The organism is Parashewanella sp. 2210YD4-3 (assembly GCF_056591735.1).
On sequence record NZ_JBWQOG010000007.1, the window covers coordinates 1 to 57,671 of the forward strand.

At 39.7% G+C, this 57,671-nt stretch carries 55 protein-coding genes, 6 tRNA genes and 1 pseudogene (1 of these 62 running past the window's edge); 35 read left to right on the plus strand and 27 right to left on the minus strand.

The genetic code is table 11. The features are described 5' to 3' along the window. Positions 1-161: 161 nt before the first annotated feature. The 3 genes from AC1EU0_RS11510 (at position 162) to AC1EU0_RS11520 (ending at position 1,825) form a co-directional block, all read left to right on the plus strand. Positions 162-237 (plus strand) — tRNA-Ala (locus AC1EU0_RS11510). Positions 238-353: 116 nt separating this feature from the next. Then, positions 354-1,226, plus strand: a complete 873-nt coding sequence (locus tag AC1EU0_RS11515; protein WP_480302551.1) for a DUF4097 family beta strand repeat-containing protein — start codon at positions 354-356, stop codon at positions 1,224-1,226. A 71-nt stretch (positions 1,227-1,297) separates the two neighbouring features. Further along, positions 1,298-1,825, plus strand: coding sequence for a fused DSP-PTPase phosphatase/NAD kinase-like protein (locus tag AC1EU0_RS11520; protein ID WP_480302552.1), 528 nt, complete (start codon positions 1,298-1,300; stop codon positions 1,823-1,825). 43 nt (positions 1,826-1,868) lie between these two features. Here AC1EU0_RS11520 and AC1EU0_RS11525 read toward each other — a convergent pair whose 3' ends face one another. After that, the gene (locus tag AC1EU0_RS11525) at positions 1,869-3,071 is read right to left on the minus strand and encodes an MFS transporter (RefSeq protein ID WP_480302553.1); all 1,203 of its coding nucleotides are present in this window, start codon (positions 3,069-3,071) and stop codon (positions 1,869-1,871) included. A 280-nt stretch (positions 3,072-3,351) separates the two neighbouring features. Between AC1EU0_RS11525 and AC1EU0_RS11530 the strand changes: the two genes are divergently transcribed. The 3 genes from AC1EU0_RS11530 to AC1EU0_RS11540 all read left to right on the plus strand — a co-directional run bounded on the left by AC1EU0_RS11530 (position 3,352) and on the right by AC1EU0_RS11540 (position 10,504). After that, entirely contained in the window at positions 3,352-4,530 is a 1,179-nt protein-coding gene (locus tag AC1EU0_RS11530; RefSeq protein ID WP_480302554.1) for an efflux RND transporter periplasmic adaptor subunit, read from the plus strand. A gap of 15 nt (positions 4,531-4,545) precedes the next feature. Further along, a complete protein-coding gene (locus AC1EU0_RS11535) occupies positions 4,546-7,695 on the plus strand; it encodes an efflux RND transporter permease subunit (protein WP_480302555.1) in 3,150 nt (1,049 codons plus the stop codon). A gap of 229 nt (positions 7,696-7,924) precedes the next feature. Then, positions 7,925-10,504: an immune inhibitor A domain-containing protein gene (locus AC1EU0_RS11540; RefSeq protein ID WP_480302556.1), complete on the plus strand. Its 2,580-nt coding sequence runs from the start codon at positions 7,925-7,927 to the stop codon at positions 10,502-10,504. A 22-nt stretch (positions 10,505-10,526) separates the two neighbouring features. On the opposite strand, the gene AC1EU0_RS11545 is transcribed toward AC1EU0_RS11540, so the two are convergent. The 5 genes from AC1EU0_RS11545 to AC1EU0_RS11565 form a co-directional block, all read right to left on the minus strand. Next, a tRNA-Val gene (locus AC1EU0_RS11545) sits at positions 10,527-10,602 on the minus strand. Between the two features lie 39 nt (positions 10,603-10,641). Beyond that, positions 10,642-10,717 (minus strand) — tRNA-Val (locus AC1EU0_RS11550). Between the two features lie 38 nt (positions 10,718-10,755). Beyond that, positions 10,756-10,831, minus strand: a tRNA-Val gene (locus AC1EU0_RS11555). A gap of 39 nt (positions 10,832-10,870) precedes the next feature. Next, positions 10,871-10,946, minus strand: a tRNA-Val gene (locus tag AC1EU0_RS11560). A gap of 39 nt (positions 10,947-10,985) precedes the next feature. Beyond that, positions 10,986-11,061 (minus strand) — tRNA-Val (locus tag AC1EU0_RS11565). A 327-nt stretch (positions 11,062-11,388) separates the two neighbouring features. On the opposite strand from AC1EU0_RS11565, the gene rfbB reads away from it, so the two are divergent. From rfbB to AC1EU0_RS11600, 7 genes and pseudogenes are all read left to right on the plus strand, one after another. Continuing rightward, positions 11,389-12,405 (plus strand): dTDP-glucose 4,6-dehydratase, encoded by a 1,017-nt coding sequence (gene rfbB, locus AC1EU0_RS11570; protein ID WP_480302557.1) that lies wholly within the window; start codon positions 11,389-11,391, stop codon positions 12,403-12,405. 1 nt (position 12,406) lies between these two features. Further along, a complete protein-coding gene (gene rfbA / locus AC1EU0_RS11575) occupies positions 12,407-13,273 on the plus strand; it encodes a glucose-1-phosphate thymidylyltransferase RfbA (protein WP_480302558.1) in 867 nt (288 codons plus the stop codon). Further along, entirely contained in the window at positions 13,270-14,172 is a 903-nt protein-coding gene (rfbD, locus tag AC1EU0_RS11580) for a dTDP-4-dehydrorhamnose reductase (RefSeq protein ID WP_480302559.1), read from the plus strand. The genes rfbA and rfbD overlap by 4 nt, the downstream gene beginning before the upstream one ends. Next, positions 14,159-14,714, plus strand: a pseudogene (gene rfbC, locus AC1EU0_RS11585) (dTDP-4-dehydrorhamnose 3,5-epimerase). Before rfbD ends, rfbC begins: the two are co-directional and overlap by 14 nt. A gap of 145 nt (positions 14,715-14,859) precedes the next feature. Then, positions 14,860-15,744 carry a UTP--glucose-1-phosphate uridylyltransferase GalU gene (gene galU, locus AC1EU0_RS11590; protein WP_480302560.1) on the plus strand — a complete coding sequence of 295 codons (885 nt, stop codon included), beginning with the start codon at positions 14,860-14,862 and terminating at the stop codon, positions 15,742-15,744. Between the two features lie 49 nt (positions 15,745-15,793). Next, complete coding sequence (gene glmM, locus AC1EU0_RS11595) at positions 15,794-17,149, plus strand: phosphoglucosamine mutase (RefSeq protein WP_480302561.1); 1,356 nt, start codon at positions 15,794-15,796, stop codon at positions 17,147-17,149. A gap of 65 nt (positions 17,150-17,214) precedes the next feature. Further along, positions 17,215-17,886, plus strand: a complete 672-nt coding sequence (locus AC1EU0_RS11600) for a DUF2982 domain-containing protein (RefSeq protein ID WP_480302562.1) — start codon at positions 17,215-17,217, stop codon at positions 17,884-17,886. 259 nt (positions 17,887-18,145) lie between these two features. On the opposite strand, the gene AC1EU0_RS11605 is transcribed toward AC1EU0_RS11600, so the two are convergent. Beyond that, positions 18,146-18,532: a bactofilin family protein gene (locus AC1EU0_RS11605; RefSeq protein WP_480302563.1), complete on the minus strand. Its 387-nt coding sequence runs from the start codon at positions 18,530-18,532 to the stop codon at positions 18,146-18,148. A 105-nt stretch (positions 18,533-18,637) separates the two neighbouring features. Then, positions 18,638-19,120: a ferredoxin-type protein NapF gene (napF, locus tag AC1EU0_RS11610; protein ID WP_480302564.1), complete on the minus strand. Its 483-nt coding sequence runs from the start codon at positions 19,118-19,120 to the stop codon at positions 18,638-18,640. 203 nt (positions 19,121-19,323) lie between these two features. On the opposite strand from napF, the gene phhA reads away from it, so the two are divergent. The 5 genes from phhA to maiA all read left to right on the plus strand — a co-directional run bounded on the left by phhA (position 19,324) and on the right by maiA (position 24,354). Continuing rightward, the gene (gene phhA / locus AC1EU0_RS11615; RefSeq protein WP_480302565.1) at positions 19,324-20,130 is read left to right on the plus strand and encodes a phenylalanine 4-monooxygenase; all 807 of its coding nucleotides are present in this window, start codon (positions 19,324-19,326) and stop codon (positions 20,128-20,130) included. 213 nt (positions 20,131-20,343) lie between these two features. Next, positions 20,344-20,682 carry a 4a-hydroxytetrahydrobiopterin dehydratase gene (locus tag AC1EU0_RS11620; protein ID WP_121837196.1) on the plus strand — a complete coding sequence of 113 codons (339 nt, stop codon included), beginning with the start codon at positions 20,344-20,346 and terminating at the stop codon, positions 20,680-20,682. 221 nt (positions 20,683-20,903) lie between these two features. Then, positions 20,904-22,451 (plus strand): transcriptional regulator TyrR, encoded by a 1,548-nt coding sequence (gene tyrR / locus AC1EU0_RS11625; RefSeq protein WP_480302566.1) that lies wholly within the window; start codon positions 20,904-20,906, stop codon positions 22,449-22,451. Positions 22,452-22,650: 199 nt separating this feature from the next. After that, positions 22,651-23,637: a fumarylacetoacetate hydrolase family protein gene (locus AC1EU0_RS11630; protein ID WP_480302567.1), complete on the plus strand. Its 987-nt coding sequence runs from the start codon at positions 22,651-22,653 to the stop codon at positions 23,635-23,637. 57 nt (positions 23,638-23,694) lie between these two features. Continuing rightward, positions 23,695-24,354: a maleylacetoacetate isomerase gene (maiA, locus tag AC1EU0_RS11635; RefSeq protein ID WP_480302568.1), complete on the plus strand. Its 660-nt coding sequence runs from the start codon at positions 23,695-23,697 to the stop codon at positions 24,352-24,354. 63 nt (positions 24,355-24,417) lie between these two features. Here the strand turns inward: maiA and AC1EU0_RS11640 are convergent, their stop codons facing one another. Beyond that, complete coding sequence (locus AC1EU0_RS11640; protein WP_480302569.1) at positions 24,418-25,197, minus strand: hypothetical protein; 780 nt, start codon at positions 25,195-25,197, stop codon at positions 24,418-24,420. Positions 25,198-25,435: 238 nt separating this feature from the next. After that, entirely contained in the window at positions 25,436-26,695 is a 1,260-nt protein-coding gene (locus AC1EU0_RS11645) for a dicarboxylate/amino acid:cation symporter (protein WP_480302570.1), read from the minus strand. 315 nt (positions 26,696-27,010) lie between these two features. Here AC1EU0_RS11645 and gshA point away from each other — a divergent pair, with 315 nt between their 5' ends. Genes gshA through AC1EU0_RS11660 form a run of 3 tightly spaced genes read left to right on the plus strand, consistent with a single transcriptional unit; the run spans position 27,011 to position 29,625 of the window. Further along, a complete protein-coding gene (gene gshA / locus AC1EU0_RS11650; protein ID WP_480302571.1) occupies positions 27,011-28,585 on the plus strand; it encodes a glutamate--cysteine ligase in 1,575 nt (524 codons plus the stop codon). A gap of 4 nt (positions 28,586-28,589) precedes the next feature. Beyond that, positions 28,590-29,021: a hypothetical protein gene (locus AC1EU0_RS11655; protein ID WP_480302573.1), complete on the plus strand. Its 432-nt coding sequence runs from the start codon at positions 28,590-28,592 to the stop codon at positions 29,019-29,021. Next, positions 28,987-29,625 carry a transglycosylase SLT domain-containing protein gene (locus tag AC1EU0_RS11660; RefSeq protein ID WP_480302829.1) on the plus strand — a complete coding sequence of 213 codons (639 nt, stop codon included), beginning with the start codon at positions 28,987-28,989 and terminating at the stop codon, positions 29,623-29,625. Before AC1EU0_RS11655 ends, AC1EU0_RS11660 begins: the two co-directional genes overlap by 35 nt. Here the strand turns inward: AC1EU0_RS11660 and AC1EU0_RS11665 are convergent. The 5 genes from AC1EU0_RS11665 to rdgC all read right to left on the minus strand — a co-directional run bounded on the left by AC1EU0_RS11665 (position 29,622) and on the right by rdgC (position 34,656). Further along, positions 29,622-30,869 carry a sensor domain-containing diguanylate cyclase gene (locus tag AC1EU0_RS11665; RefSeq protein ID WP_480302574.1) on the minus strand — a complete coding sequence of 416 codons (1,248 nt, stop codon included), beginning with the start codon at positions 30,867-30,869 and terminating at the stop codon, positions 29,622-29,624. The genes AC1EU0_RS11660 and AC1EU0_RS11665 overlap by 4 nt on opposite strands. Positions 30,870-31,204: 335 nt before the next feature. Then, entirely contained in the window at positions 31,205-32,290 is a 1,086-nt protein-coding gene (purK, locus tag AC1EU0_RS11670; protein ID WP_480302575.1) for a 5-(carboxyamino)imidazole ribonucleotide synthase, read from the minus strand. Between the two features lies 1 nt (position 32,291). Then, positions 32,292-32,780 (minus strand): 5-(carboxyamino)imidazole ribonucleotide mutase, encoded by a 489-nt coding sequence (gene purE / locus AC1EU0_RS11675; RefSeq protein WP_480302576.1) that lies wholly within the window; start codon positions 32,778-32,780, stop codon positions 32,292-32,294. A 161-nt stretch (positions 32,781-32,941) separates the two neighbouring features. Beyond that, positions 32,942-33,553: a hypothetical protein gene (locus tag AC1EU0_RS11680; protein WP_480302577.1), complete on the minus strand. Its 612-nt coding sequence runs from the start codon at positions 33,551-33,553 to the stop codon at positions 32,942-32,944. 194 nt (positions 33,554-33,747) lie between these two features. Next, on the minus strand, positions 33,748-34,656 hold the full coding sequence (gene rdgC / locus AC1EU0_RS11685) for a recombination-associated protein RdgC (protein WP_480302578.1): 909 nt from the start codon (positions 34,654-34,656) through the stop codon (positions 33,748-33,750). 272 nt (positions 34,657-34,928) lie between these two features. Here rdgC and AC1EU0_RS11690 point away from each other — a divergent pair, with 272 nt between their 5' ends. Then, positions 34,929-35,876, plus strand: a complete 948-nt coding sequence (locus tag AC1EU0_RS11690) for a porin (protein ID WP_480302579.1) — start codon at positions 34,929-34,931, stop codon at positions 35,874-35,876. 52 nt (positions 35,877-35,928) lie between these two features. On the opposite strand, the gene AC1EU0_RS11695 is transcribed toward AC1EU0_RS11690, so the two are convergent. From AC1EU0_RS11695 to AC1EU0_RS11710, 4 genes are all read right to left on the minus strand, one after another. Continuing rightward, positions 35,929-36,123: a hypothetical protein gene (locus tag AC1EU0_RS11695; RefSeq protein WP_480302580.1), complete on the minus strand. Its 195-nt coding sequence runs from the start codon at positions 36,121-36,123 to the stop codon at positions 35,929-35,931. Between the two features lie 167 nt (positions 36,124-36,290). Further along, positions 36,291-36,428: a hypothetical protein gene (locus AC1EU0_RS11700; RefSeq protein WP_480302582.1), complete on the minus strand. Its 138-nt coding sequence runs from the start codon at positions 36,426-36,428 to the stop codon at positions 36,291-36,293. Between the two features lie 183 nt (positions 36,429-36,611). After that, positions 36,612-36,980 (minus strand): ankyrin repeat domain-containing protein, encoded by a 369-nt coding sequence (locus tag AC1EU0_RS11705; RefSeq protein ID WP_480302583.1) that lies wholly within the window; start codon positions 36,978-36,980, stop codon positions 36,612-36,614. 36 nt (positions 36,981-37,016) lie between these two features. Next, on the minus strand, positions 37,017-37,436 hold the full coding sequence (locus tag AC1EU0_RS11710) for a hypothetical protein (RefSeq protein ID WP_480302584.1): 420 nt from the start codon (positions 37,434-37,436) through the stop codon (positions 37,017-37,019). Positions 37,437-37,733: 297 nt separating this feature from the next. Between AC1EU0_RS11710 and phoB the strand changes: the two genes are divergently transcribed. The 3 genes from phoB (at position 37,734) to AC1EU0_RS11725 (ending at position 40,996) form a co-directional block, all read left to right on the plus strand. Next, a complete protein-coding gene (gene phoB / locus AC1EU0_RS11715) occupies positions 37,734-38,423 on the plus strand; it encodes a phosphate regulon transcriptional regulator PhoB (protein ID WP_121837181.1) in 690 nt (229 codons plus the stop codon). Between the two features lie 196 nt (positions 38,424-38,619). Next, complete coding sequence (phoR, locus tag AC1EU0_RS11720; RefSeq protein ID WP_480302586.1) at positions 38,620-39,918, plus strand: phosphate regulon sensor histidine kinase PhoR; 1,299 nt, start codon at positions 38,620-38,622, stop codon at positions 39,916-39,918. A gap of 109 nt (positions 39,919-40,027) precedes the next feature. Then, positions 40,028-40,996 carry a PstS family phosphate ABC transporter substrate-binding protein gene (locus AC1EU0_RS11725; RefSeq protein ID WP_480302588.1) on the plus strand — a complete coding sequence of 323 codons (969 nt, stop codon included), beginning with the start codon at positions 40,028-40,030 and terminating at the stop codon, positions 40,994-40,996. A gap of 266 nt (positions 40,997-41,262) precedes the next feature. Here the strand turns inward: AC1EU0_RS11725 and AC1EU0_RS11730 are convergent, their stop codons facing one another. The 4 genes from AC1EU0_RS11730 to AC1EU0_RS11745 form a co-directional block, all read right to left on the minus strand. Next, positions 41,263-41,745, minus strand: a complete 483-nt coding sequence (locus AC1EU0_RS11730; RefSeq protein ID WP_480302589.1) for a glutathione peroxidase — start codon at positions 41,743-41,745, stop codon at positions 41,263-41,265. A 63-nt stretch (positions 41,746-41,808) separates the two neighbouring features. After that, entirely contained in the window at positions 41,809-43,392 is a 1,584-nt protein-coding gene (locus tag AC1EU0_RS11735) for a PKD domain-containing protein (protein ID WP_480302590.1), read from the minus strand. Positions 43,393-43,523: 131 nt separating this feature from the next. Then, complete coding sequence (locus tag AC1EU0_RS11740) at positions 43,524-44,843, minus strand: RsmB/NOP family class I SAM-dependent RNA methyltransferase (protein ID WP_480302591.1); 1,320 nt, start codon at positions 44,841-44,843, stop codon at positions 43,524-43,526. Positions 44,844-44,916: 73 nt separating this feature from the next. Then, the gene (locus tag AC1EU0_RS11745) at positions 44,917-46,260 is read right to left on the minus strand and encodes an alanine/glycine:cation symporter family protein (protein ID WP_480302830.1); all 1,344 of its coding nucleotides are present in this window, start codon (positions 46,258-46,260) and stop codon (positions 44,917-44,919) included. A 310-nt stretch (positions 46,261-46,570) separates the two neighbouring features. On the opposite strand from AC1EU0_RS11745, the gene AC1EU0_RS11750 reads away from it, so the two are divergent. From AC1EU0_RS11750 to AC1EU0_RS11760, 3 genes are read left to right on the plus strand one after another with little or no spacing between them, the layout of a single operon-like run. Further along, a complete protein-coding gene (locus tag AC1EU0_RS11750) occupies positions 46,571-46,810 on the plus strand; it encodes a hypothetical protein (RefSeq protein ID WP_480302593.1) in 240 nt (79 codons plus the stop codon). Between the two features lie 51 nt (positions 46,811-46,861). Then, complete coding sequence (locus tag AC1EU0_RS11755; RefSeq protein WP_480302594.1) at positions 46,862-47,584, plus strand: PepSY domain-containing protein; 723 nt, start codon at positions 46,862-46,864, stop codon at positions 47,582-47,584. Further along, positions 47,581-48,291 (plus strand): PepSY domain-containing protein, encoded by a 711-nt coding sequence (locus AC1EU0_RS11760; RefSeq protein ID WP_480302595.1) that lies wholly within the window; start codon positions 47,581-47,583, stop codon positions 48,289-48,291. The genes AC1EU0_RS11755 and AC1EU0_RS11760 overlap by 4 nt, the downstream gene beginning before the upstream one ends. 1 nt (position 48,292) lies before the next feature. Here the strand turns inward: AC1EU0_RS11760 and AC1EU0_RS11765 are convergent, their stop codons facing one another. Next, positions 48,293-49,195: a LysR family transcriptional regulator gene (locus AC1EU0_RS11765; RefSeq protein WP_480302596.1), complete on the minus strand. Its 903-nt coding sequence runs from the start codon at positions 49,193-49,195 to the stop codon at positions 48,293-48,295. Positions 49,196-49,320: 125 nt separating this feature from the next. Here AC1EU0_RS11765 and AC1EU0_RS11770 point away from each other — a divergent pair, with 125 nt between their 5' ends. Both AC1EU0_RS11770 and AC1EU0_RS11775 read left to right on the plus strand, forming a co-directional pair. Continuing rightward, entirely contained in the window at positions 49,321-50,013 is a 693-nt protein-coding gene (locus AC1EU0_RS11770; RefSeq protein ID WP_480302598.1) for a type 1 glutamine amidotransferase domain-containing protein, read from the plus strand. Positions 50,014-50,024: 11 nt separating this feature from the next. Next, positions 50,025-50,633 (plus strand): glutathione S-transferase family protein, encoded by a 609-nt coding sequence (locus AC1EU0_RS11775; protein WP_480302599.1) that lies wholly within the window; start codon positions 50,025-50,027, stop codon positions 50,631-50,633. A gap of 21 nt (positions 50,634-50,654) precedes the next feature. On the opposite strand, the gene AC1EU0_RS11780 is transcribed toward AC1EU0_RS11775, so the two are convergent. Both AC1EU0_RS11780 and AC1EU0_RS11785 read right to left on the minus strand, forming a co-directional pair. Continuing rightward, a complete protein-coding gene (locus AC1EU0_RS11780) occupies positions 50,655-51,323 on the minus strand; it encodes a glutathione S-transferase family protein (protein WP_480302600.1) in 669 nt (222 codons plus the stop codon). Positions 51,324-51,331: 8 nt separating this feature from the next. Continuing rightward, a complete protein-coding gene (locus AC1EU0_RS11785) occupies positions 51,332-51,985 on the minus strand; it encodes an RluA family pseudouridine synthase (RefSeq protein ID WP_480302602.1) in 654 nt (217 codons plus the stop codon). Positions 51,986-52,217: 232 nt separating this feature from the next. Between AC1EU0_RS11785 and AC1EU0_RS11790 the strand changes: the two genes are divergently transcribed. Next, positions 52,218-53,702, plus strand: a complete 1,485-nt coding sequence (locus AC1EU0_RS11790; RefSeq protein ID WP_480302604.1) for an ankyrin repeat domain-containing protein — start codon at positions 52,218-52,220, stop codon at positions 53,700-53,702. Between the two features lie 51 nt (positions 53,703-53,753). On the opposite strand, the gene AC1EU0_RS11795 is transcribed toward AC1EU0_RS11790, so the two are convergent. Next, positions 53,754-54,281: a protein disulfide oxidoreductase gene (locus AC1EU0_RS11795; protein ID WP_480302605.1), complete on the minus strand. Its 528-nt coding sequence runs from the start codon at positions 54,279-54,281 to the stop codon at positions 53,754-53,756. Positions 54,282-54,497: 216 nt separating this feature from the next. On the opposite strand from AC1EU0_RS11795, the gene AC1EU0_RS11800 reads away from it, so the two are divergent. The 4 genes from AC1EU0_RS11800 to yajC all read left to right on the plus strand — a co-directional run. Then, a complete protein-coding gene (locus AC1EU0_RS11800) occupies positions 54,498-54,680 on the plus strand; it encodes a hypothetical protein (RefSeq protein ID WP_480302606.1) in 183 nt (60 codons plus the stop codon). Positions 54,681-54,789: 109 nt separating this feature from the next. After that, positions 54,790-55,827, plus strand: a complete 1,038-nt coding sequence (gene queA / locus AC1EU0_RS11805; RefSeq protein ID WP_480302608.1) for a tRNA preQ1(34) S-adenosylmethionine ribosyltransferase-isomerase QueA — start codon at positions 54,790-54,792, stop codon at positions 55,825-55,827. A 535-nt stretch (positions 55,828-56,362) separates the two neighbouring features. Beyond that, positions 56,363-57,487, plus strand: coding sequence for a tRNA guanosine(34) transglycosylase Tgt (gene tgt, locus AC1EU0_RS11810; protein WP_480302609.1), 1,125 nt, complete (start codon positions 56,363-56,365; stop codon positions 57,485-57,487). 155 nt (positions 57,488-57,642) lie between these two features. Beyond that, on the plus strand, positions 57,643-57,671 hold the beginning of the coding sequence (gene yajC, locus AC1EU0_RS11815; protein WP_480302610.1) for a preprotein translocase subunit YajC. The gene runs 301 nt beyond the window's last position; 29 of the gene's 330 nt are visible here — the first part of the coding sequence; the start codon lies at positions 57,643-57,645; its stop codon lies beyond the right edge, outside the window.

Here is a 57,671-nt window from a genome sequence, read left to right on the forward strand (position 1 = left end):
GGTTCGAATCCCCTATGGGATACCAATTTTTATAATCGTAAGGTTATAAGAGGATAGTCTGGAAACAGATACCAATTTATTTGCTAGCAAAGCTAATTAAACCTTATTTAGTAACAAGTTGTTATTAAAGATTAAGTTAAGTATTATTGCTTATTTGTCTTGGGGCTATAGCTCAGCTGGGAGAGCGCTTGCATGGCATGCAAGAGGTCGACGGTTCGATCCCGTCTAGCTCCACCAATAACCACCATTAAGGTGGTTTTTTTGCATCTGAAATTTAGTTTTAACTCATTTTATAGACTTTTTACTCTAATTTTGCCATCCTAAATGCTTCTCACATAAAATCAGGATGATTTATGGCAAGGTTAGCTAACAAATTATTGGGCATATTGTTGCTATTGAGTGTGTCGCTTTTTACTCAAGCGGCAAGCTGGCAGCAAACACTTGAAGCAGATGCTCAATCAATCACTAAACTTCTCGCTTTTACTGGAAATGGAAGTACTACAGTAAAGCTATCTTCTTCTCAAAAAGTTAAAGCCCTGTTGAATGTACAGATCCCTGGTGATATGCAATCCGCAAAGTCTCATTTTGATGACTACATGCAAATCTACCTTAAACCAAATCAAAAAAAATTGACCTTAAAAGTAGGCTACAAGAAGGGAATACCAAGCTCTAAAAAGCTTGCAAAAGTCGATGTGCATATTTTAATGCCTAAGAATATGTATTTAGATTTACGAGATCTTGGAGGAAATGTTGATATTTCTGGATTGCATAAAGGTTTAAAAGTAATGAATGGGGAAGGGGATATCTTACTTTCCAATAACAATGGAAAAATCATCATTAATGATAGAGGCGGTGATATTAAAATTTCTGGTGGAAAGGGAAAGTTAAAGGTTAATGATGGTAGTGGTGATATAAAAATCGCACATCGACAAGGCTCGGTTGCCATAAATGATAAAAGTGGTGATATTACAATACTAGATAACAAAGGTGCCGTTAGGTTGACTGATACGTCAGGAGATATCGCTCTTGATAAAGTGAGAGGTTACGTAAAAGTAAAAGATGGCAGCGGAAAGCTAAGCATTAAAAACGTCAAGGGAAACGTAAAGTTTAAAAGTAAGTCTGGGTTGGTGGAGTTAGTTAATATTGATGGAAACGTAACTTCACAAGGGCATGGAAAAACGACACCTAAGTTGTCCAAAATTTCTGGCAAGCAAACTGGGATTTAACATGATTGTGGCGTGTTATTTAATGTTACCTTTGGTATATTAGTAAAAACTAATTTAAAGGGTAATGAATCATGGTTAAAAAAACGATCACAAAGTGCTTATTACTGTTTTTGGCTGTCTTTTCTTCAGCATCGATTGCAAAAACGAATGATACGGATATTCAGCAATTAGGTTTAAAAAAGCTTAAGCATCCTCAAGCTATGGTTTATACAGGTGGTCAGCCAACTAAAACACAGTTAGAGGGTTTGAAAAAAGCGGGTGTTGAGTACGTCATCAACTTAAGACCAAAGTCCGAGCAGAACTGGAATGAAAAGAAATTTGTTGAATCGCTTGGTTTAACTTATATCTCAATACCTGTTGCTGGAGCTAAAGATGTCTCCGTTGCCAATGCAGATAAGCTATCCAAAAAGCTTTTATCAATAAAAGGTAAAGGTGTCTATGTGCATTGCGCTTCAGGGAATCGTGTAGGTGCTTTAAAAGCTATAGATACATATCAAGCCAATGGTAATGATGTCGAGGCTGCTATAGCAGTAGGTAAGCGTTGGGGATTAACGCGATTAGAGCCTTTGGTAAGAAAGAAGCTCGAAACTACTATGTAAATGTTTTACATCATGAAGCCACTAATTCTCTAGTGGCTTTGCACTACTTCTCCCACAAAGTCTGTTTAAAGTGTCCCCTAAAAAATAGAAATGAGGCTACACCGATGAATAGCGCCGCAGTCCAGATCGAATAACTAACTTGAACCAATGAGATCAAACTTCCTATTCCTGCTGCAATTAAATTTCCGACACAAAAAATAGTTACGAGCATTCCCATCAGTTGTCCTTGTGCTTTGTGCTCATAAGCCGTCGAAATATAGCTGGTAAGAAAACCGTTATAGATGCCGACCCCAAAGCCCACTAACGCGAATGTCACCCAAAAATTATTCTCTGAAGTAATGGGTACAATGGTTAAAGCCATTGTGACCACTAACATACCTACCAGTCCTGCTTGAGCGGTTGTCATCTTTTTTTCAATCTTGCTGTTCAGCATGGTGCTACTGAAAATCATACAACTGGTAATTAATACCGTAGCCCAGCCAATTTGAGCAGGATTGTAAGCAAACTTCTCTACTAGCCATAGAGGATAAAATTCATAGTAAATGTTGATTCCGAGCATCAAAAAAAGATACAGAATAAAGAATTGACGCAGTGATCTATCTTTCAATAAAACTAAACTAGACCCTTTATCTTCTTGCTCTATCACTTTATTTATCGAGTTTGGTAACAGCAATTGGCAGCATAGTGTGGCAACTAAACATACTAAGCCAGCAATAAAGAAAAGAGCATCAATTCCATATGGTGCAAGATGTCCTCCCGCCAGAGGACCAATCAAGTAACCGCCAAACCCCATTGCACTTATCCAAGACAAGCTTTTGGTTTTATTGATGGTTGGATGCAGATCGATAGCTATCGCGCGAGCAATGGCAATATTACCTTCGAATAAACCTGTCAAAAATCGTGATAGGGCAAATAAAACAAAGCTTCCTGATATCGCAGCTAAGGCGGTTAGCATATAGCTTAGGCTGCAACCGAACATAGTCAGCGTTAATACTTTTTTGCGTCCGTAGCGGTCAGAGTATGAACCAATAAAGCTTGAACCAATAATTACACCAAGTGGATATATACCGATTATCACGCCAAATAGAATTTCTTTGGGAAGTGACATGAAGTGAGTTAGCGGGTTGGTACCCTCATTAAATAGTGGTGCAAGTATGGGATAGGGGAGTGCAATACCTGAGACGCTAAGCAAAGTAACGAATAAGGTTACCCCTAAAATTGATTTAGCTTGAAGTTCTTTTTCCATTGACGCTTAGTGAATCTTTATTGATGAGGAAAGTACTATGTCATGGATACCTTATTAAGTAAATTAAATTGTTTATTAAAGTTGGGGAAGTATTTTGCAACATTTGAAACAGGTAGTAACACTTTATCATACTCATGTAGCATTTTATTGCTTATTATAGGGTCAATAATAAGACCTAAACACAATACAAAAGGTCAATCATAATTGAATAAGGGAAATTCAGGCTCATAAACAAGTGATTGTTAAATGAGATAAGAAGGACCAAGAAGAGGACTTTAGTGTGGCAAGCACAAAACAAATTATTTTACCCATTGTCGTGATAGCTATTGCCGCGGCTGTCGCCGTCGGTTTTTCATCAATGAAAAAGCCCCCGGAAGAAAAAGAAGAAGTTGATAACCGACCTATTGTGGCTATTGATGTTAATCAAATGGTTGATTATTCCCATAAGGTGAATTCTTATGGTGTCGTTACTGGTAAATATGAAACTCAATTGGTGGCCCAAGTTTCAGGGGAAATTAAATATATTTCTGATGCGTTTGTACGCGGTGGTTTTGTCCGTAAAGGTGAAGTATTAGCGAAAGTTGATGCTGTTGATTACGAAGCTTCGTTAATTGAAGCTCAAGCTTCTGTCGCTAATGCTCAATCTTCGCTCATTCTAGAAAAAGCTCAAGGTAAAGTGGCTGAGCGTGAGTGGGCCCGCATTACCAATGGAACCCCTACAGAGCTTAGCCTTCGTAAACCTCAACTTGCTCAAGAGATTGCTCGTTCGAAGTCTGCTGAGGCTCAACTGAAACGCGCAAAACGTAATCTAGAGCGCACCGTGATCCGTGCTCCTTATGATGCACTTATCGAAGCCCGAGATGTGGGTCTTGGTTCATACGTTAATACGGGAAGTCCGCTCGGGAAAATCATTAGTGTCGAAACGGCTGAAATACGTCTTCCTGTCGCCGATAAAGAGCTTAGTTTTTTAAGCAATGAAGGCAAATTGTCAGAAGTTAAGATTAAAACTCAATTAGCTGGGAAGACTCGTGTATGGCGTGGCAAAATTATTCGCTCTGAAGGTGTTGTCGATAAAAATAGCCGTATGACATATTTAGTTGCACAAATTATTGACCCTTATGGGTTAAATAGCGACAAAGCACCACTCAAGTTTGGTTCTTATGTAACGGCAACCATTTCAGGTGATCAAGCGGGTAAAGTGAGTATCATTTCTCGCCACTTAATCAATGAAGGAAAAGTTGCATTACTGGATAACGATCGTTTATTGAAACTGGCACCAGTAACCATTTTGCGTGAGTCAGGCTCCAATGCAATTATTTCATCTGGATTGCAAGAAGGCGATAAAGTCATTACCTCGGCATTAGACTACCCACTTGAAGGTATGGAATTGGCTTTACCTGAAGATAAGCAAAACAAAGCTGACGAAAGTGTAGAAACTCAAATCGCAGAAAAACAATAAAGGTAGGGATACACAATGATTGATACCAATAAGGGCATCATTGCTTGGTTTGCCCGAAACAGTGTTGCTGCAAACCTGTTGATGATCATTATTTTAATTGGTGGTCTATTAACAGCGGGTACGATTCGAAAACAATTTTTTCCGGCTGTAGAAAGCAATTGGCTTTCTTTTAATGCCGTGTACCCGGGTGCTGCTCCACAAGAAGTAGAAGAAGGGATCACCATTAAAGTTGAAGAAGCTTTGGAGTCCGTTCAAGGCTTGAAACGAGTGATTACCTACTCACGTCGTGGTGGTTCAAATGGCTGGATTCAAATTGAAGATGATTATGAACCCAAGCAAGTACTTGAAGAAGTAAAATCTGCGATTGACACTATTTCTACTTTTCCTGGCACGATGGAAAAGCCTCAGATTACTCATGAAAAATACACACAAGAAGTGATGTATGTCAGTTTGTATGGAGATCTCAGCAATCGGCAATTAAAAGAGGTAGGAGAAAAAATTCATGATGAAATTTTAGCATTACCGCTTGTTAATATTGCTGAGTTTTATAGTGGCTTAGGTTATGAGGTTTCGATTGAGCTGAGTAAAGATAAGCTTCGAGAATACGGGTTAAGTTTTAATGACGTTGCCAATGCGGTTCGAAATTATTCTCAGAATATGTCAGCTGGACAAATTCGTACATCAAACGGTTACATCAACTTACGTGTTGAAAACCAAGCTTATGTTGGCTATGAATTTGAGAAAATTCCATTAATTACTCTGGCTGATGGCAGTAATATTCGCTTAGGTGATATTGCTAAGGTCAATGATGGCTTTCAAGAAGGATTACAATACTCCAAGTTTAATGGCAAAAATGCAGTGACTTTTGGTATACGAGCTTCGAGAGATCAATCCATTACTGATGTAGCTAAAGTAATGAAACGCTACATTGCCGACAAACAAAAAGCATTACCTCAAGGAGTTAAGTTCGAACCTTGGGTAGATATGACTTATTACCTACAAGGCCGTTTAGACTTAATGCTGGACAGCATGAAAAGTGGTGCTTTGTTGGTTTTCTTATTACTAGCCTTGTTCCTCCGAGTTCGATTAGCCTTTTGGGTGATGATGGGGCTGCCAGTGTGTTTCCTTGGTACGCTACTATTCATGCCATTAGGTATGATTGACGTCACCATTAATATTATCAGTCTATTCGCCTTTATTTTGGTACTGGGTATCGTTGTCGATGACGCCATTGTCATGGGCGAAAGTGCTCATGCTGAATGTGAAGAAAAAGGTCAATCACTCGATAATGTGATCCGTGGTGTAAAACGAGTAGCGATGCCAGCGACATTTGGTGTATTGACCACTATTGCTGCATTTTTACCGATCACCCTTGATACGGGCCCATCTTCAGCCTTTGGTCAAGCGATTGGCTTCGTTGTGGTTCTATGTTTGTTGTTTTCGTTAGTCGAATCTAAATTGATTTTACCGGCTCACCTTGCACGCATGAAACCACCAAAAGTGGTTCAACCTGGCTCGAAAAATCCGCTAGATTGGCTTCGTAATGGCGTTAATTTCTTGCAAGGGAATGTTGATAGAGGGTTGAAATGGTTTATCAGTACCGTTTATCAACCAACTTTAAAGTCTGCCCTCAAGTACCGCTATACAGTAATCATGGCATTTATTGGCTTTATGATTATCTGTGCTGGCTTATACGCTGGTGGCTTTGTTCGCTTTATCGGTACGCCTAAAGTGCCGCATGATTTCCCTCGTGTAACGTTAGAAATGAATGAAGATGCTTCTGATAAAGCGACGTTAGCGGGGGCACTTGAAATTCAAAAGGCCATTGAAGCGGTAGATAGTGAGTTGGAATCTCAATATGGTCAGAAAATGATATCGGACATTCAAGTTGATCTTCGTGGTCGAACTCGTGCTGATATCATGCTGAAACTCGTTGACCCTGAACTTAGACCAATGGATACCTTTGCGCTTGCTGATCTATGGCGTGAAAAGTTCCCAATTATTCCGGGTGTGAATGAACTGAAAGTTCAAGACAGTCTGATTGGTGGGGGTCGTGATGACGGTGATATTTCATTCCGTCTCGAAGGGAAAGATGAAGCTCAACTTGCCGCAGCTGGTAAAGAGCTTGCTGATAAACTCAGAACTTTAGAAGGGGTTGGTGATGTTAATGACAGCAACCAATCCGGTACCAGAGAGATTCAGTTTGCTCTTAAACCGCAAGCTTATGCTCTAGGGTTAACATTAAGAGATATTGCCTCTCAAGTAGGAAATAGTTTTTATGGCTTAGAGGCTCAGCGTATCTTGCGTAACGGACAAGAAGTGAAAGTGATGATCCGTTACCCTGAAGAGCAAAGAAACTCTATCGCTCAAGTTGGTGATACTTTAATTAAAACGACGGTAGGCGCAGAAGTTCCACTTTCTGAGGTGGCTGACATTATCCTTGTCGATGGTGTTAGTCGTATTCGTCGTGAAAACGGTAATCGTACATTGAATGTATGGGCTGCCGTTAACGCTGATGTTGTTGAGCCGTTTAAGGTGGCGAAAGACATTCGTGATAATTTCTTACCAGATTTATTACTTAAGTATCCAGGGGTTAAAAGCCAACTTTCGGGTAGTATTCAAGAACAAATTGATAGCACTAATACTCAGTTAAGAGACTTTATGTTGTCACTCTTGGTGATCTACACCTTACTGGCCATTCCACTTAAGTCATACTCACAACCATTTATGATCATGTCGGTGATCCCATTTGGCGTTATTGGCTCGGTACTCGGTCATATGATCATGGGTATTGATTTAAGTGCGCTTTCATTGTTTGGTATTATCGCCGCCGCTGGTGTTGTGGTGAATGACTCCTTGGTTATGGTGGATTACATCAATAACACTCGTAAACAAGGCGTACCATTGAGAGAAGCGGTAATGAATGCAGGTAAAAAGCGTTTTAGACCGATTCTATTGACTTCGCTAACCACCTTTATTGGTCTGTTACCGATCATGAGTGCAACAAGTATGCAGGCTAAAATGGTGATCCCAATGGCTGTTTCACTGGGTTATGGTGTGATGTTTGCTACAGTGGTAACTTTAGTACTGGTACCTTGTATCTATCTGCTTATTGAAGATATCAAAGGTCAAATTCGCCGAGGATTAGACGCGCTAAAAGCATAACTCAAACTGCTATACATGAGGGGAAGCATTTGCTTCCCCTTTTTTATGCCTGAGTTTTGTACTTTGACTATATTTATATGGCTATGTTTTTTCGAAGTATCGCTTGTGGTTATACCTTTATGTATAGAGTGAAGTATAAATTGTGTCATAGCAGTTCATAAGCGTTTTCGAAAATCAATCGTTTGTCATGGATGGCAAGTTGTATTTTTGATTGAAAGGGAAGATGTTTATGAACAAGGATGTTTTAAAAGTTCTGTTGTTACCACTCGCGATTTTGGCTAATAATGCTCAATCTCAAGAAGTTTCCTATTCTCCTGCTGATCCCGCAATCACCAATGAAAAACAAATTCTATATTGGATGCAAAAGCGAGGCGAGCTTGCTGTTGATGCCACTGAAGCTGAAAAAAAGAAGATATTGGAGCAATACCTTAAGCCTTTTTCAAATCGAAACCATCATTATCAATCTGATTTTGAAATAGAGTCTCAACAAAAACTATCGGATAGAAAAGTTGAGATTTCATCCTTATCCCCACAACTAGCATCAGGCTTAGGTACTGCTACTGAAAAAACAGTAAAAGTATTAGCTGTGTTAATTGATTTCCTAGATCTTCCATATAACAACAATCGATTGGGACGTGGCGATACCACGATGTTTTACGAAAACTACCCAAGGTCACACTATGAAGCGCTACTCTTTTCTGAAAATGGCTATAAGGGGCCAAGTGGGCAAACACTTCGGACGGTTCGTCAGTATTATAAAGCGGTATCTGGTGGCAGCTTTAACTTCACTGGTGAAGTTAAAGGTTGGTTCACTGCAAGTCGAAATGCTGCATATTATGGGCGAAATGTCCCCGGTACCAATAATGATGAAAATGCGACTGAGCTAGTTAAAGAAGCCGTGAGTCAAGCTGTTGCCACAATGAGTGCAAGTGAGCTTGCTAATTATGATATTGAAGATCCAAATGATTTGGATAATGACGGGAACGTAAATGAAAGTGACGGCGTCATTGATCATGTCGTGATTTTTCACTCCAGCATCGGAGCGGAAGCTGGTGGTGGATATTTAAAGGAAAATGCGATTTGGTCACACCGCTTCTTTGTCGACCAAAGTACAAGAGGTTATGCATTACCAGGTACAGATAAAAAAGTATTTGGATATACAATACAACCCATTGATGCAGCTATTGGTGTGGTTTCACATGAGTTTGGTCACGACTTAGGGTTACCAGATGAATACGATACTACGGCTTCGCCACAAGATCCTAATTCGCCTGTTGGCTTTTGGTCAATTATGTCCAGTGGTTCATGGGCTGGTGATATTCCTGGAACACTACCTAGTGGGTTTAGCCCATACGCACGTTCTTATTTACAAAATCGATATGGCGGGAATTGGGTAAGAGAACGTAATATCACGTTCAATGAGATTACCGATAAAGAAGTAGAGTTCACGCTTCATTCAGCCGTTAACCACAATGAAGTTAACCAGCTTTCAATCTCAATACCTAAACCACCAGAACCTTTTAAATCAGCCTATTCCGGTAATTATCAATATTACTCAGGTGAGGGGAATGACCTTTCCCATAAAATGACTTTTGAAGTCACACTGCCACAGTCTAATCAGCTTAAGCTAATTGTAAAAGCCCATTGGGAAATCGAAAAAAATTACGATTTTGCACAACTAGGCATTAACGGCCTTTCCATTCCTGGTAACCATACTGTTGAAAACAATAATGAAAATAGTGCAACGAATATCGTTACCGGAAAATCCAGTGAAATTGCAGGTGCAGAAGGTGAAGATGCTTGGGTGACTTTGGAGTTCAATATTAGTGAGTTTGCAGGACAAACCGCCGATATTGAGTTTCGATATACCACTGACAATACAGGTGGTGGCTACGGGATAGTCTTAGATGATATTAAAATATTAGACAATGGAGTTGAAATCTATAGCGATGATGCTGAAACAGAAAGAGATATTGATTTTTCTGGTTTTACCCGAATCGATGATAAAAGATCAACGGCTTCAGATAAACGCTATTTGATCCAATTAAGAAGTCACAATGGTATTGATCAAGGATTGAAGTTTGAAGGCTACGAACCAGGTGTGCTTATTTGGCTAGAAAATAAAATTTTTAAGGGTGGAAATGAAGTCAATGCCGTTAAACAGCATCCGGGAGAAAGTTTGATTGGTGTTATTGATGCTGACCAAAACTTGATTGGTTCGGATAAATCTATTGTTCAAATTCGAGATGCTACTTTCAGTCAATACGACCAATCTTCATATGATGATGATAATCACTTATTTCATAATTCCCTCTTTAGAGACGTTGATGATTACTCGTCACCAGATCAACCTCAGAGTGGAATGCTTTTGCCTAAAGTTGGAGTTAGTATCCAAATAATTAATCAAGATCCAGACAGCAGTGAAGCAACTCTAACAATAAGTCGAAAAGACATTGGTAATCTGAGTAATTTTAACGTTGATATTAACAGTGAGATTAACAATGCGACAGTGAATTTCTCACCGACTGTAAGAGGTAATGAAGGTGATGTGACACATCAATGGGATTTTGGTAATGGTAATACGAGCACTGATCAAGCTCCTACTCATACCTATGCTCAAGCAGGGAGTTATGTTGTTCGTTTAACGGTTAGAGATACTAAAGGTAAGATAGCCAGCGATACCAAGAGAATTACAATTAATACAGATGCTAGTGAAGAAGAAAGTTCTGGCGGTAGTGCGTTGTGGTGGCTTTATCTTATTTTTTTAATTCCATTGAGAAATAGAAAATTAACTAGAAGTAATTTTTGAGAAATTAAGATAAATAATGAGATGGTGGTCGCTACTGGGCTCGAACCAGTGACCCCCTCCTTGTAAGGGAGGTGCTCTCCCAGCTGAGCTAAGCGACCTGGGATATTTACCAATGTTTTAATTCTTTAGTAAAAGAATGGTGGTCGCTACTGGGCTCGAACCAGTGACCCCCTCCTTGTAAGGGAGGTGCTCTCCCAGCTGAGCTAAGCGACCTGGGATGTTACTAATGTTTTAATTCTTCAGTAAAAGAATGGTGGTCGCTACTGGGCTCGAACCAGTGACCCCCTCCTTGTAAGGGAGGTGCTCTCCCAGCTGAGCTAAGCGACCTGGGATATTTACTAATGTTTTAATTCTTTAGTAAAAGAATGGTGGTCGCTACTGGGCTCGAACCAGTGACCCCCTCCTTGTAAGGGAGGTGCTCTCCCAGCTGAGCTAAGCGACCTGGGATATCTACTAATGTTTGAATTCTTTAGTAAAAGAATGGTGGTCGCTACTGGGCTCGAACCAGTGACCCCCTCCTTGTAAGGGAGGTGCTCTCCCAGCTGAGCTAAGCGACCTGGGATAACAACTCGACAACCGTCGTCGTTATGTGGGGCGTATTATAGGGAGGAGGAAATTAGAGTCAACGGTTTTTATTAAAAAAACATTCGCTCGCTTTAAATTTGTCCGCTTTGATTGAAATCAACACGCCTGCCGCATAAAAAAACGTCTTTGAATCATTTTTTTAAAAAAAAGAAGCTTGTATTTTGAGCTGTCGCATATTTTCTGGGCTCCTACATACGTTATTCGGTCGGGGAAATTAATAAATCATGTCGATACTGATACAATCTATTTCAATGTTCGAGATGCAACATAATAAATAACTCTATGAAGGAAGCGGTTAGTTGAAGATTTTAGTGACAGGTGGTGCAGGGTTTATCGGTTCAGCATTGGTTCGTTATTTGCTGAACCACACAGAACATCAAGTGATGAATGTAGATAAACTTACTTATGCTGGAAACCTTGAGTCACTGACTAGCATTCACGAACATCCCAATTACCAATTTTGTAGAGCTGATATCACGGATATGGCTTGCATGGAGCGTATTTTAGAGCAGTTTGAACCTGATGCTTTGATGCACCTGGCGGCTGAAAGTCATGTAGACCGCTCAATTGATACTGCATCTGACTTTATTAATACTAATATCGTAGGTACTTACTCACTGTTAGAAGTAGCAAAGAACTATTGGTTGCAATTACCCTCTAACAAACAAGAAGAATTCCGGTTTTTGCATGTATCAACAGATGAAGTATTTGGTGATTTAGCTAATAAAGATGCGCCATTTAAAGAAAACACAGCATATTCTCCCAGTAGTCCATACTCCGCCTCCAAAGCGGCGAGTGATCATCTTGTAAGGGCATGGCACCGTACTTATGGGTTACCTGTAGTTTTGACCAATTGTTCAAATAACTATGGTCCATATCAGTTCCCAGAAAAGTTAATCCCTCTAACTATTCAGCATGCATTATTGGGTAAAGCAATCCCTGTTTACGGTGACGGGCAACAAATTCGAGACTGGTTATATGTAGATGACCATGTAAAAGCCATGCTTAAAGTGCTGGAAAGTGGTGAAGTCGGAGAAACTTACCTAATCGGAGCTAACAACGAGAAAACAAACCTTGAAGTTGTTACCTCTATTTGCCATTTTCTCAATCAACAGTGTCCCCAAAAACTAAATGGTTTAACAGGGTTTGAAGAGTTAATCACTTTTGTTAAAGATCGGCCTGGTCATGATGTTCGCTATGCAATTGATTCTAGCAAAATTTCATATCAATTAGGGTGGAAGCCTTGTGAGTCATTTGTCAGCGGCTTAGAAAAAACGATTCTTTGGTATTTAGATAATCAACAATGGCGAATGTGAAATGAAAGGGATTGTTTTAGCTGGTGGCTCTGGAACTCGTTTATACCCAATTACTCGAGGTGTTTCAAAGCAGTTATTACCCGTATACGATAAACCTATGGTGTATTACTCACTTTCTACATTAATGTTGGCTGGTATAAAAGATATTTTGATTATTACTACGCCAGATGAGCAATTTTTGTTTCAGCGTTTGCTAGGCAATGGAGATGAGTTTGGCATAAAGCTTACTTATGCTACCCAGCAGCGTCCCGAAGGTATAGCACAAGCATTTATTATTGCAGAATCATTCATTGGCGATGAGAGTGTTTGTTTGGTATTAGGGGATAATATTTTCTATGGACAATCTTTTACTCAAACATTAAAGCAAGCTGCATTAATGACAAAAGGAGCTACTGTTTTTGGTTATCAAGTCAAAGATGCTCAACGTTTCGGCGTAGTGGAGTTTGATGGTGAGGGTAAAGCCATTTCTATTGAAGAGAAACCTGAACATCCTAAGTCACAGTATGCTATTACCGGATTGTATTTTTATGATAATCAAGTGGTAGATATTGCCAAGTCTCTTAAACCGTCCAGTAGAGGCGAACTTGAAATTACAGATATTAACCAACATTATCTGAAAGCTAACCAGTTAAATGTGCAAATATTGGGGCGCGGCTTTGCTTGGTTAGATACAGGCACTCATGACAGTCTTCATCAAGCCTCTTCCTATGTGAGAACCATTGAAAATATACAAGGTATGAAAGTCGCTTGTTTAGAAGAAGTCGCTTGGCGTAACGGTTGGTTATCAGAAGAGCAGCTCGTTAAAAAGGGCGATGCCATGAAAAACAATGAATACGGGCAGTATTTGTTGCGCTTGGTGTCACCATGAAGGTGATGATTTTAGGTTCCAATGGCCAAGTCGGAACTCATCTTGTAAATACTTGTTCTCAAAGAACAGATTTAGAAGCGCTAGCACTTTCAAGTTTTGAGCTAGATATACGAAACCAATCTGATGTTCTAAACAAGGTAAAAATCTTTAACCCTGATGTAATTGTAAATGCTGCAGCTTACACACAGGTTGATAAAGCTGAAGTAGAATCTGACCTTGCTCATGCCGTAAATGCAATGGCTATAGAGTTTTTAGCCGACGCAGCGAATGCGATAGATTCGGTTATCATTCATGTTTCTACAGATTATGTATTCGATGGTGATAGTACCTTGCCATACTTAGAGCAAGATCTGCCAAATCCTCTAAATGTTTATGGCAAAACTAAATGGCAAGGAGAACAGCTACTTTTACAAAAAGCAAATAAGGCTATTTTGATTCGAACGTCATGGGTTTTTAGTGGCTCAAAAAACAATTTTGTCTCTGCTATGCTCAAGCTATCAGAGACGAGAGAGGAGTTATCAATAGTCGATGACCAAGTAGGTGGTCCTACTTATGCGGGACACTTGGCAGACGCAATTGTCAGCATTGCTAATGAGAGTATTGCTAACTCTAGATTTTCGTTTGGTATTTACCATTTTAGTGGAGAGCCTTTCGTAAGTTGGTTCGAATTTGCCAAAACCATATTTGAGCAAAGTGGGTGTAAAGGGCTAATTCATAAGTCGCCTAAACTATTGCCTATTGCTAGTGAACAGTATCTGTCAGCTGCTAAAAGACCTAAAAACGCTTGTTTACAAACCTCCCAATTTTTTACAGGCAACAGTTCCTTGTCCAGAGATTGGCGAAAAGGGCTAGATTTAGTATTTTCTGCTAAGGAAAACAGTAAACATGAAAGTGATTAATACAGATATACCAGATGTGAAGATCATAGAGCCTAAAGTATTCTCTGATGAGCGAGGTTTTTTTATAGAAACTTGGCAACAAACTGTTTGAACAGCTAGTTACAGGAAAGCCTACTCAGTTTGTGCAAGATAACCATTCGAAATCTGTTGCAGGCACATTGAGGGGCTTGCACTTTCAATCACCACATAGCCAAGGAAAGTTGATTCGAGTGCTATCGGGAGAGATTTATGATGTGGCCGTAGATATTCGACCACAATCTGAATATTTCGGAAAATGGGTAGGAGTAAATTTATCTGAAAGCAATCATCGGCAGTTATGGATACCGGAAGGCTTTGCTCATGGTTTTTACGTGCTGAGTGAAACCGCTGACTTGGTGTATAAATGTACTAACTATTATCACCCAGAAGCAGAAGTTACATTGCAATGGGATGATAGCGAGCTAGGCATCAAATGGCCTAATTCAGAATTTCCTCTTCTATCAGAAAAAGATCAAACAGGGTTATCGTTTAAAGAATGGAATGAAAGCTTGTATCGCATCTAAGTTTTTATCACTAAAAATAAAAGTCTGTGTGAAGATAACTCTGTTGAATTATAATCTTCGCAATGTAAAAAATTCATAATTAATGGCTTATATACTGCAATAAATGAGTGGTATTTCGTCATAAACGGTATAACTAGGAATATAAATGAAAGCAGTGATCCCCGTTGCAGGTCTAGGCACCAGAATGTTGCCGGCTACCAAAGCCATCCCTAAAGAAATGTTGCCTTTGGTGGATAAACCATTAATTCAATATATTGTGAATGAATGCGTTGCTGCCGGTGTCACCGAAATCGTGCTTGTGACTCACGCCAGTAAAAATGCCATTGAAAACCACTTTGATAAATCCTATGAGCTAGAATCAACGCTAGAAAAGCGGGTTAAACGACAACTTTTAGAAGAGATCCAATCAATTTGCCCTAAAGATGTCACTATTATGCAAGTGCGCCAAGGCGAAGCGAAAGGCCTTGGCCATGCTATCTTATGTGCGAAGCCTTGTATTGGGGATAATCCATTTATGGTGGTGTTGCCAGATGTTATTTTAGATGAATACTCTGCAAACCCAAAAGTTGAAAATTTAGCCGCGATGAAAGCGAGGTTTAAGGAGTCAGAAGCAAGCCAGATTATGGTCGCTCCAGTACCTAATGAAGATGTAAGCAAGTACGGTATAGCTGATTGCGATGGCGTATCTTTGAGTGTTTCAGAGTCTACACAAATTGTAAAAATGGTAGAAAAGCCTGAAACTGATCAAGCCCCGTCAAATCTAGCCGTTGTCGGTCGTTATGTGTTGTCGAAAAATATTTGGCCGTTACTTGAAAAAACGCCAATGGGGGCAGGGGATGAAATCCAATTGACTGATGCGATTGATATGCTCATTGAGCAAGAGACAGTTGAAGCTTTCCATATGTCAGGTAAGTCTCATGATTGTGGTGACAAACTGGGTTATGTAACTGCTTTTGTCGAATATACATTGAATGACGCAAAGTTAGGTCCAGCCTTTAGAGCAGAGCTGAAGCGCTTACTTGAACACTAAATTTTGTGTTAGTATTCGCTCTTCGCTTTAAGACAGTAAAGGACATATCATGTCTCGTAAATATTTTGGTACCGACGGCGTCCGTGGACGTGTGGGTAACTTTCCTATCACTCCGACATTCGCTATGCAGCTTGGTTGGGCTGCGGGTACGGTTTTAGCTTCTAGTGGAACAAAAGAAGTGCTGGTGGGTAAAGACACGCGGATCAGTGGTTACATGCTGGAATCCGCGATGCAAGCTGGCTTTACTGCTGCAGGCATCAATGTAGCTCTTATTGGCCCAATGCCAACACCTGCTGTGGCTTATTTAGCATCGACGTTCCGTGCCGATGCAGGTGTGGTGATCAGTGCTTCTCACAACCCTTATTATGATAATGGCATTAAGTTTTTCTCAAACGCAGGCATCAAATTAACCGATGAACAAGAATTAGAAATTGAAGCCTTGTTAGAGCAAGCCATCGAACGTGGCGAGATGCCGTGCGCTGAAGCCAAACAAATCGGTAAAGTACGTCGAATTAATGATGCAGCTGGTCGTTATATTGAGTTTTGTAAAGGTACTTTCCCTAAACACCTTTCGTTAAATGGTTTAAAAGTTGTTGTCGACTCCGCTAATGGGGCTGCTTATCAGATTGCTAATCGAGTATATGCAGAGCTTGGTTCCGAAGTGATCAGTATTAATGACAAGCCTGATGGATTTAACATCAACGAAAAATGTGGTGCGACTCACTTAGACAGCTTACAAAAAGCGGTGATAGAGCACAGTGCTGATGTTGGTATTGCTCTGGATGGTGATGCTGACCGTGTGATGTTTGTTGATCACCAAGGTGAAGTCGTAGACGGCGATGAAATCTTGTTTATTTTAGCTCAGGCTGCTCACCAAACAGGAACGCTGGAAGGCGGTGTAGTTGGTACTTTAATGTCAAACCTGGGCTTAGAGCTAGCGTTGAAAGAAATGGATATTCCATTTAGACGTGCCAAAGTCGGTGACCGCTATGTGGTTGAGCAGCTAAAAGAAACTGGATGGGGCTTAGGTGGTGAAGGTTCTGGCCACATTCTTTGTCTTGAAGAAACCACCACAGGTGATGGTATTGTAGCATCACTTCAAGTGCTTGAAGCCATGATGTTATCTAACAAAACCATAGCTGAATTAAAGTCTGGAATGACTAAACTTCCTCAAGTTCTTATTAATGTTCGACTTAAAGCAGATAATGCTAATGAAGTAATGGCTTCGTTAGCTGTTCAGGCTGCTGTTGAGCAAGCAGAAAAGACTTTAGGTGACGAAGGTCGTGTGTTGTTGAGAAAGTCTGGAACTGAGCCCTTGATTCGAGTGATGGTTGAATCGACCAATTTTAATCTTACACAATCTCAAGCAGAATTTATTGCAAGTGCAGTAGAGCAAGCTGCTTAAGATTAGTTAGACACAGTTGTCTTTTACTGTGTCTAACTACACGTACTTATAAAATGTGAGACTTAATGACAGACATAACCCCTAGCTCAAAGCGTAATGGGATCAGTTTAACCTTTATCGGTGGCCTCGGATTATTTTCGGGGCTTCTTTTATTTGCAACCAGCACCTTGTTTGTAGTTGCTCTTGTTGCTTTTGCTACTGGTGCAGTGACTCTTATTTTAGGCATTGCTAAACTTCGGCAACCAAAAGTGACCATTGAGTTTACTGCAACAGGGTTTATTTATTACCATGTCAGAGGGCAATTCGCTGTAGAGTGGGATAATATTCAGCGTGTAGACATCCCCTCTGTTTATAAGGGCATGGAGCATGTCCAGCTACCCTATGTCGGTATTAAGGTGAAATCCATTAATCAGGTATTAGATTCAATTTCACCACGATTAGCGACTGGCTTACTGACAGAACAAAGGCCATTATTGATGACGGCGGGGGCACAGTCTGGAGATGACACAGCACTAGAAATCTACCTAAACCATGAGTTTATGCCATTAACTGTCAATGATGAAAGGTATCGAGGTGTATTGGCGATGTTTGGCCGCCGCTGTTTGATGTTATCCGAACACCTTGGCTACCATTTGTATATTCCAGCAGATAGTTTGGATAGGGAATTAGAAGATTTTATTAAGTTGCTGCGTCAGCGACAGCAGCAACATCAAAAAACATATACTCGTGATACTTGAAGATGCAATTTTCAGGGCTTATTCAGCGTTGCATTATTCGAGGCGTGAAAGCGCAGAACTAGCGGGCTAATTTAAGGTTTCACAACAAAGAAGAATCAATGCTGAAAAGCCCACACAGTGCGAGTTTAATTGCCATTTATACTGCGTTACTTACCCTTAAAATAGAATAACTATTTCTACGGATAAGTGCTTTGCCTAAATGGCAATTAATTCTCGCTGAAATCCTGCATCTTCAGGTATCACGAGTATAGGCAGGCTTTTATTGAGCTTGCTCTATCGGGGTAACATTATAGGAATCGTTATCTTCAATCGCTTGATTAGAAAAGCGAGAGCCTATAAATTGCCCGCCCTCAAAGATTTCAATACTATCGCTTCTTACTTCACCATCAAAGAGCCCTGTTGAAGTAATAACTAATCGGTCGCAACTCAGTTTTCCTTTAAATTTGCCAGAAATACTAACTTCTTTACAACTAAGCTCACCTTCAATTGTGCCACTCTGTTCTATCGTCACTACAGATTTAGAGCTGATGGCTCCATTTAAATATCCACCAACGAGAGCGTCACCTGAAAATTCAGTATCACCTGTGATTTGAGTGCCATCGGCGATGTAAGTTAAGCCCGAAGATTTATTTTTTTTACTTAACATTAGATTGCTCTCTTTTTATTCGATTGTTATTGATAGTATCTTTCTCAATAACAATGTTCAAGCCAGAATATCTGCAATCTAACGGTAATTGTGGTGTGGCCAAATTTAAAGTTCAGTAATTTTTATCGCATTAGTTGGGCAAGGTTCTACACAGGCTCCACAGCCAGTGCAGGCTTGAGTATCAATGATAGGTATGGGGGCTTGATTGATTCTAAATTCAAATCGAATCGCTTCTGGTTCACACATGTCTTGGCAGCTTTGGCACCAGACTCCATTATGAGCAAGACAATTATCCTTAACTTGCGCTTTAATTTCCCATGGCTGAGCTTGTTTAATGTCAAAAATGGGCTCTTTACAAGCATTAACGCACTTTTCGCAAAAGGTGCATTCTCCCTTATTAAAGTCTACTTCGGGAAAACCGCCATCTCCTCTGAAGATGATCTTAGTTTCACAGACGGTAATACAAGCATCGCAACGACTGCAAATATCAGTAAATTCTATATCCTTTTTTACCCAAGGTGGTCGATTAGCGTCTACTTTTCGGCGGCTAAATAATCGTCTACGGCCCAGATTTACTCTGCTAGTCATATTTTGCACTTATTCTCAGTTATAGGTCTACAAGCAATTACCTATGATATTTGTGTGTAAATCATAAGCTTAATGGCAGTTGTAATCATCCCTTTACAAAAGAAAACTTGATCGCTGTCAATTTTACACTTGATCTAGTTAACAAAGTAAGCACTTTGGCACAGTATGTAAGGAAGAGTTCAATACTAAAAAGAGCAAGAACAATGAGTAAAGGAACGAAGTATTTGGCAAAAGAGCCAGATGAAAATGGCTTTATCCATTATACCGATGAAGAGCACGATACTTGGAAGCAACTATATGCTCGACAAGAAGTTAATTTACCTGGCCGAGCCTGTAAAGAATATCTAGATGGCATTGAAAAACTGCAAATGCCAAAAGATCGAATACCTCAATTAAGTGAAATTGATTCGGTTTTACAAGCAACAACTGGGTGGAAAACAGCTGCTGTACCCGCACTGATTTCATTTGGGCGTTTCTTTGAATTATTGGCAACAAAACAATTTCCTGTTGCGACATTTATTAGAAATAAAGATGAATTTGACTATCTGCAAGAACCAGATATTTTTCACGAAATTTTTGGTCACTGCCCATTATTAACGAACCCTTCTTTTGCCAACTTTTCTCATACCTATGGGAAACTTGGTTTAGCTGCGAGTAAAGAAGAACGAGTATTTTTAGCTCGATTATATTGGTTCACTATAGAATTTGGACTAATGAAGGCTTCATCAGGTGATTTAAACATCTATGGTGGAGGCATATTAAGTTCACCAGGGGAAACCATGTACGCAATGAGCAACGAGCCTGAGATTCAGCCGTTTGACTTATTAAGCGTTCTGAGAACACCTTATCGTATTGATATCATGCAGCCTATTTACTATTTAATAGAAAGCATGGATTACTTAGACGAAATTGTAAAAATGGATATTATGGGCGCAGTGAACAAGGCGCGAGAATTAGGACTGTTTGAGCCTAAGTTTGAACCAAAAGATAAACTTAAAAAATGCAGTTAAACGCATAAATAAAGATTGTTTGCTACAAAATAAAAGATACAAATTATAAACACTAAACGGTTGTATGCTGGCTAAAAACTTCGCTAGCTGCGTTATGAGCTTTGTGAATAAGAATCGCTATTCACTTCAGCTCAAGCCTTGCTATCAAAGTTTTTTTCTGCGCCTAAAACCGTTTTTAACCGCATTTTCTAAGTTTTAGTTAGGAGAACAATAATGAGTGAATTATCGCAAATGAAGTGTGTGTCTTGCCACGGAGATGCACCAAAAGTAACAGATGAAGAATTAGCAGAATTGGTTCGTATGGTACCTGACTGGTGTGTAGAAGTGCGTGATGGCATTATGCAGCTTGAGCGAGTATTCAAGTTTAAAAACTTCAAAGAAGCCTTAGCCTTTACCAATAAATTAGGCGCACTAGCCGAAGAAGATTTTCATCATCCTGGTATTCTTACCGAGTGGGGAAAAGTGACAGTAACATGGTGGTCACATTCTATTAAAGGTCTTCATAAGAATGACTTCATTATGGCGGCAAAAACGGATGATTTATTAAGCTGATTGTCAGCTTGAGTTCAAATTGAAAAACTAAATTTAATCAGCATGTTATTTATTTAGCATGCTGGTTTTTTTATGTTTAAGAAAAAATTGTGTAAACAAGACTTGCCAGAAACGTAATAAACTAATAACTTATAGCCTCTTTTCTCTCCACAGTCTTCTCATCGGTATATTGTCCCAAGTTTGAGGATGTAACCAAGAAGCGACAAAGGATATAGTGGATTATGCGCTTGGAAATTAGTTGCCATGATCGTGTAGGCTTGGCAAAAGATATATTAGAAGTGTTAGAGCAATATGGCATTAACTTATTAGCCATTGATGCGAGCAACTTTGGGTTTATTTACTTACAATTTGCGGAAATCGGTTTTGAAACACTCAGTGAGTTAATGCCGCAATTAAGAAAAATTGAAAGCGTTACTGATGTTAGAACCGCTTCTTTCATGCCTTCCGAGCAAAAGCATTATGCTTTAAAAACCTTACTAAAAACCTTACCTGATTTAGTTTTCTCTATTGATATAAAATCCAATGTTCGTATCGTCAATGAATCCGCTTTGCTCGCACTAGAACTTGAAGAAAAACAAGTGATAGGTCAGCCTTTAAGTTCATGGGTAAACGGTTTTAGCTTTGGTCGTTGGCTTACCGAGCCAGAAAGCCTTTCTCAAGCAGCTCGTGTTCATATTGGTAACAATGAGTATTTGGCCGAAGTTCTTCCTATATATTTACCTGATGAGGCAAAAGACGAAAGCGAGCCAGTATTAGTAGGTGCTGTAGTTTCATTAAAATCGCCAGCGAGAGTAGGTAAGCAGTTTAATGCTTTGCAAAGTCAAATAGTTGGTTTTGAAACCGTTCTTGCTGTCAGTGAGCAGATGAAAAAAGTATTATCAACTGCAACTCGTATGTCCCAACTTGATGCGCCATTGTTGATCACGGGTGAAACGGGCACTGGTAAAGAGCTAATGGCCAAAGCGAGCCATGAAGCTAGCTTACGCCGTGAAAAGCCATTTATTGCCATAAACTGTGCCGCTCTGCCAGACAGTATCGCAGAAGAGTCGTTATTTGGTGTTTACGAAGATGGCGAAGTGATAAAGCGTGGGCTTGTCGATGAAGCTAAAGGCGGCACCATCTTTTTTGATGAAGTTGCAGAAATGTGCTCAGGCGCTCAGGCCAAGCTTCTGCGTTTACTACAAGACGGTTCATACCGCCGAGTGGGAGGAACGAGTGAAATCCGTGCGGATGTTCGAATAATTTGTTCAACTCAACAAAACTTGGCTGAACTATGTCAAGAAGGGAAGTTCAGAGAAGCTTTGTATTATCGAATTAATGTGTTGAGCTATCACATCCCTTCATTGAGAGAACGCAAACAAGATATCATTCCTTTAACAGAGATGTTTCTTGAGCATTACAGTCAGCAACTTTCTAGTCCAACTCGTCGCCTCTCTGGCCCGTGTAAAGATCTTCTGCTTAATTACGCTTGGCCAGGTAATATCCGACAGTTGAAAAATGCAATATTTAGGGCTGTAACCATGCATAGTGGTGGTGTGGAGCTGACACCAGAACAACTGAAGCTTCCATCGTATGCCGAAGGTTTTGGCTATTTTGATAATGATTTCGAAGGTAGTTTAGATGAAGCGATGAAACAGTTTGAAGCAAGCTTGCTGCGCCGACTGTATCCAGCTTACCCGAGTACTCGTCAGCTTGCTAAAAAATTGGGCGTTTCTCATACCGCCATTGCGAATAAGCTGCGAGATTATCAAATTTCGAAGAAGAAATGATGACTGAATAAACCTGCTCATTTGTGGCTTTGATACACATTTTGAGCGGTATGATAAAAAAAAACAGTGTGATTCAGTTCACGCTGTTTTCTTTTTTCTAAATTTACGGTATTGATATACACCAAATAATTTAAATAAGGCTTAAGTCTTTAGACTCCCTCTGAAAATAAGACTTTTGCAACCCTACTTAGGAGTATTCATGAAATTAGCTACTTATAATAACGGTCGCCGTGATGGACAATTGATGTTGGTTAGCCGAGACCTTACCAAAGCTGTTGCAGTTCCAGCAATTGCTCATACCATGCAACAGTTAATGGACTCATGGGATTTGCTTGAGCCACAACTGAAAGAGCTGTATGAAGCATTAAATGATGGTCAATTAGAAAATACTGTTGATTTTAATGAAAGCCAGTGCCTTTCTCCTTTCCCTCGTGCATACCAGTGGGCCGATGGTAGTGCATACGTAAACCATGTTGAACTTGTTCGTAAGGCTCGTAATGCTGAAATGCCAGAAACATTTTGGACTGATCCTCTCGTTTATCAAGGTGGATCAGATTGCTTTATTGCGCCACGTGCTGATATTGAGCTAGGCAGCGAAAAATGGGGAATCGATTTTGAATCTGAAATTGCGGTAGTTACTGATGATGTACCTATGGGCGTTACTTCAGATAAGGCTGCTAGTCACATTAAACTGTTAATGTTAGTCAATGACGTATCTTTACGTGGATTAATTCCTGGTGAACTTGCTAAGGGCTTTGGATTCTTCCAATCTAAGCCATCAAGCAGTTTTTCTCCAGTAGCGATTACTCCTGATGAGCTAGGTGATAAGTGGCAAGAAAGCAAGGTTCACTTACCTCTTGTAACTCACTTGAATGGAGAATTATTTGGCCGCCCAAATGCCGGCGTAGATATGACTTTCGATTTTGCAACTTTGGTTTCTCACGTTGCGAAAACTCGCCCAATGGGCGCTGGTGCAATCGTTGGTTCAGGTACAATTTCAAACTACGATCGTAGCGCAGGTTCAAGCTGCCTAGCTGAAAAACGTATGCTTGAAACCATCGCTGACGGAAAACCAAGCACTTCATTTATGAAATTTGGTGATCGTGTTCGTATTGAAATGTTTGATGATCAAGGTAACAGCATTTTTGGTTCAATTGATCAAAAAGTGGTTGAGTACAAGGCTTAATCAAAACTTGAAAACTTTACGGGGCTTTATGCCCCGTTTTACGTTGGGAACAATAAAATGAAACTTTATGGTTATTGGCGATCAAGTGCCGCTTATCGTGTTCGCATCGCACTTAATTTAAAAGGGTTGCAGGCTGAGCATATTTCAGTACATTTGGTTAAAGACGGTGGTCAGCAACATAAACCAGAATATATGGATCTTAATCCGCAAGAGTTAGTGCCAACTTTAGTTGCTAAAGATGTGGCTTCTGGAAGTGAGTTAAAACTTACTCAATCACTCGCAATTATTGATTATCTAGAGCAAGTTGCTCCAGATGTTAAACTCCTACCTGAACTTGCGGCCGCTCGTGCTGTAGTTAATAGTATGGCGTTGCTGGTGGCTTGTGATGTGCACCCGTTAAATAATCTAGGCATCCTTCAATATTTGTCTAATGAGTTAGAAGTGAATGATGAGCAAAAGTCAGAGTGGTATCACCACTGGATCCACAAAGGATTTAAAGCGCTAGAAGTGTTGTTAGAGCAACACAGTGGTCAGTATTGCTTTGGTGATTTGGTAACACTAGCGGATGTGTGTTTGATCCCACAAGTCTATAACGCGAAGCGGTTTAATGTTGACTTAACGACTTATCCAAATATTACTCGAATTTGGGATAACTGTAATCAATTAGAATCGTTCGACAAGGCATTGCCTGAAAATCAGGAAGATGCGGTTATTTAGACATAAAAAAGGGCAAACATTGAGTTTGCCCTTATGCCAATCATTTCAACAAAACTAATCTAGTTAATTGTTTTGTGCTTTCTTATTTTGCTCTTTATTTGCGGATTCTTTACTGTTTTGTAGTTGCGTGTTTGAAAGTTGTTGTCTAGCTTTTTCAACATCAGCTTCATGCTGAAGCTTTCTTATCTGTTCCTTAGTATTTGCTTCGGTAGCTTCAACACCGTCGCCCTTGACAACCGAAGTAGGTTTATCATCTGCTAAACCATTGTGTTGTGCAGGTAATGCATAGTTTTTTCGAATAATAGGGTTTGTTGCACCACGCAATCCACCGTCAAAGCCTTTACGGTAATTAGGTTGCTTATCGTCAGAACCAAATTCATTTATGATTACTTTGGGTTCAGCTTGAAGTTCAGTAACTTTTGAGCTTTCTACATCATCGAAACGGTTTACATCGGCTTCTGTTCCATCAGCAAAGCGCAAACCGAATATAACAGTTTCAGCAGCTGAAGAACTAGCTGATGATTGAGGTTTTGGTTTGTTGATAACCAATTGAGTCTGGGATTGAGAATCAGATATCATTTGGGCAATTGAGCCGAATGCGCTAAAAGCAGTTCCTTGATCAGGCTCCAATATTAATTGATGAAGTAAAGTTCTAACTTCACCACGTTGTGGATCTTGATAAAAGCGAGTATCTGGCTCACTGTCAAAAATTGCCATAATCTGATTAAAAACCGTTAGCATTCCATCTTGTTGTGAATAAACGCTAGGTACAGCTGATGCTGCGGGTTGTGGATAGGCCGCTTGTGCAGCCGCTGCAGGATTTAAACCTGTGCCAAATGCCATGTTATCACCTCATTATGATGATCAAAAAAGCCATTGCATGAATATAGACTGTAATTCAGCCATGGCTGATATGTACACTAAAGTATATAGTCGAGTCTCTAAAATGCAGCTTAAACTTTGTTAACCTAAAAAGTGCTGAATTAATGGGGATTTCAGAGGGTTAATTGAAGAAAAGAATGTCATTTGATTAATGAAATTGTGGGCTAAACAGCATTATTCAGCCCAACAAAAGCTATCGTCAAGCTACTTGCTTGTGGTCATCAGGTAGTGGGTCATTTGAATAAAATCTTTCTTCATCCAGCTGTCCTTCTGATTTACCTACAACAACAGCTGTCATCATATCTCCGGTAACATTAGTTGCAGTGCGGATCATATCAATTACTCTGTCTATTGCTGCAATAAAGGCAATGCCTTCAAGTGGCAAACCAATAACACCTAGTGTTACCGTTAGCATCACCATGGCGCTTCCTGGAACACCGGCTGTACCAATTGAAGCAACGGTTGCTGTAATTGCGATTAACACATAATCGGTTGTATCTAATGGGATACCATAAATTTGAGCGATAAAGATAGCCGCGATTGCAGGATAAATTCCGCCACAACCATCCATATTCATTGTAGCACCCAAAGGTAGTACAAATGAACGGTAGCCTTTAGATACTCCCATAGATTCAGTGCTGCGCGTACTTGCAGGTAAAGTGCCAAAACTGGATGCAGTAGTAAAAGCGACTAACTGAGCAGGTAAAGCTTTACGGAAAAACTGAATAGGGCTTAATTTTGCCACAAAGGTGACAAAACCACCGTAGACAAAAATAATGTGAATAAAAGCGGCTAAATAAATGGCGCCAATAAATTTAGCTAACGGTAACATTGTGGATAATCCGTATTCACCAACAACCCATGCCATTAATCCAAATACACCAATTGGAGTCAGCTTCAGCACTAAGCTTGTTAAGCTATACATTACCTCAGCACCTGCATCAATGGCTTGTTTCAGAGGCTGCGCTTTTTCACCAACCTTATTTATTGAAATACCTATTAATGCAGCAAATACGATAATTTGTAAGACTTTTCCCTCAGCTAAAGCAGCAAATGGGTTTACGGGGATCATATCTAATAAAACTTGTGCAAAACCGGGGATATTTCGCTCCCGTACTTCAGAGGTAGCCAGCTGCATTGTGCCTCCCATGTCTATTAAGCTACCTATGGTTAACCCAATTAAAGAAGCTAAAGCACCGGTTATCATAAACATGGTAAGGGTTTTGGCGGTTAACCATTTAAGGCTACCGTCAGCAGAGTTGTGCCCTGTAATACTGGTAACGATGGCACAGAAAATTAATGGCGCGACTAACATTTTTATCGCGCTAATAAATAAATCACCTAAAGGTTTTAATACTGTTGCTTGCTCACCAAAAATGAGACCAATCGTGGCACCAAGCACGAAACCAGCAATTACTTTTTGCCAGAAAGGGATCTGTTTTAATTTTTGTAGAAACATGAGTTGTCCATAATTAAATTGCAAGATGATAAAAAGAAAGTGAGCGGTACAGCAGATCTCTAACTTTTAGGTAACAATGTTATTTTCTCCTATTCTATCGGTACTAGGTTAACAATAACAAATGTCATTTTTTTATAACATATAGTAATTAATTTAGTTGTTTTTATTCTTTGGTGTTATTTTGAACAACCTTGAATCCAGCTATGATGTTGTTACATGTTAAAGTGTTTTATTTAAACGCTTTGTTGTGGTCTTGAAGTCAAGGAGTATAATCCCCATCTTTGACTCTGAATTAGTTAACGAGAGAAGTCTATTTTGAAGACATTTGGTCAAAACCTTGCCATTTTAGATAATTCATATGGCAAAAGAGCGCTGAGCGGTATTCGTCGAGGCATTGAGCGTGAAGCGTTAAGAGTGAAAAGTGATGGACAGCTCTCATCAAAGCCTCATTCTAAAGCACTGGGTTCTGCACTGACACATTCTCGTATTACCACAGACTATAGTGAATCCTTATTAGAATTCATTACACCAGTTTTTGACGATATTCCCAGTTTATTTAATGATCTAAAGAAAACTCATATTTACACAATTAACAACATAGATTCAGAGGTTTTATGGCCTGTGAGTATGCCTTGTTTTGTTAAAGAACCAAGTAAAATTCCTGTTGCGCAATATGGTGAGTCTAATGTCGGCAAGCTGAAGACTTTATATCGAACGGGTTTGACTCATAGATATGGTGCTCAAATGCAGGTCATATCAGGTGTTCACTTTAATTTTTCTGTTAGCCAAGATTTATGGAATATCTTGTATGAGCAATCAAATAAAGAGTTGTCTCTAGATGAATTCATTTCTGATTCTTATTTTGGTTTAATTCGAAATTACCGCAAACAAATGTGGATACTCCCTTATTTGTTTGGTGCGTCACCTGCACTGTGTAGCTCATTTTTAAAAGGGCTGGATACTGAGCTTGCGTTCGAAAAGTCAGGTCAAGGTACATTGTATTTACCTTTTGCTACATCACTCCGAATGAGCGATTTAGGCTACACCAATAAAGAACAAGAAACCCTAGGGATAAGCTATAACTCGCTGTCAGATTATCTAGAAGGAATGAAACGTGCGATTCGATTACCTTCAGAGAAATTTGCAGGTATTGGGGTGAGGGTAGATGAAGAATATCGTCAGCTGAACGCTAATATTTTGCAGATTGAAAATGAGTTTTATGCTCCTATTCGTCCGAAGCGTGTTGTTCAAGCAGGTGAAAAGCCATCTGACGCATTAGATCGTGGTGGTGTTGAATATATTGAAGTAAGAGCGTTAGATGTGAATCCCTATTCACCTCTTGGTATCAGTGAAGAACAGGTACGCTTTTTAGACTTATTTTTACTGCATTGCTTATTGTCTCCATCTGAACACATCAATGAGTTAGATGAGAAAGAGATGTCAGCCAACTTGGAAAAAATTATTTTACAAGGTCGCAAGCCTGATTTGCAGCTGAATCGAGACGGTAAAGCAATAAAAGTTAATCAGTGGTTGTCAGAAATTTTTGAGCAGTTGGAGCAGTTAGCTGAGCTGATGGATGATGCTGGTTCTCGAGAATATCATGATGCCTTAGCGTTATGGAAACAAGGCATTAGCAATCCAGAATCGACTCTGTCAGGCAGAGTGTTGAAAGAATTTGTTGATCAAAATAAAGACCATGGAACTTGGGTGTTGTCATTGGCTAACAAATATCAGCAGCAGTTATCTAACATGCCGCTTACTGATGCTGAAATATCAGATTATCAACAACAAGCCGAGACATCTTTGTTACAACAACAGCAACTAGAGCAGGCATCAACGCAATCATTTGATGATTATTTGCAAGATTACTTTCACTACCTAAAGGAATAGTTGGGTGAAGCTGGCACTAATAGCAATGTTAACGTTCACACTTATGGCATGCTCTAGCCGAGTTCCTCAGAGTTGTAGCCAAGTGTCTAGTTATTTAGTGCCAGATTCGGATCAAAATTTATACTCAGTAATGATCCTTGATATTGATGGTGTTCCTGTACCACCTCAGCCAGTTTATCAATTGACTAAAGGTGAACATAAAATCAAGGTTGCGGCACTTATTCACGCACCAGATCTTGATATAGCCCTCAAATATCGAGTTCCGAAAACTCGTAGTCTATCGTTTGACGCAGGTTATCGTTACCATTTAGCAGCTAAATTGAAAGAACCACTGCCTCCAAGAGTATTAAATACAGACTATTGGCAAGTGGTGACATGGAAAAAGCAAGAGGTTACATGTGATAAACAGGGAAATAAAAACAGAACGCCTGATTAAAAGAGGAATTGTTTCAATTGGGCTTTTGGCTCTTGTAGGTTGTGCTACACCACCGCCACAAAATCCTGATAATATCTGTGAGATCTTTAAAGAGCACCGCAGCTGGTACGAAGCCGCTAAAGATGCTCGTGATAAATGGGGTGTACCGGTACATGTCCCAATCGCCATGATGTATCAAGAAAGTTCTTTTAGGCATAATGCAGCCCCTCCAATGGAATATTTTTTAGGCTTTATTCCAATTGGTCGAGCAAGCTCAGCGTACGGATATGCTCAAGCTAAAACCATGACTTGGGATGATTACGTAAGAGAAACTGGTAATAGCTGGTCAAGTCGCTCAAACTTTGACGATGCTATGGATTTTATGGGCTGGTTCATCTATAAGACTCATAAAATTAATGGAGTTTCTAAGTGGGATGCTAAACGACAATACCTCAATTACCACGAAGGTTGGGGCGGTTATCGTCGAGGTACTCAAAATAAAAAGAAATGGCTTTTGAGAGTTTCTAACAAAGTAAACAGTCGCTCACATAAATACGCTAAGCAATATAGCTTATGTAAGAAAGACCTTGACCGTTCTTGGTTGTGGCGTTTGTTTTTTGGTTAACTGACTTTTTGGTTATCTTGAGTTTTATTCTGGCGGGCGTTTGTTTTCGCCCGCTTTTGTAAATACATTTCAGAGTCTGCTTTTTTAAAAGCAAGCTGCCAGTTGTTTTCGTATTTAGCTATACCATAGCTAAATTCAACTCCTGATTCGTGCGCTAATTGTTTTTGGGTACGAGCGATTTTTTGCTTTAATTGAGTTATAGGTCCGTGAATAAGCACGGCAAATTCATCTCCACCGAAACGGCCTAATAATCCCCCGTCGGATAAATTGCTTTTTAGTGCATTTGCCAAAGACAAGATCGCAGTATCACCCGCTTGGTGACCAAGGTTATCATTGATGCTTTTTAAATTGTCCATATCAATGAGGATCAAAAAACTGCCTAAGTGAGGTTTGAGGTTCCAAGTTTTGAGCTCTTTTTCAAAGGCTTGACGGTTAAAAAGTTCAGTTAAAGAATCAAAGTTAGCTAACTTATGAATTTGCTTATTTTTTTGGTACAAACTGAGTGCGTTACAAGCTTCTTGAGTCAGAACGCTAACCAAATTGCTATCGTAGTCATTAAACGCTTCGTATTGGCTGCTGTCTAAATTCAGCATTCCAAACAATTTGTTGTCAATGTAGATAGGGGTCGAAAGGGTAGAGCGGATCGGTTTAGGGCACGCTCCTTTAAATATATTTTGTGCTTGCTGTGACAGTTCTTTGTTAGCCCCAATTTCATTGATGTCGTTAATCACCACAACTCGGTCACACTTGCCGCTTGAAAGCTGATATTGGAAAGAATCTTCCAAATGGAAATCCACCTTATTTAGCTTACTTTGATCAACACCTACAACAGATTCATAAGTTAATTTATTAGTGTCATGATCAAGAACCACGATGCTACCCATTTCCGCACCATTGATAGAACGAATCGATTTTTTCAATAGAGCATCTAAAAAGTCTTGTTGATCATGATAGTGATTTGAGAGCTTAACTAATTCGTAAGTGGCCTCGTTGATACTAAGTACACGTTCTAAATGTTGCCATAACCTATGCAGGCGGCTTTGATGAAGGTAATAGCTGAGACTATAGCCAAGGACATAAATCAAAAAAATGAACGTAATGCTTAAAAAGTTATTAGTGCCTAAAGGGTTAAGTAGCTCAAAGCTGAAAATAATTAAAAGCAGTGGGCAAACTAAGAGGATGATGTGGTAGCGAATGTCTACACGGTCAATTTGCTTAGATTTTAAATTATCTTTCTGCTTCACTACTAGATATCCATACTAAGTACTTATGATGCACTTTTTATTGAAATGCGAAATCACAATTCATTTTTATAAACGACTATATATGCAGTTTACTTGGAAGAAAACTAAAGCTCTATAGCAGATTTAGAAGAGGTGCATGGTTTATGATCTACATCAAAGAAAGTATTTTCGCATATTATCTACCGAATTTACTATTTTAATTGATAGATACAATTGTTGAGGATGATAAATATTCGACAGTTATACTGTGAAGGAAAGTGTTAAGCTGGTGCTGTTATGAATCATAGCCCTAGAGTTGCTAGGGCTTTAGCTTAGGCATGGTTAATTAGTAGATACTATGCATTAATCTCAGTCATCAACCAATCAATAGGGGCTTGATAATGCTCCGGTAGCATAGCTTTGAGCTTATTTAACGAGTTTATTGATAAACCTTTGTCTTGCAATGATAAATTGATATGACCAACTTTACGACCGGGCCTTACTTCTTTTCTATACCAATACAGCTCAGCATTTGGAAGTTCAAGCCAATGCTCGTCATAATCAACGCCAATTAAGTTAACCATTGCACTTTGGAAGTTAACCTTTAGCTCTGGAACGGGTAACTCCATCATGGCACGAACATGTAACTCAAATTGGCTAATAGCACAACCTGCTTGTGTCCAGTGTCCTGAATTATGAACACGTGGAGCAAGTTCGTTGACCAATAGTTTATCTCCAACACGGAAGCATTCCATGGCCATAACACCAACATAATCAAGATCATTCATGATAGTGGATAACATGGCTTCAGCTTTAGATTGAAGATGTTCAAGGCGTGGCAGTGAGGAAATAGACATCATCAATATACCATTTTGATGATGATTCAAAGTTAGGGGATAAAAAACGCAGCGCCCGTCTTTTAATCGCACTCCAACTAAAGAAACTTCTTCGTCAAAAGGTATACCTTGTTCGGCAATGCACTCATTGCTCCATTCGCTAGGTATTTGAGGGTTGTCATTTACCCTTAACCAATGTTGTCCTTTTCCATCATAGCCACCAGTTCGACGTTTAAGAAGAACATTGTCACCAAGAGCACTATGAAGGCCTGACTTATTGGTTTCATCTGTTACTAGCTGCCATGGAGCCGTAGCAATATTTAGGCGATCTAGCATGCTTTTTTGAGGGTAGCGATCGGCTAAAAGTGCAAAAATATCATGATTGATGAAATTAGGATGCTCGCTTAATTGCTTGCTTGTCTCTGAAATTGGCCACATTTCACGTTCTGCAGTGATGATGTCAGTCGGCTTAATGGGTAACTGTTCGTTACTAGGATTGACAATATCAACGGCTTCAACATCAACTGCTAAAGGATTGGCTGCTTGTTTTAACATGGCTCCGAGTTGACCGTTACCAAGTACCCATAATTTTGGTTTGCTGTTCATCTTAATCTCTTGGGTCTGCATTTTCTAAGATGGTCTCAGTTTGTTGTTTGCGGAACGCCTCAATTCTTTCAGCAAGCTCTACATCGTTGTTTGCTAACATTTGGCAAGCCAATAACCCAGCATTAAATGCCCCAGCAGTACCAATAGCTAATGTTCCAACCGCTACGCCTTTAGGCATCTGTACGATAGATAACAAACTATCCATACCAGAAAGCGCTTTACTTTGCACAGGAACACCAAGCACAGGCAAGCGCGTTTTCGAAGCTATCATGCCAGGCAGATGTGCCGCGCCGCCAGCTCCACCAATAATAATTTCGAAACCTTTATCTGCAGCGGTTTCGGCAAATTGCATCAATTTATCAGGGGTTCTATGGGCTGAAACCACTTCAACATGGTAAGGGACTTGTAGTAGATCCATGATCTCCGTAGCTAACTCCATGGTTGGCCAATCACTTTTAGATCCCATAACGACAGCAACTTTCGCTTGCATTGAGGCTCCTTAACAACATTTATTAGGGTATTTTTTTAGTTTGAAATTGTGAGTGATGTCACAATCTGATCATATCATGATATCCAAACCCAGCGGAATCAATTCAATATTCTCAGCTGAAAACAGAGTTTAGTTTTTTATTGTTATCTTCCATAGATTTTCTATAAATAGGACAGCTTGTATCTATTTTGTTTTCCATAAAATATAGAAGGTGAATATTGGCTAACTCTCAAATACGAGCAGTTATTATTAATGTACCTCACTGCTCTTGGCTCTTTTTTATTTTTAATCTTAGGAAGCTTTGGCTTGACCTCAAAATCCTCTGGAGTTGTCTGAGTACTAGTGTCAACCTTTTCAACAGCTGCAGAAACGCATACTGGCTCGGGTAGAGTCAAAGCTTGGAGAACTTTTGGCTCTGGTGGTTGTTCTGTCATTATACTTTTATGCTTAACAATTACCGCCTCTGTTTGTAGCTGTTTGTTCACTAATCCAGGTAACCAGCCATCCATATCTGTTGCTCTTTCTGCTTTTATAAGAGGTGGAATGAAGAAATGATTAAGACATTGAGCACAGGTGCTTCTTCGATGGAATATATGTACGCAGCTTCTGAGTCTGTTTTGTTCATCTAAATGGGAAAGCTTTGCTAATAATATGCATTTATGTTGTAAAGAGGCGTTAAATGCTTCTATGGCAGGCTGTAATTGCTCCTCTGATTCGCACTTTAGTACAGAATGAAATAATTTAATGCATTGGGCTTGATCATTTTTATGCATCGGTTTTATGGCAAATTGAACTTCTTGCAGTGCAACACGTTGGTGAGGTTTTAGCAAAAAAGCAGGTTTGCTTTTTTGCACAGAGGAATATTTCTTAGGTGCAGTTTGAATAGGCGGTAATTTCTTCAACGGTATAACTGAGTTAAGCGGAATCTAAGGCTTAAGTTAACTTAGTTCCGCTGAATCAGTGCTTACTACGAGTTATCAAGTCCACCCAGAGCTTTAAATAGCGATTCAAACAAAGCCTTTAACTCACCGCACATTAAGGCATAGTCAGCGTCCAATCTCGCCATTGGATCTTCATTTCCAACTTCATCGTTAATGGCTCTAAATTCTTCTGAGAATTTAAGGCGTTTTAAACTTGAGTCAGACTGTAAAACAAAGGCAATGGATTGACCAAAGTGCAATGCTAATTTATGGACTTGCTTACCACTGGCAATGTGGGCTAATACTTCTTCTTCAAACAACTCTTGTTGCTTAAAGCGTACGATTCCACCTTCATCTGAAACTGACTTCAATTCAGCTTCGTCCTGAACTTCAAAGCTTGCCGGTATTTCACTGGTTTCTAACCAAGAGGTGAGGGTGTTTTCAATTGGTGCAGTAAAGTTAACTGGAACTATTGGCAAACTACCAATGGCTTTTCTTAATAATGCCAGCATTTCTTCAGACTTAGTTGCGCTGGAACTGTCAACAACGACTAATTGCTGTTCAGGCATAATAAGCGCTTTAATTTGACTGCGACGGGAGAATGCTCTTGGCAACAAAGTGGCAATGACATCTTCTTTAAAAGCATCTTTTTCTTTTTTGGTTACTTTGCGGTTTTCTTGCTCTTCAATAAGTGCCACTTTTTCATCTACGGCTTCTTTAACTACTTGAGTTGGCAGTAGCTTTTCTTCTTTTGTCATAGATATTAAGTGAATGCCATTCGCGCTATGAACTAGCGTTTGGCCTAGTTTGCCTAAGGCTTTTGAAAATCCTAGTTTGCTAACATCTTGGCTTGAACAAGGAGTAAATGAAAAAGAGGATAGGGCTTGTTCAAGTTGTTCGGTATCGATAGAAAAAGGTTTATTGAATCGGTAAAGAGTAAGGTTTTTAAACCACATGAGGACTGAACCTTTGATTAAATTAAAAAGAATCGACTCAGTGTAACGCAAAATAAGGTTATTAATTAACGATTATTTTTCTCTGACTTTGGTGCATTGTCCTGAAATTCTTTTTTTGTGATGCTCTTTTTCTATTATTGTTTCAATTTGTTGAACGCAGTATTGCAAATTCAAGTCAAATATATTTCTAAAGTGAAATAAAAGTGAAATATAATACTGCCACAATCTTCTTCAGATTATTGCTAATACCAATTGCATCACAGGAAAATAAAATGCAGATGTTCAATAAAACAATTTTAGCTACTATTCTTGCCGCTAGCACCGGAACTGCTATGGCTAGCGACGCTGTTGATTTATACGGTAAGGTGAACTTATCACTACAAAATAGCGACTTTGCTACTAAGAAAGATAATGCAATCAGCTATACAGATGAAACCAAAGTTAAGAGCAATGCTTCTCGCTTAGGCGTAAAAGGTGAGTTTCAGCTAGATAATGGTTTAGAAGCGTTTTATAAACTTGAATATCAAGTAAACATTGATTCAGATGATAAAGATACCTTTACTGCTCGTAATCAGTATGTTGGTATTCGTGGTGGTTTCGGTTCGGTTGCCGTTGGTCGTAACGATACAATAACGAAAAAATCTCAGGGTAAAGTAGACCTATTTAATGATTTAGATGGTGATATCAAAAAACTATTCAAAGGCGATAATCGTCTATCACAAACCGTAACTTATGTTTCGCCATCAGTTTCGGGTTTCACGTTTGGCGCTACTTATGTTGCAGAAGCCGTTAAAAAACAAAATGATACTAATGGCGTTTCATTAGCCGCTATGTACGGTGATGCTAAACTCAAAAAATCTAAATTCTATGCAGCATTAGCATACGATAAAGATGTTGCGGGTTATGATGTGCTTCGTGCTACTGCTCAAACTAAACTTGGAAACCTAAAATTAGGTGCTATGTACCAGCAGCAAGAGTCAACTGCTGAGGGTAGCAAGAGCACAAATGGTTACTTGGTGAGTGCAGCATACTCAATGGATGCGATTACCTTTAAAGCACAAGCACAAGATATGGATAATAAAGGAAAATCTTGGTCAGCAGGTGCAGATTACTCGTTAGCAAAACCAACGAAATTGTTTGCTTTCTTTACTAACCGTAAGTTTGATGGCCTAAACCATGATGATCAATATGTTGGTGTTGGTATTGAACACAAGTTTTAATCCTTAGTTCATATAGTTTAAAAAACGGTATCACTGGTGATACCGTTTTTTGCTACTTTTTATTTTGCTGTCTTGCGTTGTAGTGTCCGATCCATTTATTCGCCAAATTAGCATTGCATTGAATAAGTTGTTCTAGCTGCATATCAAAATCACTCTTTGGAAATAAACCAGCGATTAAGCCCGTTTTTTTCGCTCGTTTAGCGGGGGGAGGTGATGTTGGTGAGCAAATTGCTTGCCGTAGTGTCATTTTTGAGTCAGGAGTTGCGCTGAATGTTGATGGTCTTGCACCAGGAATTGCTACTTGGGTGTTTGAGCTTATTCGTTTTTGTGGTGGTGTTAATAGCGCTTTTAATCTAGCGGTTTCTTTAGCATCGTTTGCTGATTCGATAAGTAGACCCCCAATTCTTGCAACACTTAAATATCCATGAATATCACTTTGATGTTGTTTGTCATAGCACTGACTTGGCGTGGGCTCGGCTGGTATTGAATCTTCATAAAAGAAATCATCAAGACGGTTCGATAGCCTTTTACATAGGTGGTTGAGGTTTTCATTTATGAAGATTCATTGTCGCACCAACTAGCAAGAACCGAGAGGTTGTTCAATGGCTCTGAGAGTAATTCGCACAACTCACTTTCAACATCTATATCTTGTTGTTCAGCTTTTCGTATCAGCCATCCAACCAAGTCTCTTTGTGCTACACAATGATCGGTATCTTTCGAGGGCGGAAGTAACGATTATTTAATCGCACACTGTAAAATAGTATCTCCTGACTTATCTCTAGAAGACAATTCTCCGCCTTGTGATAGTAGCCATTGCAGCGTCATAATATGATGGCTTTTGGCTGCACAATGTAGCACGGTAAAACCTAGAGCATTTCGTTGAGTCAGTAATTGTTTGTTACTTAAAGTGGGTGTTCGATTTTTGGCGAGAACATTGGCGCTTTGCTCTTGAACAGTTGGAGATGAATGAGTAATCGCGAGCTGATTAAGAGCTTGCCTATTCCTTGTCATTAGGTCGACTAAAATAAATAATGTGCCTTCATCAGTTGGAGGAGTACTAAGTTTGATTAGTTGAGTACAGGCTTTAAATACTTCGTCAGCCAATTCCCTGTTTTCTACTTCGTATTTATCAGGGTGAAGTTACATCATCACCTTTCTCGTTAATTCGGGAATGCTACAGTCATCTTTTAATGATGAGTCTATCGTGCGAGCAAACTTTCTTAGTTCAGCTAATAATGCACCCCCTCTTATTTCTTGATGTTTAATTGAATTCAATTGGCTTAGAGCTTTATATAAAAAAACGGATTGTTTTTCTGCATCACTTATTTGCGGTGCTGATGTAACTTTAACTATTGGTCCGGCTGCTGAAGTTGCTTCTGGTGAGAAGAACTGACCTGTTGTACCTTCAGTGGAGTTTTGTGTGGGTTCTGTCGTATCTACACTGTATGCAGTCTCGTTAAGCTCTATTTTTTGAAAGTGGTTTTGCTCCTCTGGTGCAAGTTCATTTAGCTCAATACTTTCTCTAGGAGGTGTTGTTGATAAACCTTTTATACCGGCCATGTTTGACTGCAATATTACGTTTTTTGTACTGCAGTTATAGGGTAAGGTATTGTTTTTATAAGTTAAAGGTTGTTTAGTTCGTATTCCATAAAATGGCGGCTACGCCGTTAAGTCTCGTTGTTCGTCATAAAAAACTATCATTTATAACAGGCTTGTGTTTAACGTTCATAATTCTGTAATATTAATTACATTTAATGTAACCACAAATTTAGTACCTCTGCTCTAATACTCTGAAAGCAATAATTGAACGAGTATGACGAGCAAATGGAATGAACACCATAAAATAGAGAATTGGTTATGACAGCAAGGATTTTGATCGTAGAAGATGAATTGGCCATCAGGGAAATGTTGACCTTTGTACTTGAACAACATGGGTTCAGCACAATATCAGCTGCCGACTATGACTCTGCTGTATCCGCATTACAAGAGCCTTTCCCTGATCTTGTCTTGCTTGATTGGATGTTTCCCGGTGGAAACGGAATCCAATTTGCTAAACATATGAGACAAGATGAATTTACCCGCCAAATTCCAATCATAATGCTTACTGCCCGCGGTGAAGAAGAAGATATGGTTAAAGGCCTAGAAGTTGGGGCTGATGACTATATGACTAAGCCATTTTCACCCAAAGAGTTAACCGCTCGTATTAAAGCCGTATTAAGAAGAACGGCTCCAACTCGACTTGAAGAAACTATTGATGTTCAAGGTCTGACTTTAGACCCTATTAGTCATCGCGTAACTGTTGGTGAGCAAGTATTGGATATGGGTCCAACAGAGTTTCGTTTACTTCACTTTTTCATGACACACCCAGAGCGAGTATATAGCCGTGAGCAGTTGCTTGATAATGTTTGGGGAACCAATGTGTACGTTGAAGACAGAACTGTCGATGTACATATTCGTCGCCTTAGAAAAGCGGTTGAACCTTCTGGACATGACAGATTAATTCAAACTGTTCGTGGTGCGGGATATCGTTTTTCAGCCAGAATGTAAAATTCTAGTGACTCAAACGCAATTCGTGTATAAAGTGGTCTATACCCCAATTTATTGGGTATCAAAGCTGTTTTCTATGATTTAGCGGTCAAGAAAACAGTTTTTTTTTGGATTGATAATCTTAAGCAGTATCTGGCTCCATAGAGCAAGAATGGCTATAGAAGCAGTTTGCATAAAGCAATAAACGGACAAATATATGTACGAGTCTTATTCAGGATATCGGTTGTTAACCCGCTTAATTGTCTATTTCCTAATTTTTGGCGTAATAGGGATCATTTTCCAAGAGGTCATTCTATTTTTATTTATTGGTGCTATAGGTATCCTTGTTTGGAACTATCGCCAGCTGAGTCGTTTAAATTACTGGCTGTGGGTAGATCGTCGATTAACGCCACCTCAAGGAAGCGGTACTTGGGAAGGTATATTTAACGGCATTTATCGCTTGCAAGGGAAAAACCGTCGTCGAATAGGGCAACTAGCTGGTTTATTAGCGAGGTTTAGGCAGGGGGCTGAAGCGTTACCTGATGCTGCTGTCGTACTTAATTCTGAACTTAGCATTCTCTGGTGTAATAAGTTAGCACAACTCAACCTAGGGCTGGTATGGCCTCAAGATAATGGGCAACGAATTGATAATTTGATCCGCCATCCTGATTTTATCGCGTACCTTCGAAAAGCAAATTTTGATGATCCACTTGAACTGGCATCTCCCGTTTCTGAACAGAGGTTATTGGAAATCAGACTGATCAGTTATGGCGATAGACAATTACTTCTTATTGCTAGAGACATCACTCGGATAAGAAATTTAGAAGGCATGAGAAAAGAGTTTGTTGCTAATGTATCCCATGAGCTGAAAACGCCGTTGACAGTGATTCAAGGTTATTTAGAAATGATGCAAGAAACCATGCCCGCAGATGACTTTAATCAACGCAGTTTGAGCTTAATGAGCCAACAGTCCGAACGAATGAAGTCCATGGTTGAGCAGTTACTAGTATTATCAAAAATTGAAGACGCAACGGAAATTGATTTACAAAACACAGTAAATATCAAAGCACTCCTAACTTCTCTTGAAGAAGAAGCTCAAGCACTGGCTAGAGGAGAATACACAGTTACATTTGACAGTGATCTAGATGTAGAACCTCATGGCAATGAATTACAGCTTAGAAGTGCTTGTATTAACTTAATTTCTAACGCCATCAGATACACCGAAGCTGGTGGTAGAATCCACGTCAGTTGGAAAAAAGTACCTACAGGTGCAGAGTTTAGTGTTACTGATACTGGTTTGGGGATCGAGCCACAACATATCGCGCGATTAACAGAGCGGTTCTATCGAGTGGATGACGCTCGATCAAGAAAAACAGGCGGAACAGGGTTAGGCCTATCAATTGTTAAACATGCCCTAAGTCATCACCATAGTGAGTTGAAAATCGAGAGTGAAAAAGATAAGGGAAGTCGCTTTAGCTTTGTGATCCCACAGCATCTTATTGAACTGAAACAATAATGTAAGATTGTCATGCAGATGTAATATATGAGTAATATATTTGTCATGCTTTCAACAGATACTGACACTGTTTTCAACAACAAGCTACATTATAAAATTGGAGCAAAACATGAAACTGACAAGGCTTGTCGGCGCAATGACTTTAACCGCCGCTGGACTATTCTCTGTAGCTGCAACAGCAGCCGTAGATCCAAAGCTACCTAAGTATGAAAAAACCAGTGGTGTTTCAGGCAACCTATCTTCTGTTGGTTCTGATACCTTGGCTAACATGATGACATTGTGGGCAGAAGAATTCCAAGATTTATACCCTAATGTAAATATCCAAATTCAGGCAGCTGGTTCTTCTACTGCACCACCAGCGTTGACTGAAGGTACTTCACAATTTGGTCCTATGAGCCGCAAAATGCGCCCAAATGAAGAAGAATCTTTTGAGAAAAAATATGGTTATAAGCCAACACCTATTCGTGTAGCTATCGATGCATTAGCAGTATTTGTTCATAAAGATAATCCAATTAAAGGATTAAGCATTGAGCAATTAGATGGTATTTTCTCTAGCACTCACCGTTGCGGTGGTTCCGATGTTAATCGTTGGGGAGATTTAGGATTAAAAGGTTCGTGGGCTGGTAAAGACATTCAGTTGTACGGCCGTAACTCAGTATCAGGTACGTACGGTTACTTTAAGAAAAAAGCATTGTGTCGCGGTGACTTTAAGCCAAACGTGAACGAGCAACCTGGTTCAGCTTCAGTTGTTCAATCTGTATCACAATCACTTAATGCTGTTGGTTATTCTGGTATCGGTTATAAGACTGCTGGTGTTAAAGCGGTAGCGATTTCTAAGCGTGGTAAACGTTATGTTGCAGCGACTTCTGAAAATGCAGGAAACGGTACTTACCCACTGTCACGTTACCTATACCTTTATGTAAACAAGCACCCAAATAAGCCATTAGAACCAATGCAGCGTGAGTTCTTACGTTACATTCTTTCTAAGCAAGGTCAGAAAGTAGTAGATAAAGATGGTTATGTTTCTGTTCCAAATGCTGTAGTGGTACAAGATTTTAAGAAACTGGGTATTAACTAATCAGTTAAACGTTCCTAGTAAATCAAAAAAGCCTCATTTTGAGGCTTTTTTTGTACTTGTTTTTTGAGTATACATAAAAAAAGCGACCTATTTAGGTCGCCTATCCAAATTCGGATTTTGATAAATAATATCAATAAAGGGAGAATGATGATGAACAAACAATGCATTTAACCAGTGTAAATAATCTGTTCACTAAATAAGACCGGACCTTTTTAGAAAGGTTCCCAAAAAAAGTAAAAAAAATTAATTTATTTTTTTGTTGGGTTCTATAGCAATGCTTTTATGTCATCAATGAGCTGCTCTGGCTTGGTTGTAGGGGCATAACGCTTAATGACTTTGCCTTGCTTGTTCACTAAAAATTTAGTGAAATTCCATTTTATTTTCTCTGTACCCAACAAACCTTTCTGTTCTTTTTTTATAAATTGAAACAGAGGGTGTGCATTTTCTCCATTGACGTCAACTTTCGAGAAAAGCGGAAAGGTTACTCCAAAGTTCAGTTCGCAAAACTCTGCGATTTCAGATTCTGAACCTTTTTCTTGCTGGGCAAACTGGTTGCATGGAAACCCTAACACAGTAAAACCTTGGGACTTAAATTGTTTATAGAGAGATTCCAAACCTTGATATTGCGAGGTAAACCCACATTTGCTGGCGGTATTAACAAGTAACACAACTTGGTTTGAATAATCTGAAAGCGATACTTCTTTTCCGGTAATATCTGGAGCTGAGAATTGATAAATAGATGGTTTCATAAAATAAACTAGCTCATTGAAAATAGACTGAGCTAGTTTATACGCAGTAAAGTTCAAATACGATTAATTAATTGTAATTGCAGTACTTGTTGCAGCACCATTTTGATGAGTGACCGTCATTGTATATGTGCCGGGTTTATCGTATGTGTGTTTGATGATCTGGTTTTGATCTACGTTACTGATTTCTCCTTTTGAGCCGTCACCCCAGTTGTATGTGAAGTTTTGATAACTTGTGTCGATATCAGTTACACATGAACGGATGCCTACATCAACAGTGGCGTCTTGAGTTGATGAGGATACGGTTAGGAGTGGCGAAAATGCATTGCTAGGTTTTAGCAAATCAAAGTAACGGGTTGGTGCATTTAATAAAGTCCAATCCATGCGATTAAATCCATGCCCCTCTGCGTAAGCGCTCGCTTTTGCTTTGGCACTCACTACAGCAAGTTTAATCAGTTGCGAGTTACCAAGCTTGTGCGCAAAGTTAGAGTTTGCATCTTTACCGCAATCGTTGCCTATATAACCTTCAAAGCCTAAAGGTGTCTTACCTTTAGCTCCTACTTTTGCCCAAATCGCATCAGCATATACACCCGCTTTAACAGAAATGGCTAAATTAGGTTCTGCTTGAGCCGTCGCTTTTAGTTGGTAAGCAATATTGTTAGAGCTGAAAGTACCATGATCAGAAAAATTGCCTTTTATTTTTTTGCAAGAAGAATTCGTACAAGTGAACTGGTAGTCTCCGGTGATATTGAGGTCTTTTTTAAAGCTGACTTTACCCGTTAGGTTGTAATTTAGATCGCCAGTTGATGCTGTAAAGGGGAGGTGGAAATCGTATTGAACAGGAATAGGGCCTACAGTAAAAACACCGTTTGCAATGGTTCCATCAAAGATAGTTAAGCTTTTTCCGGGTAATGAACCACCTGCTTGCCCAGTCAACTGAATATTACCATTTACCAAGAAGTCAGCTTGGGCATCAAGGTTGGTGATTTGTACTTTGTAAGGCACACAAAGTTTGCTTTTGAAGTCATAACCTACAGTAGCATTTGCACTGACATCAGCATTACCATCAATATCGTATGAAAATACGAACGGGCCTTTGTTGGCCGAATCCGAGTGGCTAATAGGGAAGTATAAGTGCTTTTTGAAAGACTTATGATCATGAGTGGTATGATTGCAACTGTATTGCTCGTTGCCTACAGCAAGTCCTTGTTGACGGTATTGAAGTAGACCTCGTTGACTCAGGTATTGATTGATCTGTTCTTGAGATGCGTTGGGATCAAATTGAGCTAACCCTTTATCAATCACTATCAGTTTATATGGATCTTTTGTTTGTGATTGGCAAAGTTGCTTACCATTACAGATTGATAGTGAACCCTGTTTTAGTTCTTGAATTACTTCATCACGTTCTTTTGCCGGAAGCCCTGCTTCATTACTAGCGTTTATCGCGCCTTGAGGTGAAGTGATAAAGTAAAACTCATTAGTTTTAGGTTGGCTTTGTAGTGATGTTGCAAAAGTGATGGATTTGAGTTGGTAGCCCTCACCTGATTGAACAGTGGTTGATTGCAATGTATTTGGGCTTGCCCAAACGGATGCTGAGACAAAGCCAAGTGCAAAAATAAACTTGGCTAATTGGTTACGCTTTGAAGTCATATACATTCACCTTAGTTTTTGAACTGGTCTGTATAATCACTTACATCATGTTAGTTTTGTTTTTCCCTTAGTTGTGATTCGTTGTTTCAGGCTTAGCATAAAGAATAGGGGAAAGATTAGCGTGATGGTGATCACGCTTTATCGGCTTGGCGCTCCATAACAGCAACAAACATTCCATCTGAGTTTGCTTCATAAGGCATGATGGTGAGCATGTCTTGCTGCTTTCCTGTGAAAGGATGGATTACAGGTGTCAGCGCAAATTCAGGGTATTGTGCTAAATATGACTGAATCACCTGTTCGTTTTCTTGTGGTAGCAGAGAGCAAGTTGCATAGACTAATTTACCACCTTGTTTAACCGCTTCCGCGCTGCGAGTTAGAATATCCAATTGTAATGCTGTAATTTCATCTAAATTACTTAAATTATCAGTCCAACGCATATCTGGGTTACGTCGCCATGTGCCGGTGCATGAGCAAGGAGCGTCAACAAGCACGCCGTCAAAAGATTGTGATGAAACGGGCAGAGTCTCGCTTACCCAAGGCATTACTTTGATATTTTTAAGCTTAGCTTTACTCGCTCGTTTTTTTAGTTCCGAAAGAGCATTAAGACGAATATCTGATGCAACTAGTTTGCCCTTATCACTACGAAGTGATTGCAACTGTAATGCTTTGCCACCAGCGCCAGAGCATGCATCCCACCACAATTCATTAGGTTTAGGTTGGCAAATCTCGCCAATCACTTGCGAGGCAAGATCTTGAATTTCAAGCTTTCCTTGCTTGTAGGTGGTCAACTGAGCCAAGTTCAAGCTCTTTTCACCTAAGCTAAGCGCATTTGCAAAATATTGACAATCAATTACATCCACGCCTTCAGAAATAAGTGAGTCAACGGCTTGCTGGTGGTTTATGCCCTGTGAACGAGCCCAAATAGGAGGCCGTGTTTGCATTACATTAGCCAATAATTCACTTTGTTCAGTATTACACTCAAGGTGCTGCCAAAATGATTCTGGAAGTAATTGATTGAGGTGTAAATCGCTGTTGACTGCAAATACGTTAGCGCAGCTTAAGGGGGTATCTTGAATACGAGCTTTTTCTAACGTGGAATCTGGCATGGCTGACATTTTGGCCCAAGCATCAATAATAGGCAGCCAAGCATGCTGCTCAAATGATGCAGATTGCACCAATGCTTTTAGCCAATCAGAATCAACCTCTTGTTGAGAGGTCTGTTGCAGTTGGTGTATCCAACCCCACCAACGAAATAATCCAAAAAACGTTTCACGAATAATACGGCGGTCTTTAGAGCCATGTTTCTTATTTTCACGAAAATAATTGGCCAGAATGTTATCCGCAGGTTGCTTGCTCTCCATAACATCAAAAAATAATTTATGAATGGTTATGGCATAACTTAATGCACGTTTCTGAATACCAGAGTCAGCAATTAAAGCAGAGGAGGTCATAGCAAGTCACAGGTCAATATAATTGGAGGGCGGATTCTAACAAACAAGCCGCCCGTTCTACAATCAACAGAGATCATGTATGTCTCTTTATCTCACCCGATTTGTACCTTTGGTAATAATCAAGCATATGAGCCTTTACTTTTGGTGCCAACAAAACCGATGAAATCATGGTTGGAATCGCCATTAATGCATAAGAGCCATCAATTAAGTTAATAACAGCGCCGAGTGAAAATACCGAGCCAAGAACAATGGCGAATAGGTAAAAATAATTGTAGAAATGCTTATATTTATCTCCAAAAATAAAAGCGAAGCATTTAGTGCCGTAATATGAAAAGGTAAAAATGGTGGATAATGAAAAAATCAATACACAAACGATAAGTGCTGCAGAGCCTATGGTTGGGAAAGCTTTATTAAAAGCGTGAGCCGTTAAAGTAACTCCACTAGCAGACGATTCGGTCCATACACCAGTAATAATGATGAGCAAAGCTGTGATGGTACAAATCACTATGGTGTCAATAAATGGTCCAAGCATGGCGACTAGCCCTTCTTGCAAAGGCTCATGAGTTTTCGCATCACCATGCATCATTGGAGCCGTTCCAATCCCTGCTTCATTAGAAAATGCGGCTCTTTGAGCACCAATAATGATGATGGCGCCGAGTGAACCACCTAATACAGCATCTGCACTAAAAGCGTCACTAAAGATCAAAGAGAAAGTGTTGCCAATTAAATGATTGTGTTCAAATAATACAATCAGTCCTAAGAAAAGGTACAGCAACACCATTAATGGGACGAGCTTACCTGCAACTTTCGCGATGCGCTCTAAACCTCCTAAAATGACCATCGCGGCTAGAGTGGCTGTCACCATGCCGATGCTTAAGTTGATATAAAGAAAATCATCACTGCTAAATGAACCATTGGGTAATACCACGAGATCCCTGATGAGTTGAGTCAGTTGATTGGATTGATAAATCGGCCAAGTACCCATGAGTCCAGCGATGGCAAATAATAGAGCTAGTGGTTTCCATTTTTTACCAAGGCCTTCGGTGATGATGTACATAGGTCCACCCTCAACATGACCGTTAGGCAAGGTGCGCCTATACATCACAGATAAGGTACAGGTAAAAAACTTGGTGGCAATCCCGAGAAATGCACAAACCCACATCCAAAAAATCGCTCCAGGACCACCAGTAGCAATAGCGATGGCAACACCACCAATGTTGCCCATACCTACGGTAGCAGCAACAGAAGATGACAAAGCTTCATAGTGATTAATTTCACCTTTGTCGTCTGGCTTGTCATATTTTCCTAATAAAATCTGAATGGCATGAGGGAATAAACGGTAGGGCAGAAACCTTGAGTAAATCATAAAGAAAAGGCCGCCTCCTAAAAGAAGGATGAGAAGGGGCGTTCCCCACATGAAAGAGCTAAAACTTTTTAATATTTCTTCGATTAGTGGCACTAAGCTTTTCCGTTTTTATTATCACAAAGTGTGAATTACCTTTTGAAATATCATATAGAGTTATAGTTATGAATAAAAGAGCAGTAAAACAGAATAAAAATATACAGATTGAAGAGGGCTGTAGGTATGGCCAATCGTTTTCGATAAGTATTTCTCAATAGACCAAACAACTGAATTTGTATGTTATGTTTAGCAACAGTTGGTTCAAAGATGAAACTAATCAGTTTTGCTATTGTCAATGTCTTCTATAAATAGAGAGGTATATGTAGTGAGTATTCAACCAGCTTATATTCAAGACCCTAATCCTACACAGCAACAACTAAAAGAATTTGCTTGTTCCCTTGCTAATTCGGATACCAATCCACTTGAAGTTAATCATGGTACAGTATGGATAACGTATTCGAGCTATAGCACTCCTATGGTTTATCGTTTAAGGTTTATCGGTCTCTACAGCTTAGCTAAAAATCAGACGGCAGCAGACGCGTTTTATAGGTTTTCGATGATTTAAAAGTTGGCATAAAGGAAAATAATCATGTTTATGCCGGTATGGAATTAGGGAATGAAATCAAAAACAGCTCGGCGCTACCATAAATGGTTAATGATGATAATTGGTGTTCAATTTGTCGTGTGGCCATTAACGGGCTTGTACATGGTGAGTTTAGATATTCATTTTATTCACGGGGAATCGCTGCAGAAAAGTGAGACTGAAAAAGTTCAGTTAGCTGATGTTAGGTATTCGATAAATGATTTATTAAGCCGATATCCAAATGCTAAAAATATTGAGCTTAGATGCCTACAGGGAAAAGCCGTTTATCAATTATCAATTAATTCACCCAAGTCAACCAAGTCAACCTCAATATTAGTGAGTGCATCAACAGGCCGACGTTTACCCATGGTCAGTCAAACGCAGGCGAGTGATATCGCTAAGAGCTACTATGTTGGTGAACATAAAATAAGCCAAATTCAACTGATTTCCGAACCCCAACAGTTACCCTCAGAGTTAGCAGCTCGACATCTTCCTGTATGGCAAGTTGAGTTTGATTACTTTTCGTCTCCAACCTTTTATATCAGCCAGCAAACAGGGCAAGTTGTTACCAAGCGACACCATTATTGGCGCTTGTTTGATTGGATGTGGCGCTTTCATATTATGGATTATGATGACGGCGAGAATGTAAGTAATTGGTTCCTTTTATTAGTCGCAACGTTAGGTTTGCTATCCGCTCTTACTGGGGGAGTGTTAACTTATAACAAAGTAATTAAATCTAAGAGGGTAGCCAGGTGAATATAAACCGTCTTTGTAAGAAGTGGCATAAATGGTTATCTCTGGTTGTGGGAATTCAATTACTGATCTGGTTAGGCACAGGCTTATACTTCAATTTGATCGATAACAAAAAAGCCAACGGTAATGAACAGTTCCGAAGCGTAGAGCATAACTTCACTGTCAAAAATCATAATCTGTACCCGTTAAACAAGCTAAATGTGGATAGTGTTGAATCCATCAAACTAGTTGGAGTTTTGCAACAACCTTATTATCTGGTGACTCATAAAAGCCAACCTCATCGCTACCAAGTTCAGAATATGCAGTTGTTTAATGCGATAACGGGGCAGTCTTATATTATTAGTAAAACATTGGTAAACGTCATTGCTCTGAAATCATATCAGGGAGACGTGAAAATCAAAGATACCCAGCTATTACAACCACCAATAAAAGAGCTCCCAAGACAGCGCAATGCCGTATGGCAAGTTCAACTCAATGATGCTAACCATACGAATGTATATATCAATTCGATTACCGGACGTGTCATAGCGCATGTAAATGACGATAGACGTTTACGCAATTTAATGTTCAAACTGCATTTTATGGATTACGCCAACAAGGGGAGTTTTAATGGTTGGATGATTGTTTTATTTGGTGTTTTTACATTACTGTTTGCAATTACTGGCAGTGTTTGGATTGTAGATTTATGGCGTAAAAGACAATTTTCATAGACTAATCAGACACATTTTCACAGAAATAGGCTTTTAAAAAATCGATTAGTAACCTTAATTTCTTAGAGTTTGTATTTCCTGGTGGGAATACCCCATAAATTTGAATAGGCTTAAAATTAAAGTCTTCCATAATCGGAATTAATGTTCCATTTGCTATCTTGGTTTTTGCATCATAAATCGGTATTTTTGCCAGCCCGTGTCCACCTTCAACAAAAGCGGTTCTGGCTGATGCATTGTTAGTCTTGATGGTTCCTCGCATTTGAATGCTATATGAGCGGCTACCTTTAACCATTTCTAACGTTGCAGAGCTAAGGTTATACATTACCCATTGATGCTGATTCAATTCGGTAGGGTGTTTAGGTATGCCGAATTGTTCTAGATATTCTGGTGAGCCACACAAGCAAGTGGGTAAGGTTGATAATTTAGTGGCTTGCAGACCTGAGTCAGCCAAAGGGGCACCTCTAATTGCTAAATCAAAACCGTCTTTGATGATATTTTCTACTTCATCAGAGAGCCTGACGTCTAGCTCGATTTTTGGATAAAGGCTTTTAAACTTGTTTAATGCTGGGACGATGACTTCTAATCCAATATTGACAGGGCAGGTAAGTTTTAAAAGACCAACAGGGTTTTGCTTTAGATTCTCCATATGCTGATTAGCGCTAGAAGCTTGAGCCGAAATGATATGGCAGTGTTGGTAGTATTCATTTCCTGCATCTGTAAGGGAAATCGTTCGTGTTGAACGATTGAGCAATTTCAACCCTAAATGTGCTTCTAATTTTTTGATATGGTAACTCACCACCGCTCTGGAAAGCCCAAGCTGTCTAGCCGCGGCGCTTAGTGTGCCTTGCTCAACTACTTGAGCAAAAACCACCATGCTTTTTAACTGTTCAAATGAAACCTTCATAGCACAACGATTATTGTATTAATTTTTGATACAAAGTAACTCAATAACTCTGCATTATCCAATCGAATGAGTTGGTATAGACTTACAAACATCAAATTATGTGAACAAAGCAAGGGTAAAGATTTATGGCGAATACAAAACGCATGTTGATGGTTCTGACTTCTCATTCCGAATTAGGCAACACTGGTGAGAAAACAGGCTTTTGGATTGAGGAGTTTGCTGCACCCTATTACCAATTTGTTGATGCCGGTTTTGAAGTGGTCTTAGCTTCTCCAAAAGGTGGGCAAGCACCCATTGATCCGAAAAGTGAATTAGAGGATTTTCAAACAGACTCAACACGTCGGTTTGATAAAGATGCCGATGCTAAACAAGCGGTGGCTAATACACTAAAGTTGGATGAAGTAAAAGCAGAAGGTTTCGATGCTGTATTTTTCCCAGGTGGTCACGGTCCATTATGGGATTTAACAGATAACCCAGTTTCTATTGGTTTGATTGAGCAGTTTCTAGCAACAGATAAGCCAGTTGCAGCCGTATGCCATGCCACAGCAGCATTATTAAATGTAAAAAATGGCTCGGCAGAGTTTGTGGTTGCAGGCAAGGCTATATCAGGGTTTACCAATACTGAGGAAGAAGCGGTTCAGTTAACAGAAGTCGTGCCTTTTCTTTTAGAAGATGAACTGATTAAGCGTGGTGGAGACTTTCAGAAAGTAGACGATTGGCACCCATTAGCGGTACAAGATGGCCTATTGATAACAGGTCAGAATCCCGCAAGTTCTGAACTGGTGGCCAGCAAACTTATCAAGCATATTTCTCAATAAAAGGTGACAACATGATTACTGTTCATCATCTTAATGAATCACGTTCAAGTCGGGTCATTTGGCTATTAGAAGAACTTAACATGCCTTACGAACTTGTGCAGCATCAACGTGACCCAAACACTCGACTAGCGCCAGAAAGTTTGCGTAAAGTCCACCCTCTAGCAAAAGCTCCAGTTATTGTAGATGGTGAAATCACACTTTGTGAGTCAGGGGCTATTATGGAGTACATCCTTGATAAGGATACTGATGATATGCTTCGTCCTGCAGCTGGATTTTGTGAATATTATCGCTATTTAGAGTGGTTACATTTTGCAGAAGGCTCGTTGAGTTTACCTGTAATTTCGACACTATTTATGCAAATGGAAACGCGAGATGGTAATCAACCTATGGACGGGTATATTGCCAAAGAAGTGGCGTTAGATTTTTCTTATATTGAAGAGACATTAAAAGCATCACCTTATTTTGCAGGTAATGATTTTACTGCAGCAGACATCATGATGACCTTTGTTTTAAAAGTGGCCAAGCAAATCGGGCTTTTAAGAGAAAAGCCACAGACACTTGCTTATTTAGAAAAAGTTCAAAATCGACCTGCTTATATTAAAGCGCTTCAAGCAGGGTAGGCAGAGCTAAAAAGATGGTAACTATTTAGTTACCATCTTTTGGATTTGCTTGGCACGTTCTTCATCTGAAAGCTCTGATGGCGGAGGAGTCACAATCCCTTTTTGACAAGCAGGGCGTTGTGCCAACTCATCTAACCAACGTTGAAGATGATTTAACCCTTGCATATCGACACCACTCCACTCATGAATACGAACCCAAGGCCATGTTGCCATATCTGCAATGGTATATTCATCACCCGCTAAATATTGATTATTAGCAAGTTGGCTGTTCATTACTTCAAATAAACGTCGTCCTTCATTTTGGTATCGTTCAATAGCAGCAGGAATCTTTTCAGGAAAATAGCGATAAAAGACATTGGCTTGTCCCATCATTGGGCCCACTCCACCCATTTGAAACATCAACCACTGTAATACTTGGGAGCGCTTTTTAGGAGCTTTAGGATAAAACTTTCCCGTTTTTTCAGCCAAATAAATCAAAATCGCACCTGATTCAAAAACGGCGAAGTTATCATTGTCTCGATCAATAATGGCTGGGATCCGTCCATTTGGATTAATGGCTAAAAACTCAGGCTGCTTTTGCTCGTTAGCCATTAAATCAAGATGATGTACTTGATAATCTAAGCCCATCTCTTCTAAAGCAATAGATATTTTAAAACCATTTGGTGTTGCAGCTGTGTATAGATCAATCATGTAAGCTCCTAAAATGGATGTTTACTGTAAAAACTCATAACGTGCTTGGATGTCGGGTGCAAGAAGGTTAATCGTTGAGCGTGCAGACTTAAACGATTTCTTTCAGATTTTGCCTTATCGTCAGCATAAAATGCATCGCCCAGAATTGGGTGTCCTATCGCCAGCATATGAACTCTCAGCTGGTGGGTTCGTCCAGTTTCTGGCTTGAGCCTAATCAAAGAAGACCTTTCTTGTTCTGATAAAATTTCATAGTGAGTAACCGCTGTTTTTCCGTCTTTACTCACTTTTTGATATGGCGGATTGTTTTTATCTGCTGCTAACTTAGCATCAATCACACCAGACTTTTTAACCAGTTTGCCCATAATTTCAGCAATATATTCTTTTTCAGTGGTTTTATTCTGAAATTGAGTTTTTAAATGTGACTCAGCCTGTTTCGTTAGAGCAAATACCATAACCCCAGAAGTATCACAATCTAGGCGATGAACCAAAATCGCACTCGGAAAAAGCTGCTGTAAACGAGTAATCGCACTATCAAAGGTATGGGGCGCTTTCCCAGGGTTTGACAGTAAGCCTGAAGGCTTATTAATCACAACTGTATCATTATCTTGATAGCGAATATCCAACCAAGGAACGGTTGGTGGTTGGTAGGTGAAAAGTTTCATACAGCTTCTCTAAAGTTGAATCGTGCGCAGTTTATTGAATCTTGAGTGTAAAAACCAGTTATAGCAATATCTGTTTCATTTTCAATTGTATATGTCAATTTGTTTTGATGTTTGGGGCAATTATTTTTTAAAGATTATCAATAGATTAAAGGTTTTCAATGTATGAGATATTCAGCATTCAACTGGTCTAACATTTAGCTAATTGAGTTTATAAATATTTTTGGAGTCCGTTATGGCAGTTGCTTCAAGTCAAACTAGACCATTGGAAAGAGTTATAATAAAAGCTGATAACTTAAACACGCATACGCTTACCAGAATACATGATACTGATGGAAGGGACTTTATTGTAACCTTTGAGTCTGAGGCGAAAGTCTCCGAGGACTATTTAGAATATGAACCTCCAAAAACAGCTGAATATATATGTAGAGTATCTGAAGCTGGGAAAATTTATGAATTTCATAGTAAAGATGACCCTCAACAGCAGTTAGTGGCTGCGCTCACGTTGAATGAAGAAGGAAACGAATGGGTTAAAGAGCTTGTCGATGCCATCACAGACAATTATCAACTGAGTGCCGAGGCGATTGAATCAGCTTCTCTTGGTGATCATGCACAACTACGCACATTTCTTGAAAAAGGCGTTAATTTAGCATGGAGAAATAAGCATGGGGATACTGCGTTAACGGCTGCATTAAAAGGTGAAAAAATATCAGATGAACTTTTGCTAGAAATGATACAGCTGCATAATGCGAATCCCTTTGTTAAAAACAAAAATGGTGATTCCGCATTTTCTCTTGCCTGCCGTTTAAATAAGACCGCAGTCGTGGAGCAGATGCTGAATGTTGGTATAAGCTGCATGATGTATGCTGTATATGAAGATTTTGATAGAGACTTAAAGGTAAGATTGGAAGCCATAAACAGCGTAATTACTAAGGATGGTCATACCCCACTTAGTCTTGCTAGTCGAAATCGCAATATTGATATGGCGAAAGCTCTGTTAAGTGGAGGTGCTGAGGCAAATAGAAATGAACTGCCAACCACATTACCTCTGTATTTGGCAGTGTGTAATGATGACATTGAGATGTGTCGCCTGCTATACAGGTATCGGGCAAGCCCAAATTTTATAATTCCAGGCAGATTTTATGATTCCCAGATAAGGAGCTTTATTAAACCAACCGCAAACGGTAGAAAAATAGAGGTGTTATTTGCGAAACCGCCTGAGCTTGCGCCTGAGGTACAAGTAGGTGTGGTGGGTGGAGTTGAAAAAGATTTCGAAGGTTATGGCGAAGAAGTTATAGATAAAGTTCAAGCTGATATAGAAGCCGAAAAACAGGCCAAACTAGAAGCTATAGAAAAAGCTAAAGCTGAAGAAGCTAAAGCCCGAGAAGAGGCTGAAGCTAAAAGAGCAGCAGATAAAGCTGAAGCAGAAGCTAAAGCTAAAAGAGCAGCAGCCAAAGCTGAAGCAGAAGCTAAAGCTAAAAGAGAAGCAGCTAAAGCTGAAGCTGAAGCTGAGAAAGCTCGTAAAAACGCTCTAGCATTAGCTGAAGCTGAAGAAGCTGCTCGAAAAAAGCAGGACGAAAGAGAATTAAAGCACAATAAGAAGACGTTTGGATTACTTAATAAACAAATAAAGGAACGTCTAGGAAATGATAATAAAGGTACTTTATATCAGCATTCTTCAGGACTTAATCCTACACTTCTTACAGATGATGATCTGTAAGTGATTATGAAACTAACTGAGCCCTATAAATAGGTTAGGGCTTTTTATTTATTATTTTGCCCACCATAATCTAAGCCTAAGTCCCCATTCGGATGTAGGACCTGTGGTTTTTGCTGCTATGTTGCCTTGGCTATCAATAATGAAAATAGCAGGGACACCTGATACACCCCAGCTGTTGCTGATGTGACTTGAGGAGTCATTAATAGCAGGAAATGTTAACCCTTTTTCTTGTAAATATTGGTTGATTTCATTGTTATTACCAGATGCGATTGCAACTGAAATAACAGGGTGATCTTTGGAAACACTTTCAACCATAGGTGACGTGAATGAGCAGTAACCGCACCAAGTACCCCAAAAATAAACAAGTGTTGGCTCTTTAGGTTTGTGAGGCAATGAAATGGTTTGTCCTTGTGTAGTAAAGCCTGATAACAAAGGCGCTTCACCAGAAGCCATATCTGAATGTAAGTAGTAACTGACTCCCAAAACTATGGCTGAGAGTAAGACAACATCACGAATGGCTTTTTTCCAAGAGAATGAACTGAAGCTAGCGGAGATAAATGGAATGCGTGTAAACTTCATAAAAAATGTACCATGCCTTTTTCTTATAAGACCAACTTCATTGAGTTCCTATTTCAAAATTATACCAATTACTGTTATTGGTATTCATCTGTCTATTCAGATTGAAACAAGTTGTTGCAATATTGTAATGTAAAGGTATTATAGCGCTCATGAAAATATACTGATTTAGGCTGTATCAGTAACCTTATAATAATAAAGTAAAAATGGAATTCTAACATGTTCGATTGGTTTAAAGGCCTTTTTAAAAAGAAAGAAAAGCAGCCTGAGCGTATAAAAATGTACGTTGAGATCCCCATTGAAGAAATCAAGCTTGCTCCTTTTGACTACTCTCAATTAAACGTGAACCCTAACTTTCGCGATCACATTCAAAAGCCCTACGATCAATGTAAGAAAAAATAGCAGAACACTCTCTTTTCTTAATGTAAATTTTCTGTAGATGTTTCAGTTCTAACCACAGTTAGCGTATAATACGCGCCCTTATTTGGCTTGGCTTTATAGAGGCTGTTTGATGCGTGTAGCTGATTTTTCATTTGATCTTCCTGATGAGCTTATTGCTCGTTATCCAACCAAAGAGCGTACGGCTTCAAGGTTGCTTACCTTAGATGGTAATTCAGGTGAAGTACACGATAAGTGCTTTACCGATCTGATTGACTTTATCGAAGCGGGTGACTTGATGGTATTTAACAATACTCGAGTTATTCCTGCGCGTTTGTTTGGTCAAAAGGCTACAGGTGGCAAGCTAGAAATCTTGGTTGAGCGTTTGTTAGATGACAAACGCATTTTAGCGCATGTCCGCAGTTCCAAATCGCCAAAAGTAGATGCCATCATTCATTTGGATAACGACTATCAAATGAAAATGCTGGCAAGGCACGATGCTTTATTTGAGCTAGAGCTTTTATCTGACCGAACGATCTTAGAGGTATTGGAAGAGGTTGGTCATATGCCGCTTCCTCCATATATTGATAGACCAGATGAAGATTCCGACAAAGAACGCTATCAAACCGTTTACAATGAAAATCCGGGTGCCGTTGCAGCGCCTACCGCTGGTTTGCATTTCGATGATGAAACTCTCGCAAAACTAAAAGCCAAAGGTGTAAACACAGCATTTGTAACTTTGCATGTTGGCGCAGGAACCTTCCAGCCAGTGCGTGTTGATGATATTGAAGATCATGTGATGCATTCAGAGTGGGCGAATGTACCAGCTGATGTTGTTGAGCAAATCAAACAAACCAAAGCCGCGGGCAAGCGAGTAATCGCTGTGGGTACGACTTCAGTACGTTCACTAGAAAGTGCGGCGAAAGCTAATGGCGGTGAAATTGCACCATTTAGTGCGGATACCGACATTTTCATCTTTCCGGGATATGAGTTCTCTGTGGTTGATGCTATGGTCACCAACTTTCATTTACCAGAATCAACATTAATCATGTTGATCAGCGCCTTTGCGGGTAAACAACCGGTAATGAACGCATACCAACACGCAATTGAAGAAAAATACCGCTTCTTTAGCTATGGCGATGCGATGTTTATTACGAGAAAAATTAAATAAGTCAGCTATGAAGGAGCTATAGTGTGAACGCCAACAGAAGCGCACATCTGATAGGCAGGACGCCTGAATGCCGTGAAGCACATGGATGTGCGAGAACGGCCATGTGCTGACGACCGTGACATCCTGTCACGGACGGTTGTTTTATCAGACTATAGCTCCTACTTGTTGGAATCCTGCTTTGATTGCCCAAGAGCCTTGATGCGAAGATAGAGGATATTCCCTTCAAAGTTGTTGAAGCTCGTTTGAATAAAAATGACGTAAACCCGACATGGACGTCGGGTTAGTCTCTGAGGTACATGGATGTACCATCAGAGACGTTAGGCATTTATTCAAAAAGAGCTGAAACGCTCAACTTTGTGGGACGGCAAGAGGGTTTCCAAAGGGAGGCTTGCTGTAGAGCCTCCCTTTGGTCGGGTTTGGGCTGACAGCCCAAGTTATTAATCAAAGTTTGATTAATAGCTAATGTATTCAAGATAATTGAGAAAGCAATTATCAAATCAAAACCGCCAGACTGTTTTTCTGGCAAGAGGTAATAATGAAATTTGAATTAGATAAAACAGTTGGTCGCGCACGTCGCGGTCGTTTGAAGTTTGAACGTGGAACTGTTGAAACACCAGCGTTCATGCCTGTAGGTACTTACGGTACAGTTAAAGGGATGACACCTGAAGAAGTGCGTGCAACAGGTGCCGATATTCTTTTAGGTAACACTTTCCACTTATGGCTTCGTCCGGGTGAAGAAATCATGCGTAAGCATGGTGACTTGCATGATTTTATGAACTGGCAGCGACCAATTCTTACCGATTCAGGCGGTTTCCAAGTATTCAGTTTGGGTGATATTCGTAAAATCACTGAAGAGGGCGTTCATTTCCGTTCGCCAATCGATGGCAGCAAAATTTTTATGGATGCTGAAAAATCGATGCAAATCCAATATTCATTGGGCTCTGATGTAGTAATGATTTTTGACGAATGTACGCCATATCCTGCAACTCATGATGAAGCACGTAAATCGATGCAGATGTCTCTGCGTTGGGCGCAGCGTTCACGTGACGAGTTTGACCGTCTAGAAAATCCAAATAACCTATTTGGTATTATTCAAGGCAGCGTTTACGAAGATCTACGTGACGAGTCACTAAAAGGCTTAGTAGACATTGGTTTTGATGGTTATGCGATTGGTGGTCTAGCCGTTGGTGAGCCAAAGCCAGATATGCACCGCATTCTTGAGCATGTTTGTCCGCAAATCCCTGAAGATAAGCCACGTTACCTAATGGGCGTTGGTAAGCCAGAAGATTTGGTCGAAGGGGTTCGTCGCGGTGTGGATATGTTTGATTGCGTAATGCCAACCCGTAATGCGCGTAACGGTCACTTATTCACCAGCACGGGTGTAATTAAGATAAGAAACGCTAAACATCGTGAAGATACGTCGCCATTAGATGAAAAATGTGACTGTTACACTTGTAAAAATTATTCTAGGGCATATCTATATCATTTAGATAAGTGTGGAGAAATCCTAGGTGCTCGTTTAAACACCATTCACAACCTACGTTACTATCAAATGTTAATGGAAGGTTTGCGTGATGCAATTGATGCGGGTACATTAGATGACTTCGTTCACGAGTTCTATACAGGCTTGGGCCGTGAAGTCCCTGAGCTGAAAGACTGAGATTAAATAGAGCTCTATCGTCGCTCCTGCGAAAGCAGGAGCCCAGTGTCTTTATGCTGAAAATTAAAGTCACTAGATACCTGCCTGCGCAGGTATGACAAAAGATAGGCAACCTATTATTTTAGAAACTAATTTAATAACTAAAAGAGAGAACTATGTTTATTTCAAATGCATATGCAGCAGG

Bases quoted from the DNA above. Each gene is read 5' to 3' on its own strand.
- phhA (WP_480302565.1), top strand. From the start codon at position 19,324: ATGAGTAAAGGAACGAAGTATTTGGCAAAAGAGCCAGATGAAAATGGC.
- AC1EU0_RS11775 (WP_480302599.1), top strand. From the start codon at position 50,025: ATGATTACTGTTCATCATCTTAATGAATCACGTTCAAGTCGGGTCATT.
- rfbD (WP_480302559.1), top strand. From the start codon at position 13,270: ATGAAGGTGATGATTTTAGGTTCCAATGGCCAAGTCGGAACTCATCTT.
- AC1EU0_RS11540 (WP_480302556.1), top strand. From the start codon at position 7,925: ATGAACAAGGATGTTTTAAAAGTTCTGTTGTTACCACTCGCGATTTTG.
- purE (WP_480302576.1), bottom strand. From the start codon at position 32,780: ATGCAAGCGAAAGTTGCTGTCGTTATGGGATCTAAAAGTGATTGGCCA.
- AC1EU0_RS11755 (WP_480302594.1), top strand. From the start codon at position 46,862: ATGAAATCAAAAACAGCTCGGCGCTACCATAAATGGTTAATGATGATA.
- AC1EU0_RS11640 (WP_480302569.1), bottom strand. From the start codon at position 25,197: ATGGCATTTGGCACAGGTTTAAATCCTGCAGCGGCTGCACAAGCGGCC.
- purK (WP_480302575.1), bottom strand. From the start codon at position 32,290: ATGAACAGCAAACCAAAATTATGGGTACTTGGTAACGGTCAACTCGGA.
- AC1EU0_RS11645 (WP_480302570.1), bottom strand. From the start codon at position 26,695: ATGTTTCTACAAAAATTAAAACAGATCCCTTTCTGGCAAAAAGTAATT.
- rdgC (WP_480302578.1), bottom strand. From the start codon at position 34,656: ATGTGGTTTAAAAACCTTACTCTTTACCGATTCAATAAACCTTTTTCT.
- AC1EU0_RS11795 (WP_480302605.1), bottom strand. From the start codon at position 54,281: ATGAAGTTTACACGCATTCCATTTATCTCCGCTAGCTTCAGTTCATTC.
- AC1EU0_RS11520 (WP_480302552.1), top strand. From the start codon at position 1,298: ATGGTTAAAAAAACGATCACAAAGTGCTTATTACTGTTTTTGGCTGTC.
- AC1EU0_RS11730 (WP_480302589.1), bottom strand. From the start codon at position 41,745: ATGAAACCATCTATTTATCAATTCTCAGCTCCAGATATTACCGGAAAA.
- AC1EU0_RS11515 (WP_480302551.1), top strand. From the start codon at position 354: ATGGCAAGGTTAGCTAACAAATTATTGGGCATATTGTTGCTATTGAGT.
- AC1EU0_RS11790 (WP_480302604.1), top strand. From the start codon at position 52,218: ATGGCAGTTGCTTCAAGTCAAACTAGACCATTGGAAAGAGTTATAATA.
- phoR (WP_480302586.1), top strand. From the start codon at position 38,620: ATGTACGAGTCTTATTCAGGATATCGGTTGTTAACCCGCTTAATTGTC.
- AC1EU0_RS11710 (WP_480302584.1), bottom strand. From the start codon at position 37,436: ATGGCCGGTATAAAAGGTTTATCAACAACACCTCCTAGAGAAAGTATT.
- AC1EU0_RS11780 (WP_480302600.1), bottom strand. From the start codon at position 51,323: ATGATTGATCTATACACAGCTGCAACACCAAATGGTTTTAAAATATCT.
- tyrR (WP_480302566.1), top strand. From the start codon at position 20,904: ATGCGCTTGGAAATTAGTTGCCATGATCGTGTAGGCTTGGCAAAAGAT.
- queA (WP_480302608.1), top strand. From the start codon at position 54,790: ATGCGTGTAGCTGATTTTTCATTTGATCTTCCTGATGAGCTTATTGCT.
- AC1EU0_RS11725 (WP_480302588.1), top strand. From the start codon at position 40,028: ATGAAACTGACAAGGCTTGTCGGCGCAATGACTTTAACCGCCGCTGGA.
- AC1EU0_RS11680 (WP_480302577.1), bottom strand. From the start codon at position 33,553: ATGCATAAAAATGATCAAGCCCAATGCATTAAATTATTTCATTCTGTA.
- AC1EU0_RS11740 (WP_480302591.1), bottom strand. From the start codon at position 44,843: ATGACCTCCTCTGCTTTAATTGCTGACTCTGGTATTCAGAAACGTGCA.
- AC1EU0_RS11535 (WP_480302555.1), top strand. From the start codon at position 4,546: ATGATTGATACCAATAAGGGCATCATTGCTTGGTTTGCCCGAAACAGT.
- AC1EU0_RS11770 (WP_480302598.1), top strand. From the start codon at position 49,321: ATGGCGAATACAAAACGCATGTTGATGGTTCTGACTTCTCATTCCGAA.
- AC1EU0_RS11600 (WP_480302562.1), top strand. From the start codon at position 17,215: ATGACAGACATAACCCCTAGCTCAAAGCGTAATGGGATCAGTTTAACC.
- galU (WP_480302560.1), top strand. From the start codon at position 14,860: ATGAAAGCAGTGATCCCCGTTGCAGGTCTAGGCACCAGAATGTTGCCG.
- AC1EU0_RS11690 (WP_480302579.1), top strand. From the start codon at position 34,929: ATGCAGATGTTCAATAAAACAATTTTAGCTACTATTCTTGCCGCTAGC.
- phoB (WP_121837181.1), top strand. From the start codon at position 37,734: ATGACAGCAAGGATTTTGATCGTAGAAGATGAATTGGCCATCAGGGAA.
- AC1EU0_RS11735 (WP_480302590.1), bottom strand. From the start codon at position 43,392: ATGACTTCAAAGCGTAACCAATTAGCCAAGTTTATTTTTGCACTTGGC.
- napF (WP_480302564.1), bottom strand. From the start codon at position 19,120: ATGACTAGCAGAGTAAATCTGGGCCGTAGACGATTATTTAGCCGCCGA.
- AC1EU0_RS11800 (WP_480302606.1), top strand. From the start codon at position 54,498: ATGTTCGATTGGTTTAAAGGCCTTTTTAAAAAGAAAGAAAAGCAGCCT.
- AC1EU0_RS11700 (WP_480302582.1), bottom strand. From the start codon at position 36,428: ATGAAAACCTCAACCACCTATGTAAAAGGCTATCGAACCGTCTTGATG.
- AC1EU0_RS11630 (WP_480302567.1), top strand. From the start codon at position 22,651: ATGAAATTAGCTACTTATAATAACGGTCGCCGTGATGGACAATTGATG.
- AC1EU0_RS11525 (WP_480302553.1), bottom strand. From the start codon at position 3,071: ATGGAAAAAGAACTTCAAGCTAAATCAATTTTAGGGGTAACCTTATTC.
- tgt (WP_480302609.1), top strand. From the start codon at position 56,363: ATGAAATTTGAATTAGATAAAACAGTTGGTCGCGCACGTCGCGGTCGT.
- rfbA (WP_480302558.1), top strand. From the start codon at position 12,407: ATGAAAGGGATTGTTTTAGCTGGTGGCTCTGGAACTCGTTTATACCCA.
- AC1EU0_RS11605 (WP_480302563.1), bottom strand. From the start codon at position 18,532: ATGTTAAGTAAAAAAAATAAATCTTCGGGCTTAACTTACATCGCCGAT.
- AC1EU0_RS11765 (WP_480302596.1), bottom strand. From the start codon at position 49,195: ATGAAGGTTTCATTTGAACAGTTAAAAAGCATGGTGGTTTTTGCTCAA.
- AC1EU0_RS11745 (WP_480302830.1), bottom strand. From the start codon at position 46,260: ATGTGGGGAACGCCCCTTCTCATCCTTCTTTTAGGAGGCGGCCTTTTC.
- maiA (WP_480302568.1), top strand. From the start codon at position 23,695: ATGAAACTTTATGGTTATTGGCGATCAAGTGCCGCTTATCGTGTTCGC.
- AC1EU0_RS11620 (WP_121837196.1), top strand. From the start codon at position 20,344: ATGAGTGAATTATCGCAAATGAAGTGTGTGTCTTGCCACGGAGATGCA.
- AC1EU0_RS11785 (WP_480302602.1), bottom strand. From the start codon at position 51,985: ATGAAACTTTTCACCTACCAACCACCAACCGTTCCTTGGTTGGATATT.
- AC1EU0_RS11695 (WP_480302580.1), bottom strand. From the start codon at position 36,123: ATGACACTACGGCAAGCAATTTGCTCACCAACATCACCTCCCCCCGCT.
- glmM (WP_480302561.1), top strand. From the start codon at position 15,794: ATGTCTCGTAAATATTTTGGTACCGACGGCGTCCGTGGACGTGTGGGT.